General features: G+C 42.0%; 47 protein-coding genes, 2 tRNA genes and 1 rRNA gene. 23 read left to right on the top strand and 27 right to left on the bottom strand.

Features of this window, described 5'->3' with window-relative positions; all coding sequences use genetic code 11:
* The 4 genes from C9J42_RS16420 to C9J42_RS16405 all read right to left on the bottom strand — a co-directional run.
* Positions 1-457: ribosomal RNA gene (locus tag C9J42_RS16420) — 16S ribosomal RNA — on the bottom strand; the annotation flags it as partial.
* A gap of 373 nt (positions 458-830) precedes the next feature.
* Positions 831-1,934, bottom strand: a complete 1,104-nt coding sequence (locus tag C9J42_RS16415) for an acyltransferase (RefSeq protein WP_107260912.1) — start codon at positions 1,932-1,934, stop codon at positions 831-833.
* A 22-nt stretch (positions 1,935-1,956) separates the two neighbouring features.
* Positions 1,957-2,940 carry an acyltransferase gene (locus C9J42_RS16410; protein WP_233217747.1) on the bottom strand — a complete coding sequence of 328 codons (984 nt, stop codon included), beginning with the start codon at positions 2,938-2,940 and terminating at the stop codon, positions 1,957-1,959.
* 356 nt (positions 2,941-3,296) lie between these two features.
* Positions 3,297-3,381: transfer RNA gene (locus tag C9J42_RS16405), tRNA-Leu, on the bottom strand.
* A gap of 224 nt (positions 3,382-3,605) precedes the next feature.
* Between C9J42_RS16405 and C9J42_RS16400 the strand changes: the two genes are divergently transcribed.
* A complete protein-coding gene (locus C9J42_RS16400) occupies positions 3,606-4,097 on the top strand; it encodes an RDD family protein (RefSeq protein ID WP_107207685.1) in 492 nt (163 codons plus the stop codon).
* A 33-nt stretch (positions 4,098-4,130) separates the two neighbouring features.
* On the opposite strand, the gene lptG is transcribed toward C9J42_RS16400, so the two are convergent.
* Positions 4,131-5,204, bottom strand: coding sequence for an LPS export ABC transporter permease LptG (lptG, locus tag C9J42_RS16395; RefSeq protein WP_107207684.1), 1,074 nt, complete (start codon positions 5,202-5,204; stop codon positions 4,131-4,133).
* Positions 5,204-6,304, bottom strand: coding sequence for an LPS export ABC transporter permease LptF (lptF, locus tag C9J42_RS16390; protein WP_107207683.1), 1,101 nt, complete (start codon positions 6,302-6,304; stop codon positions 5,204-5,206). The genes lptG and lptF overlap by 1 nt, the downstream gene beginning before the upstream one ends.
* A gap of 195 nt (positions 6,305-6,499) precedes the next feature.
* On the opposite strand from lptF, the gene pepA reads away from it, so the two are divergent.
* The 5 genes from pepA to C9J42_RS16365 all read left to right on the top strand — a co-directional run bounded on the left by pepA (position 6,500) and on the right by C9J42_RS16365 (position 12,991).
* On the top strand, positions 6,500-8,008 hold the full coding sequence (pepA, locus tag C9J42_RS16385; RefSeq protein WP_107247465.1) for a leucyl aminopeptidase: 1,509 nt from the start codon (positions 6,500-6,502) through the stop codon (positions 8,006-8,008).
* A gap of 49 nt (positions 8,009-8,057) precedes the next feature.
* Positions 8,058-8,510, top strand: a complete 453-nt coding sequence (locus C9J42_RS16380; RefSeq protein ID WP_107207681.1) for a DNA polymerase III subunit chi — start codon at positions 8,058-8,060, stop codon at positions 8,508-8,510.
* 28 nt (positions 8,511-8,538) lie between these two features.
* Positions 8,539-11,400 (top strand): valine--tRNA ligase, encoded by a 2,862-nt coding sequence (locus C9J42_RS16375; protein WP_107247466.1) that lies wholly within the window; start codon positions 8,539-8,541, stop codon positions 11,398-11,400.
* Positions 11,401-11,580: 180 nt separating this feature from the next.
* The gene (locus C9J42_RS16370) at positions 11,581-11,997 is read left to right on the top strand and encodes a DUF2061 domain-containing protein (protein WP_107247467.1); all 417 of its coding nucleotides are present in this window, start codon (positions 11,581-11,583) and stop codon (positions 11,995-11,997) included.
* 88 nt (positions 11,998-12,085) lie between these two features.
* Complete coding sequence (locus C9J42_RS16365; RefSeq protein WP_107302165.1) at positions 12,086-12,991, top strand: helix-turn-helix domain-containing GNAT family N-acetyltransferase; 906 nt, start codon at positions 12,086-12,088, stop codon at positions 12,989-12,991.
* Positions 12,992-13,060: 69 nt separating this feature from the next.
* Here C9J42_RS16365 and C9J42_RS16360 read toward each other — a convergent pair whose 3' ends face one another.
* Together C9J42_RS16360 and rraB are read right to left on the bottom strand one after the other, a co-directional pair.
* Positions 13,061-15,493 carry a glycoside hydrolase family 2 protein gene (locus tag C9J42_RS16360; RefSeq protein WP_107247469.1) on the bottom strand — a complete coding sequence of 811 codons (2,433 nt, stop codon included), beginning with the start codon at positions 15,491-15,493 and terminating at the stop codon, positions 13,061-13,063.
* Positions 15,494-15,687: 194 nt separating this feature from the next.
* The gene (gene rraB, locus C9J42_RS16355) at positions 15,688-16,086 is read right to left on the bottom strand and encodes a ribonuclease E inhibitor RraB (protein ID WP_107247470.1); all 399 of its coding nucleotides are present in this window, start codon (positions 16,084-16,086) and stop codon (positions 15,688-15,690) included.
* Positions 16,087-16,389: 303 nt separating this feature from the next.
* On the opposite strand from rraB, the gene C9J42_RS16350 reads away from it, so the two are divergent.
* The 5 genes from C9J42_RS16350 to C9J42_RS16330 all read left to right on the top strand — a co-directional run bounded on the left by C9J42_RS16350 (position 16,390) and on the right by C9J42_RS16330 (position 20,297).
* On the top strand, positions 16,390-17,400 hold the full coding sequence (locus C9J42_RS16350; protein ID WP_107247471.1) for an ornithine carbamoyltransferase: 1,011 nt from the start codon (positions 16,390-16,392) through the stop codon (positions 17,398-17,400).
* Between the two features lie 272 nt (positions 17,401-17,672).
* Positions 17,673-18,602, top strand: a complete 930-nt coding sequence (pyrB, locus tag C9J42_RS16345; protein ID WP_107260904.1) for an aspartate carbamoyltransferase — start codon at positions 17,673-17,675, stop codon at positions 18,600-18,602.
* Between the two features lie 15 nt (positions 18,603-18,617).
* On the top strand, positions 18,618-19,085 hold the full coding sequence (gene pyrI / locus C9J42_RS16340) for an aspartate carbamoyltransferase regulatory subunit (RefSeq protein ID WP_107207673.1): 468 nt from the start codon (positions 18,618-18,620) through the stop codon (positions 19,083-19,085).
* Positions 19,086-19,303: 218 nt separating this feature from the next.
* Complete coding sequence (locus C9J42_RS16335; protein WP_107207672.1) at positions 19,304-19,795, top strand: arginine repressor; 492 nt, start codon at positions 19,304-19,306, stop codon at positions 19,793-19,795.
* Positions 19,796-19,910: 115 nt separating this feature from the next.
* Positions 19,911-20,297, top strand: coding sequence for a RidA family protein (locus C9J42_RS16330; protein ID WP_107207671.1), 387 nt, complete (start codon positions 19,911-19,913; stop codon positions 20,295-20,297).
* Between the two features lie 98 nt (positions 20,298-20,395).
* Here the strand turns inward: C9J42_RS16330 and idi are convergent, their stop codons facing one another.
* The 9 genes from idi to C9J42_RS16285 all read right to left on the bottom strand — a co-directional run bounded on the left by idi (position 20,396) and on the right by C9J42_RS16285 (position 29,229).
* Entirely contained in the window at positions 20,396-20,920 is a 525-nt protein-coding gene (idi, locus tag C9J42_RS16325) for an isopentenyl-diphosphate Delta-isomerase (protein WP_107207670.1), read from the bottom strand.
* Positions 20,921-21,028: 108 nt separating this feature from the next.
* Positions 21,029-21,754 carry a 1-acylglycerol-3-phosphate O-acyltransferase gene (locus C9J42_RS16320; RefSeq protein ID WP_107302164.1) on the bottom strand — a complete coding sequence of 242 codons (726 nt, stop codon included), beginning with the start codon at positions 21,752-21,754 and terminating at the stop codon, positions 21,029-21,031.
* Positions 21,755-21,927: 173 nt separating this feature from the next.
* Positions 21,928-24,204: a DNA topoisomerase IV subunit A gene (parC, locus tag C9J42_RS16315; protein WP_107207668.1), complete on the bottom strand. Its 2,277-nt coding sequence runs from the start codon at positions 24,202-24,204 to the stop codon at positions 21,928-21,930.
* 73 nt (positions 24,205-24,277) lie between these two features.
* Positions 24,278-26,161 carry a DNA topoisomerase IV subunit B gene (gene parE / locus C9J42_RS16310; RefSeq protein WP_105059453.1) on the bottom strand — a complete coding sequence of 628 codons (1,884 nt, stop codon included), beginning with the start codon at positions 26,159-26,161 and terminating at the stop codon, positions 24,278-24,280.
* A 214-nt stretch (positions 26,162-26,375) separates the two neighbouring features.
* Positions 26,376-26,954: an esterase YqiA gene (gene yqiA, locus C9J42_RS16305; protein ID WP_107247475.1), complete on the bottom strand. Its 579-nt coding sequence runs from the start codon at positions 26,952-26,954 to the stop codon at positions 26,376-26,378.
* On the bottom strand, positions 26,954-27,778 hold the full coding sequence (cpdA, locus tag C9J42_RS16300; protein ID WP_107207666.1) for a 3',5'-cyclic-AMP phosphodiesterase: 825 nt from the start codon (positions 27,776-27,778) through the stop codon (positions 26,954-26,956). The genes yqiA and cpdA overlap by 1 nt, the downstream gene beginning before the upstream one ends.
* A gap of 38 nt (positions 27,779-27,816) precedes the next feature.
* On the bottom strand, positions 27,817-28,245 hold the full coding sequence (locus C9J42_RS16295; protein ID WP_107207665.1) for a DUF1249 family protein: 429 nt from the start codon (positions 28,243-28,245) through the stop codon (positions 27,817-27,819).
* A 38-nt stretch (positions 28,246-28,283) separates the two neighbouring features.
* Complete coding sequence (nudF, locus tag C9J42_RS16290) at positions 28,284-28,907, bottom strand: ADP-ribose diphosphatase (RefSeq protein ID WP_107207664.1); 624 nt, start codon at positions 28,905-28,907, stop codon at positions 28,284-28,286.
* A gap of 100 nt (positions 28,908-29,007) precedes the next feature.
* The gene (locus C9J42_RS16285; protein ID WP_107207663.1) at positions 29,008-29,229 is read right to left on the bottom strand and encodes a hypothetical protein; all 222 of its coding nucleotides are present in this window, start codon (positions 29,227-29,229) and stop codon (positions 29,008-29,010) included.
* Here C9J42_RS16285 and tolC point away from each other — a divergent pair.
* Positions 29,228-30,526 (top strand): outer membrane channel protein TolC, encoded by a 1,299-nt coding sequence (tolC, locus tag C9J42_RS16280; protein ID WP_107207662.1) that lies wholly within the window; start codon positions 29,228-29,230, stop codon positions 30,524-30,526. The two genes, C9J42_RS16285 and tolC, sit on opposite strands and share 2 nt — an antisense overlap.
* A gap of 74 nt (positions 30,527-30,600) precedes the next feature.
* Here tolC and hldE read toward each other — a convergent pair whose 3' ends face one another.
* The 3 genes from hldE to C9J42_RS16265 all read right to left on the bottom strand — a co-directional run bounded on the left by hldE (position 30,601) and on the right by C9J42_RS16265 (position 36,711).
* The gene (hldE, locus tag C9J42_RS16275; protein ID WP_107302163.1) at positions 30,601-32,031 is read right to left on the bottom strand and encodes a bifunctional D-glycero-beta-D-manno-heptose-7-phosphate kinase/D-glycero-beta-D-manno-heptose 1-phosphate adenylyltransferase HldE; all 1,431 of its coding nucleotides are present in this window, start codon (positions 32,029-32,031) and stop codon (positions 30,601-30,603) included.
* A 78-nt stretch (positions 32,032-32,109) separates the two neighbouring features.
* Positions 32,110-35,007, bottom strand: a complete 2,898-nt coding sequence (glnE, locus tag C9J42_RS16270) for a bifunctional [glutamate--ammonia ligase]-adenylyl-L-tyrosine phosphorylase/[glutamate--ammonia-ligase] adenylyltransferase (protein ID WP_107207661.1) — start codon at positions 35,005-35,007, stop codon at positions 32,110-32,112.
* 123 nt (positions 35,008-35,130) lie between these two features.
* Entirely contained in the window at positions 35,131-36,711 is a 1,581-nt protein-coding gene (locus C9J42_RS16265) for a methyl-accepting chemotaxis protein (protein WP_107207660.1), read from the bottom strand.
* A gap of 130 nt (positions 36,712-36,841) precedes the next feature.
* On the opposite strand from C9J42_RS16265, the gene C9J42_RS16260 reads away from it, so the two are divergent.
* Positions 36,842-37,636, top strand: coding sequence for a potassium channel family protein (locus tag C9J42_RS16260; RefSeq protein ID WP_107247479.1), 795 nt, complete (start codon positions 36,842-36,844; stop codon positions 37,634-37,636).
* Between the two features lie 66 nt (positions 37,637-37,702).
* On the opposite strand, the gene C9J42_RS16255 is transcribed toward C9J42_RS16260, so the two are convergent.
* Positions 37,703-39,217, bottom strand: coding sequence for an inorganic triphosphatase (locus C9J42_RS16255; RefSeq protein WP_107207658.1), 1,515 nt, complete (start codon positions 39,215-39,217; stop codon positions 37,703-37,705).
* Between the two features lie 185 nt (positions 39,218-39,402).
* On the opposite strand from C9J42_RS16255, the gene C9J42_RS16250 reads away from it, so the two are divergent.
* From C9J42_RS16250 to C9J42_RS16240, 3 genes are all read left to right on the top strand, one after another.
* Entirely contained in the window at positions 39,403-40,083 is a 681-nt protein-coding gene (locus C9J42_RS16250) for a TIGR00153 family protein (RefSeq protein WP_107207657.1), read from the top strand.
* Between the two features lie 30 nt (positions 40,084-40,113).
* Positions 40,114-41,382, top strand: coding sequence for an inorganic phosphate transporter (locus tag C9J42_RS16245; protein WP_107207656.1), 1,269 nt, complete (start codon positions 40,114-40,116; stop codon positions 41,380-41,382).
* Between the two features lie 116 nt (positions 41,383-41,498).
* Positions 41,499-42,116, top strand: coding sequence for a TIGR04211 family SH3 domain-containing protein (locus C9J42_RS16240; protein ID WP_107207655.1), 618 nt, complete (start codon positions 41,499-41,501; stop codon positions 42,114-42,116).
* 83 nt (positions 42,117-42,199) lie between these two features.
* On the opposite strand, the gene C9J42_RS16235 is transcribed toward C9J42_RS16240, so the two are convergent.
* Positions 42,200-43,156 carry a general secretion pathway protein GspB gene (locus C9J42_RS16235; RefSeq protein ID WP_107207654.1) on the bottom strand — a complete coding sequence of 319 codons (957 nt, stop codon included), beginning with the start codon at positions 43,154-43,156 and terminating at the stop codon, positions 42,200-42,202.
* On the bottom strand, positions 43,156-44,829 hold the full coding sequence (locus C9J42_RS16230) for an AAA family ATPase (protein ID WP_199189331.1): 1,674 nt from the start codon (positions 44,827-44,829) through the stop codon (positions 43,156-43,158). The genes C9J42_RS16235 and C9J42_RS16230 overlap by 1 nt, the downstream gene beginning before the upstream one ends.
* A 236-nt stretch (positions 44,830-45,065) precedes the next feature.
* Here C9J42_RS16230 and C9J42_RS16225 point away from each other — a divergent pair, with 236 nt between their 5' ends.
* Complete coding sequence (locus C9J42_RS16225) at positions 45,066-46,301, top strand: multifunctional CCA addition/repair protein (protein ID WP_107207653.1); 1,236 nt, start codon at positions 45,066-45,068, stop codon at positions 46,299-46,301.
* A 76-nt stretch (positions 46,302-46,377) separates the two neighbouring features.
* Here C9J42_RS16225 and C9J42_RS16220 read toward each other — a convergent pair whose 3' ends face one another.
* The 3 genes from C9J42_RS16220 to folB form a co-directional block, all read right to left on the bottom strand.
* Positions 46,378-47,181, bottom strand: coding sequence for an undecaprenyl-diphosphate phosphatase (locus C9J42_RS16220; RefSeq protein WP_107247480.1), 804 nt, complete (start codon positions 47,179-47,181; stop codon positions 46,378-46,380).
* 62 nt (positions 47,182-47,243) lie between these two features.
* The gene (gene folK / locus C9J42_RS16215) at positions 47,244-47,717 is read right to left on the bottom strand and encodes a 2-amino-4-hydroxy-6-hydroxymethyldihydropteridine diphosphokinase (RefSeq protein WP_107247481.1); all 474 of its coding nucleotides are present in this window, start codon (positions 47,715-47,717) and stop codon (positions 47,244-47,246) included.
* Positions 47,714-48,067, bottom strand: a complete 354-nt coding sequence (gene folB / locus C9J42_RS16210; protein WP_045130746.1) for a dihydroneopterin aldolase — start codon at positions 48,065-48,067, stop codon at positions 47,714-47,716. The genes folK and folB overlap by 4 nt, the downstream gene beginning before the upstream one ends.
* Before the next feature lie 247 nt (positions 48,068-48,314).
* Here folB and plsY point away from each other — a divergent pair, with 247 nt between their 5' ends.
* Positions 48,315-48,926, top strand: a complete 612-nt coding sequence (plsY, locus tag C9J42_RS16205; protein ID WP_107260895.1) for a glycerol-3-phosphate 1-O-acyltransferase PlsY — start codon at positions 48,315-48,317, stop codon at positions 48,924-48,926.
* 54 nt (positions 48,927-48,980) lie between these two features.
* Here plsY and tsaD read toward each other — a convergent pair whose 3' ends face one another.
* On the bottom strand, positions 48,981-50,000 hold the full coding sequence (gene tsaD / locus C9J42_RS16200) for a tRNA (adenosine(37)-N6)-threonylcarbamoyltransferase complex transferase subunit TsaD (RefSeq protein WP_107302162.1): 1,020 nt from the start codon (positions 49,998-50,000) through the stop codon (positions 48,981-48,983).
* Positions 50,001-50,249: 249 nt separating this feature from the next.
* Here tsaD and rpsU point away from each other — a divergent pair, with 249 nt between their 5' ends.
* From rpsU to C9J42_RS16175, 5 genes are all read left to right on the top strand, one after another.
* A complete protein-coding gene (gene rpsU, locus C9J42_RS16195) occupies positions 50,250-50,465 on the top strand; it encodes a 30S ribosomal protein S21 (protein WP_005301411.1) in 216 nt (71 codons plus the stop codon).
* Between the two features lie 31 nt (positions 50,466-50,496).
* A complete protein-coding gene (locus tag C9J42_RS16190; protein ID WP_005369839.1) occupies positions 50,497-50,940 on the top strand; it encodes a GatB/YqeY domain-containing protein in 444 nt (147 codons plus the stop codon).
* Positions 50,941-51,073: 133 nt separating this feature from the next.
* Entirely contained in the window at positions 51,074-52,831 is a 1,758-nt protein-coding gene (gene dnaG / locus C9J42_RS16185) for a DNA primase (RefSeq protein WP_107207650.1), read from the top strand.
* Positions 52,832-52,923: 92 nt separating this feature from the next.
* A complete protein-coding gene (gene rpoD / locus C9J42_RS16180) occupies positions 52,924-54,774 on the top strand; it encodes an RNA polymerase sigma factor RpoD (protein WP_005369841.1) in 1,851 nt (616 codons plus the stop codon).
* A gap of 198 nt (positions 54,775-54,972) precedes the next feature.
* Positions 54,973-55,048, top strand: a tRNA-Ile gene (locus C9J42_RS16175).
* Positions 55,049-55,537: the final 489 nt, after the last annotated feature.

Below are 55,537 nucleotides of genomic sequence, written 5' to 3'. Positions count from 1 at the left end.
GCCTTCCTCACAACTGAAAGTACTTTACAACCCGAAGGCCTTCTTCATACACGCGGCATGGCTGCATCAGGGTTTCCCCCATTGTGCAATATTCCCCACTGCTGCCTCCCGTAGGAGTCTGGACCGTGTCTCAGTTCCAGTGTGGCTGATCATCCTCTCAGACCAGCTAGGGATCGTTGCCTTGGTGAGCCATTACCCCACCAACAAGCTAATCCCACCTGGGCTAATCCTGACGCGAGAGGCCCGAAGGTCCCCCTCTTTGCTCCGAAGAGATTATGCGGTATTAGCTATCGTTTCCAATAGTTATCCCCCACATCAGGGCATATTCCCAGGCATTACTCACCCGTCCGCCGCTCGTCAGCATTGATAGCAAGCTATCAATCTGTTACCGCTCGACTTGCATGTGTTAGGCCTGCCGCCAGCGTTCAATCTGAGCCATGATCAAACTCTTCAATTAAAGTTTTTGTGGTCGCTCTTGTAAAAAGGCGACCGGCTCAATGAATACTGTTAATTCATCATAAAATGATGAATGAATTGACTGTGCTGATACTTACGTATCAATTGGTCACTAGTATCATTGATAAATCTTTCGACTTAACTTTTCAACGAGTGCCCACACAGATTGCATGGTCAAATTGTTAAAGAACAATACTGATTTTGTCGCTTGCCAGTGGCTTGCTCCGTGTCAGTGAGGCCGCATTATAGAGATTCAGATCACATTGGCAAGCTTTTTTTTCAATAAAAAACACCACAAAAATGCGATAGCTCAACATCTAATCACGAACATAATAATCGTATATTTTACACACTGAACGTCTGACATTTCATATCTATTTAAAGCCCATAACCCGTTTTCCTAATGCTTGTCCTTTAAGCTCTATATATTTATATGTCGTCTTCGACACAAGGATAACGATCAAAAGAACAGAAACAACAAGTACATTATTATAAAACGTCGAACCTAAATCGATAAACCGTGCACCCTCTATCATTGGAGCGATTGCTTTACCTAACACTTTTTGTCCTACTAATGCGACCGATGTAACCATAAAGAGAATAGCGGCATGTGTTAAATAGATAGAATAGGACCATTTACCTAAGACTTGAAATATACTTCTATTTAACAGTTTTGAAATCGCACCAGACTCAAAAGCAAAAAACAATACAACAAGATAGAACAATAGCGTTGCGTATATATATCTGTAGCTTATTTCATTTGAAACCAAATAAACTACAGCACTTAAAAGCGCGACTTCAATAATAGAGCCTGCAATAAATGGAATCGATATGTGCTTTACTTTGGTAAATAAAACATACGTGAATGCGCCACCAAAAAAACATGATAATCCATTAAATACATATGGTTGAAGTAGTGTTGAATTGTTCCCCATTAAGCCTAAAACCATAACGGCTATCGTCAACCAGCTCCATACTTTGTAACGACCAAATAGATATAGCGTCAGGAAGAGTAAAACATAGAGATAAAACTCAATGCTTATACTCCACGATGGATAGTTGAACGATAAAGGATCGGTTAATGATGTCCATGATTGCACCATTAATAGGTTAGGGAGTATTTCAGACAGAGATCCATGGCCTGTAAAGGGCAATGTATTAAAACTAAAACCAACGGTTTTATACGCAATATATTTTACCACCTCTAACCCAATGAATACCATCAGCATGCAAACATACAATGGATATAGTCGAAAAAAACGCGATGCTATATAAGATTTAAAGTGTAGGTTGTCCCTAAAACCATAACTATGGGCGAGCACAAAGCCACTTAGGGCAAAGAAAAACTCTACAAATAATTCGCTGCCTCTAAAAAAAGGTAACTCAGTCACACTCCCAACTGCACGAAAGTGAAATAACACAACAGATAATGCACATAACCCGCGAAAGGCATCAAGGGCTTCAAAACGTCTTGCCATATAACAACTCAACTTCAATCAATTAATGTCTAACGACTAATTTGGACTCGATGAAGTGCCAGCTAATCATTGCAAATGAGAAAACAAGTACAGTTGCAATTGCTGTACCTTGATAAATATTCTTGAAAAAACCATACATGATTAATGTTTGTAAGATTGGAAAATGCCAAATGTAGATACCGTATGATATATCACCAATACGCTTGCTAACCGCTATTGGCTTTAACTTAAAGACAATAACGTACACTATAAAACTCACCGCGAACGCATAAATCACAAACCAGCTTTGTAAAAAGAATACTATCGGGATCAAGATCAGTAGATGCCAAAGCCTTAAAAACTTAGGCTCCGCAAAATTCCAATATGCCCCTAGCATGAAGAACACTAACATAGATGGTAATTGTCGATTAATGCTTGCTGGTAAACCATGATACTCAATGAAATACTGCACTGTATAAAAACAGCAAATCGATACTAAACCTAGTAGTATTGTCAGCTTTTTATTATCTAACTTTTTATTCAGTACACCATAGATAATAGGTACACAAATATAGAACATGACTTCAATTTTAATGGTCCATAATGCTGCATTAACAAAAGGTTGAAAATTATTTTCAAATAAACCGGGTAACGTCGGATGCAAGAAGTTAGCGAACACATAATTAGACGCTAAGTATTTACCGGCACCATTATTTATGTCGTCAATAAAACTACCGGAGTAATGAAAATATCCAAAAATAAACGCCGTTGTAATAACAATAAAATACAGTGGGTAAATACGTAAGAAACGTGACTTTACATAAGTCGATAAAGACTTTCTTTTTAAGTAGCTTTTTACTATCAAATAGCCACTAATAACGAAGAAGCAATGCACTGCTAAGCCGCCTGGTACATACATGAGGTATTCATTTTGAGTTTCTATCCCTATATGGAAATAGAAAACAAGTACAGCGAGGAAAATTCGTAATACATCAAAATTATTTTTAACCACGAGATCAAAACTCAAAAATGAACCAGAAATAATTATTACACAGTTTTTTTATAATCAAAGTATCCTTCTCATTTCAGATAAGACCTTCACATAAATTATTATAAATAAAAATGAGAGACTATATATTCATTTAGAACAATCATATCTATCTTTTTGTTATATATGAGTAAATGAGATGACATATTTGATTATAAACTAAATACTTGAATAGCTACGTTATTCGATTGATTCGACGCAATGCTGCAATCAAGTCAGATAACGTCTGTTTAGTGTAACAATAAATATGATATGAATGTCAAGGAGGTGTTGGTGAGCTTACTATCTAAAAACAACAAAGCCCCAATCTTTCGATTGAGGCTTTGTTTGAAATTTGGTGCCCGAGGACGGACTTGAACCGTCACTCCCGAAGGAAACGGATTTTGAATCCGTCGTGTATACCAATTTCACCACTCGGGCTTATTGCGGCTATTATACGTATCCAATGCAGCGAGGCAAGCCTTTATCGTTAAGATATTCAACCAATCTCTTTGACCGCTATTTTTTCATCCTATTTACCTCTTTGTTGGTGATAATAACACCAGATCCCTTACACATTCTGTAGCAATATCAAGCGTTCTCTGACTTATTGTTTACTGTTACACTCAGCACATATGGACACAGTCAGATAAATCGGATGTTTTATGTCAAAATCAGCAATAATAAAAAAAACCACTTCCCCACAATATCCAACCTTATTTCGGCGTTTAGCCGCTTGGTTTTATGATGCTATAATTGTCGCTGCGATTCTTATGCTAGCAGGCGGTATAGCAATGGCAGGAATAGCGCTTTTACTTCATTTTAATATTCTCGATTTAGCTCACTATGAAGATGTAAGTGCTTATTTAACACATCATCCACAAGCTAATTTACTTTACTCTAGTTACTTAGGCGCCGTAATTATTGGATTCTACACTTACTTTTGGACTCATGGTGGCCAAACGTTAGGTATGCGAGCATGGAAATTAAAAGTACAAAATAAAGATGGTCGCCCAATTACTATCACTCAAGCATTGATCCGCGCTGCAACGGCAGCCTTAGGGTTAGGGAATTTGCTCGCATACAACACTAAACGTCGAGCATTACAAGACGTAATGGCTGAATGTGAAATGATAGTGACAAAAGATATTCGCTAATAAAAAAGGAGCCTTTAGGCTCCTTTTTCCATTTTATAGTTTGCGTCTTAGCAAATATATCGTGATAAACAAGAACGCTAAACTTGGACCTAATGCCCCTAAAATAGGCGGTAATCGGTACACTAAAATCATCGGTCCAAACACTTGGTCTGAAATATAAAATGCAAAACCAAAAATGACACCTGAAAGGACACGAGCCCCCATAGTAACAGAGCGAAGAGGGCCAAATACAAAAGATAATGCTAATAGCATCATAACAGCAATGGATATAGGCTGAAGCGCTTTACGCCAGAATGCTAACTCATAACGAGAAGCATCTTGCTTAGTCTCTTTGAGATAATTCACATAATGATATAAGCCAGACAACGATAATTCTTCAGGTTTCACCGTCACAACCGCTAATTTATCTGGTGTTAATGTTGTTTCCCAATGCTTACTTGCTATATGGCTATTGGTTAACTGACTACTACCTGTCATGTCTGTTATGGTTACATCATGCATTGTCCAACCCGTCGCTTTATCGTAAGACGCGCGTTTTGCAGATGTTACATCTTCCAACTGGCCTTTGTTGTCAAACTGCCAAATATTAACAACATCCACTTTATTGAGATCATGAACACGTCCCATATAAATGAAGCTATTATCATTTTTAGCCCATACGCCACTTTGTGCAGAAATCATACTACCGCCATAAACCCATATCGAACGATACTCACGTGCCATTTTCTGCGCTTGCGGTGCTCCCCACTGTCCCAGTAATACAACCACTATCATCATAGGGACTGCCGTTTTTAAGGTCGATAAACCAATATCAAGTTTAGAAAAGCCTGCCGCTTGCATTACCACCAGCTCAGAGCTTGATGCCAGCATTCCTAAACCAATCAATGCGCCTAATAATACCGCCATAGGAAAGAACATAATGATGTCTTGCGGCATTGATAATAAAACAAAATACAGCGCCTTGAGGAGATCGTAGCTTCCTTGTCCCACTTTTCTTAGTTGATCAACGTATTTAATAATCGCAGATAAGCCCACTAAGGTTGATAGTGTCAGTGAGAAAGTTGCAATGATCGTTCGACCTATATACCAGTCGAGAATTTTAAACATTAACTGCGTCTCCGTAATTTATCTTTAAGGCGTCGCACAGGCATAGAATCCCAGCTATTTAAAGCAAGAGCAACTAACAAGGTTGTAATATTAATTGGCCACATGCCAATAGCTGATGGGATAATACCATCCTCAATCGCTGATTTTGCGGATGAGATCGCTAAGAAATAAGCCAGATAAATCAACACAGCAGGTGCTAATTTTGCAAATCGTCCTTGACGTGGATTAACAGCCGATAGCGGAACAACAATCATTACTAACAATGGAATACAAAGTACTAAAGAGAAACGCCACTGTAATTCAGCTTTTGCAGCTAAGCTTTGATCTTTTATTAAGGTCATTGTGGGCTGGGCTTCCCAATCACGATTACCAGCTTTAACTTCACGTTGCCCTATTAGCGCTTGGTAGTCATGAAAATGAGTAATGGAGTAATTTAGCTGAGTAGGAATGCCTTCATATCGAGCACCGTTATTTAATTCTAACATTTGACGACCATCAGATAACTCTTTGACGGTACCATTGTCTGCAACAATCACACTAGGCTGCAAGGTGCCAGAGGCTTTTAATTGCGCGACAAAAACCTTATGAAGTTTTGAGCCTTTATCGGTGATATTGTCAATAAATATAACCCCACTTCCATTCGGTGCCGGCTGAAACGTCCCCTTTACCAACATATTTAACGTTGGCCCAGCCTTTGTCTCTTCTTTAAGCTGCTCTATATGCTCTTGCGACCAAGGTGCAACCCAAAATGAATTCACAGCGGCAATTGCCCCCGTAATAATGGCCAAAGCTAATGCTGATTGGAGTAATAATTTGTTCCCCATCCCCGTCGCATTCATCACCGTGATTTCACTTTCAGCATATAATCTACCGAACGTGAGTAAGATCCCGATGTATAAACTTAGAGGGAGCATTAATAGTGCCATCGAAGGGATAGATAATCCCATGAAGGTTAGAATGAGATCACTCGGGATCGAGCCATCGGTTGCATCGGCTAAAATGCTAATAAACTTTTGGCTAATAAAGACAAGGAAAAGTACAAAAAGTACCGCTAATTGGCTCTTTAATGTCTCTCTTGTCAAATACCTAACAATAATCACGCGTTATATTCCCATAGAAAACTTGTTTTTTTGATGGAATCACTATAGTTTTTCGATAAATCAGTTATTTTGTTATCTTTCAGCTAAATGAAAGACTGCACTCTAAGCGTATACCGAAATCACGGCAGAGCAAACAGTGTGGTATTATCCAACATTTAGCGTTAATTGTCTTTAATTAGGATGTTAGGAGTACGCATGGAGTTCAGTGTAAAAAGCGGCAGCCCCGAAAAACAGCGTAGTGCTTGTATTGTTGTTGGCGTCTTTGAACCACGTCGCCTCTCTCCAATCGCGGAACAGCTAGATAAAATCAGTGATGGTTATATCAGCTCCTTACTGCGTCGTGGCGACCTCGAAGGTAAACCTGGGCAAATGCTTTTACTACACCACGTACCAAACGTGTTATCAGAACGTGTTTTACTGGTCGGTTGTGGTAAAGAACGGGAATTAGATGAGCGCCAATACAAGCAAATCATCAAAAAAACGATCAGTACTTTAAATGAAACTGGCTCTATGGAAGCTGTGTGCTTCTTAACAGAGCTTCATGTAAAAGGTCGTGATACATACTGGAAAGTACGTCAAGCTGTCGAAACAACTAAAGATAGCTTGTATACCTTCAACCAGTTTAAGAGTAATAAACCAGAGACTCGTCGTCCACTACGTAAACTAGTCTTTAATGTACCGACTCGTCGCGAGCTCTCTTTAGGTGAACGCGCTATCAGCCATGGTCTAGCGATAGCATCTGGTGTTCGCGCAAGTAAAGATTTGGGCAATATGCCACCAAACGTGGCAAACCCAGCTTATCTTGCTTCACAAGCACGCCGTCTAGCCGATGATTTTGAGACCGTAAGCACTAAAATCATTGGTGAGCAAGAGATGCAATCTTTAGGGATGACATCATACCTTGCAGTGGGTCGTGGCTCTAAAAATGAAGCGATGATGTCTGTTATTGAGTACAAAGGTAACCCCGATTTAGACGCTAAGCCTATCGTTCTTGTCGGTAAAGGGTTAACTTTTGATTCAGGTGGTATTTCGATTAAACCTGGTGCTCAAATGGACGAAATGAAGTACGACATGTGTGGTGCAGCCTCTGTGTTCGGTACCATGAAAGCATTAGCTAAGCTTAATTTACCCATCAATGTGGTTGGTGTGTTAGCGGGCTGTGAAAATATGCCTGGCGGCAATGCTTATCGTCCTGGTGATATTTTAACCACCATGTCAGGTCAAACAGTTGAAGTATTAAATACCGATGCTGAAGGTCGTTTAGTGCTTTGTGATGCATTAACTTACGTTGAGCGTTTTGAACCTGAATGTGTGATTGACGTTGCGACACTAACAGGTGCTTGTGTTGTTGCTTTAGGTAATCACATTAGTGGTTTAATGAGTAACCATAATCCACTGTCGCATGAAATTATAAATGCGTCAGAGCAATCCGGTGATCGCGCTTGGCGTCTACCGATGAGTGATGAATACCAAGAGCAAATTGCGAGCCCATTTGCTGATATGGCAAACTTAGGCACGCCTGGCGCTGGTACTATAACGGCTGGTTGTTTCTTATCTCGCTTTACTAAAAAGTACAACTGGGCGCACCTTGATATTGCAGGTACCGCTTGGAAAGGTGGTGCTGCAAAAGGCTCTACCGGTCGACCAGTCCCTCTCCTTGTCCAGTTCTTATTAAACAGAGCAGGCCAAGAGATCGTCGAGTAAAAGACATCGAAAAGGGCCGCAAGGCCCTTTTCTTTAGGAACAAAAAACCATGACTCATGCTACGTTTTATATAATCGATGACAAGCAAGAGAGCGCTGATAGTCACTTTCAGTGCCATTTTGCCTGTCATTTAGCAGCAATGAGTTACCGGCAAGGTAACAGCGTTTACCTACTCGCAGCAAATAAACAGCAAGCAGAACAAATAGATGAATATCTATGGCAGCAAGATCCTGACAGTTTTGTGCCCCACAACCTTGTCGGAGAAGGGCCTAATGGCGGCTCTCCCGTTGAGATAGGATGGTCAACATTACGTCATACTGGACGCCGTGCTACGCTAATTAATTTAGCGGAAAACGCACCAAATTTTGCGGTTAGCTTTGCACAAGTGGTAGACTTCGTTCCTTGCGATGAAAAGCTCAAGCAGTTAGCGCGCGAGCGTTACAAGGCATATCGTCTTGCTGGCATTCAAATTACGACTGCCACTGCTACTGAGACGCCCTAATTCCACATAGAATCCTTCTAAGAGCGCTATGGAAAAGACATACAACCCACAATCAATTGAACAAGCGCTATATCAGCGCTGGGAAGAGGCTGGTTACTTCAAGCCTCATGGTGATACATCTAAAGATGCTTACAGCATTATGATCCCACCACCAAACGTCACAGGTAGCCTACACATGGGCCACGCGTTCCAGGATACCATTATGGATACCCTGATCCGTTGTGAGCGTATGAAAGGCAAAAACACCTTATGGCAGGTTGGTACTGACCACGCAGGTATTGCTACCCAAATGGTTGTGGAACGTAAGATTGCTGCTGAAGAAGGCAAAACAAAGCACGATTACGGTCGTGATGCTTTCATCGATAAGATCTGGGAATGGAAAGGCGAATCTGGTGGCACAATCACTAAGCAGCTTCGTCGCCTTGGCGCATCAGTAGACTGGGATCGTGAGCGCTTCACGATGGATGATGGTCTATCAAATGCCGTTCAAGAAGTTTTCGTTCGTCTATACCAAGAAGATCTTCTTTACCGCGGTAAGCGTCTAGTTAACTGGGATCCTAAACTACACACTGCGATCTCAGATCTAGAAGTTGAAAACAAAGATAAAAAAGGCCACATGTGGCACTTCCGTTACCCATTAGCTGATGGCGTACAAACAGCGGAAGGAAAAGACTACATCGTTGTTGCAACTACACGTCCTGAAACTATGCTGGGCGATACTGGTGTTGCCGTTAACCCTGAAGATCCACGTTACAAAGATCTGATCGGTAAAGAAATCATCCTTCCAATCGTTGGCCGTCGCATCCCTATCGTAGGTGATGAGCACGCAGACATGGAAAAAGGCACCGGCTGTGTGAAAATCACACCTGCACATGATTTCAATGACTACGAAGTAGGTAAACGTCATAGCCTACCTATGATCAACATCCTAACGTTCAATGCTGATATTCGTGATGCTGCTGAAGTATTCACAACCAATGGCGAGCCAAGTGATGCATACAGCACAGCGCTGCCAGAGAAATACCATGGCATGGAACGTTTTGCTGCACGTAAAGCGATTGTTGCTGAATTTGATGAACTAGGTCTACTAGAAGAAATCAAAGATCACGACCTAACGATCCCTTACGGTGACCGTGGTGGCGTGGTTATTGAACCAATGCTAACTGACCAATGGTACGTTCGTGCAGCTCCGCTAGCAAAACCTGCTGTTGAAGCGGTTGAAAACGGTGATATTCAATTCGTACCTAAGCAGTACGAAAACATGTACTTCGCTTGGATGCGTGACATTCAAGACTGGTGTATTTCACGTCAGCTATGGTGGGGTCACCGTATTCCTGCTTGGTACGACAACGACGGTAATGTTTACGTTGGTCGTAACGAAGCTGAAGTACGTGAAAAACATAACCTAGCACCGGTTGTCGTATTACGCCAAGACGATGATGTACTTGATACATGGTTCTCTTCAGCACTATGGACATTCGGCACGCAAGGCTGGCCAGAAAACACCGCTGATCTTCAAACCTTCCACCCCTCTGATGTGTTGGTAACAGGTTTTGATATTATCTTCTTCTGGGTTGCGCGTATGATCATGATGACCATGCACTTCTGTAAAGATGAAGACGGCAAGCCACAAGTACCATTTAAAACCGTTTACGTAACGGGTCTTATCCGTGACGAAAACGGCGATAAAATGTCGAAATCTAAGGGTAACGTTATCGACCCTATCGACATGATCGACGGTATTGATCTTGAGTCGCTAGTAGAGAAGCGTTGTGGCAATATGATGCAGCCACAACTTGCAGCGAAGATCGAAAAAGCGACACGTAAAACATTTGAGAACGGCATCGAACCTTACGGTACTGATGCCCTACGTTTCACTCTTGCTGCTATGGCTTCAACGGGCCGTGACATCAACTGGGACATGAAACGTCTTGAAGGTTACCGTAACTTCTGTAATAAGCTATGGAACGCAAGTCGTTACGTACTAATGAACACAGAAGATCAAGATTGCGGTTTCGCAGCAGGTAGCGAGCTTGACTACTCACTAGCAGACAAGTGGATTGAATCACAATTCCAGCTAGCGGCAAAAGAGTTCAATGCACACATTGATAACTTCCGTTTAGATATGGCTGCTGGTGTACTTTACGAGTTCATCTGGAACCAATTCTGTGACTGGTACCTAGAGCTAACTAAACCTGTTCTATGGAAAGGTACAGAAGCACAGCAACGTGCAACGCGTCATACTCTAATCACAGTGCTAGAGAAGACACTGCGTCTTGCGCATCCTGTTCTTCCTTACATCACTGAATCAATCTGGCAGAGCGTTAAGCCACTTGTTGACGGTGTTGAAGGTGAAACCATCATGACTCAGGCATTGCCTCAGTTTGATGAAGCGCAATTTGACCAAGCAGCAATCACTGACATTGAGTTTGTTAAAGCATTTATCACGAGTATTCGTAACCTCCGTGCAGAATACGATATCGCGCCAAGTAAGCCATTATCAGTAATGCTAAAAGTGGCTGATGCCGCTGATACTGCACGTGTTGAAGCAAACCTGACGGTACTGAAATCTCTAGCAAAACTAGAAGAAGTAAAAGTATTGGCTGACGGTGAAGCAACACCAGCTTGTGCGACTGCACTTGTAGGCAAATCTGAATTGATGATCCCTATGGCGGGCTTGATTGATAAAGATGCAGAGCTTGCACGTTTAGACAAAGAAATCGCGAAAATGGAAGGCGAAATCAAACGTACTTCTGGCAAGCTAAGTAACGAAGGCTTCGTTGCTAAAGCGCCTGAAATCGTGATCACTAAAGAGCGTGAAAAGCTAGCCGGTTATGAAGAAACATTAGTGAAGCTTATTGAGCAAAAAGCAACGATTGCTGCGCTATAATCTCACCAATCATTCTTGATTAATAAAAACCGACAGTCACATACTGTCGGTTTTTTTATATCTCAAATCTGGCATCTCTTTTCAAACAATAGCTTTTACCTATTAGTAATATAAAAAATAACAAATTTAGTTCTTAATAATGTTCAATGATAATGACCTCATCGAATTGAGGATCACCTTATGAAAAAGACAATCAGTTTTGCCGCCATCCATTTTACTGTCGCTTTTAGCGTGGCTTACCTTCTTACCGGCGATATCATTATTGGTAGTTTAATTGCAATGATTGAGCCGATGGTTAATACCGTTGCTTTTTATTTCCATGAAAAAGTGTGGCAAAGCAAAACACTCAAACAATCACACTTTAATACGCCAAGTCGAAAAACAGTAAGCTTTGCTATTGTGCACTTCAGTGTCGCATTTAGTGTTGTGTACCTTCTTACAGGTGACATACTGATTGGTAGCCTAATGGCAATGATCGAACCTGCAATTAATACCATGGCTTACTATTTCCATGAGCGTGTATGGCAGCGTAAAGATCACAACCAAGCAGAAACACATCAACACACTTGGTTAGATACAATGGCTTGTCAGCACTGATAAACACCAAGATAGATTAAACAGATTGACATTGTTGCAGGCTGCAACTATTTTAATTGCGTAATGCAATTAAATTCAAGGACGGATCATGCTGCCCCAACAACTTCGCCAACTTTCTCGTCAATTAGTCCGTCAACTCGGCATGCTAAATAGTCAGTGCGGCCAACTCGCCCTTACCCCTGTACAAGCCCATACTTTGATTGAGCTCGAGCAAGGACCTTGTACGGTTAATCAAATGGCAGAGCGTTTACGGGTCGATAAATCCAATGCCAGCCGTAATTTAGCCATGTTACTCAATCAAGGATTGATCCATTCAATTGCCAACCCTAGCGATAAACGTAGCCAACTCTCCCAGTTAACACCTAAGGGTATTCAAACACTCACCGCTCTTCACCATCAGCTTGATCAAGATACCCAAACGATTTTAGATCAGCTGGATCAAGATGAAATAGAGCAGTTAGAAACAAGTTTACGCCGTTATCATAAAGCTTTGACAATCACAGAGCATCAACAGGGGTACGTGCTAAGAGAAATCACACCTTTGGATAATGCCGCCGTTGCTGCACTCATTCGTCGTGTTTCAGCAGAATATGGATTAACCCCAGATAGAGGCTTTAGCGTTGCGGATCCTCATCTTGATGATCTCTGCCAGCATTACCAATTACCGAAAAGCCGTTATTGGGTAATAGAAAAAAACAATCGTATTTTAGGCTGTGGCGGTATAGCGCCATTAACAGGAGATGCGCAGTGGAGTGAACTGCAAAAAGTCTTCTTCTTACCAGAGCTCAGAAGTAAGGGACTCGCACGGGTATTAACCGTTAAAGCATTAAAGTTTGCCCGAGAAAATGGCTTTAAAGGATGCTATTTAGAAACCACAGAGGTATTAAAAGAAGCGGTGAAACTCTATCAATCTTTAGGTTTTGTCGATATTCCAACTGCGCTTGGTAATACAGGGCACAACGCTTGTGAAATTCACATGCTTAAAACCTTCTAACATATTAATTGATAATAAAAAGCCTGCTCAGAGACTCTCTCAGCAGGCTTTTTTAAACGATATACTGTATTAATAGCTTTGCTTTAAATGGTAAACACGTAAGCCTTGCACAACTTCATCGTAACTGGCTGAGCCAATGTATTTCACTTGGCGTTGGTGCTCAGGGACGAGCGTGAAGCTTGAATCTTCAAACCGACCTTCCCCTTCAAATTCCAAATGAACATAGAAAGCAGGTTTGCTGCTACTCAGCATCACTGATATTTCACCGTTCATTTCAGCAACTTCAAAACGTAAATCAGGATCTTCTAATTCACATTCTTTAGGTTTAGCTGGGAACCATGTGTTTTCAATTAGTTTATCGCCGTTACGTAAATGCACATGGAAGAAGCCTTCAGTCTCGTGACCATCAAGATCCTCGTTTAACCATTCCCACACCACTTTAGTGCAATCAGGATCAAGGAACTCTGAAATAGGTTCACGATATAAAATCTCACCTTCCCAACTCTGCCATACCACTTCACCTTTTAACTCAGCACTATTGCGACCATCATTAATTAAGTGAAGTTTTACCCCTTGCTCATCGCGAATAAAGGTCGCCATCTGTGGCGCAAAGAAACGTCGAGTATGATAGTGCAACTGTTTCCAACGACCACTATATTCTAGCGAAGACCATGAGCTTACTGGCCAGCAATCATTCAATTGCCAGAATAAAATGCCACGGTTTGTCGGCTTATGTGCACGCCAATATTCTGCTGCCGTTTTAATCGCCATCGCTTGTTGTACTTGCGATAGGTACAACATATTGACGAAACCATTAGGGAAACGGAAATAACGGGTAAACATTTCAGTGATAATCGAGTTACCACGGCTATTTTTCTGATGACATTCAAAACTTGGTGACGTGATATTCCAATCTTGCTCAGGAGCAAACGTCTTCACTGTCGGCAGTGACGGCCATGATTGGAAACCAAACTCTGAGCAAAAACGTGGCGTAACGGTTTGGTAGGCTTCAAAATCTTTACCTGAATGCCATACATCCCAAAAATGCATGTCGCCACGTTTATCATCGTGCCACGCATCGCCAAAATCTAACTCACCATTACACGGCGAACTCGCCCAAAAACGACGAGAAGGATCTTCTTTTTCAACTACTTCTGCTAATGCTCGGTTTAAACGATCATAGTTAACAAGATATTTTTCTCGGTTTTGACGGGATTCAGGATACCAACTAATCGCACCTATCACTTCATTGTCACCACACCATAAGGCTAGGCTTGCATGATCTTTTAGACGGCGGACTTGGTATTCAACTTCCTGTTTTACTTCTGCTACAAAATCAGGTGTTGAAGGGTACAGCGCACAAGCAAACATCAAATCTTGCCATACCATGATCCCTAATTCATCACATAACTCATAGAAGATATCTTTTTCATACATGCCTCCGCCCCAAACACGTAGCATGTTCATATTGGCAGCTAACGCATCTTCAAGCAAAGAACGATAGCGTTGATCCGTCATGCGTGAAGGCATCGCATCCATCGGAATCCAATTGGCACCTAATGCCGAGATCTCAACATCATTAACTTTAAAGACCATACTTTGGCCAAGTTCATCATCTTCAGTGATCAACTCAAGCTTGCGCAGACCAATCTTCTTATTGATATAACTGCCGTCAGCTTCAATTTTAAGATCATATAAACGTGGTTTACCATACCCAGCGGGCCACCAACGACGAGGCTCTGCAATACGGAACAAGACAGATGTTTTCGTTGCGTCACGATCAAGCGTCAAGTGGAAGGTTTGATCGTTAAACGTGACAGCTGCGTTTGCTAATCCTTTCTCTGATACCACTTCATAATTGAGCGTGACAGATAATTCGCACTCTTGATCTAGCCACTTTTGTTTCGTACTCACATGACTGATTCGAATATGCTCAATTGGCTGTAATTCAATATCGCCATATACCCCTAATACAGATAAACAAATACCCCAGTCCCAACCCGCATGACATTGGGTTTTACGCAAGGTATTCATATGAGGGATCTGGTTATTACCTTCTGCCCATGGCACTGGAAATGGCAATTTATCAGCACGCTTTTTAGCTGCAAGATCAGCACGGTGTAATACGATTTCAATTCTGTTGCAGCCTACTTGCAGACAACTTAATACATCTACTTTGTGACGCATAAACATATTATTGAAATCAGCCACGGTGTGGCCGTTTAAACGAATTTCAGCCACGGTATCAAGGTGATCCATCACTAAATCCATCGCATTACAGGCTAACTGCGCTTCGGTTAAGTCGAACTGTCGACTTACGATCCAATCACACTCCCCAACCCATTGGACTTTCTTTTCATTGGTAGCCCAGTAAGGATCAGGGATCTCACCTGCAGCAAAAAGCGCAGAATGAACATCACCTGGTAAATCAATATGCAGATCTTGTAAAGCCGCTCGCTGAACACAGGTTAATTGCCATTGACCATTAAGCGAAATTGTCATCATAACTCCAGCACTGAGTACACTCAGTAAGCTTGATAATAAAAAAGGTATATCTACGCAGTTTTTCAATAACGCACTGTGATCATTATTAAACTTTGATCATTAAGCAGAATAAAAAGTGCGAGTCCCCACAGCTAAAAGGCGAAAAAGCCAGCAAATATGCCGGCTTTTTTATTATTCGTCTATTTTAACGATTATTCTTCGTCGTCGTACTCTTCATCGTCGTCTTCACCAGACTCGAAGTAAGTGCCCCAACCGTCGTAATCGATATTGTGTTTTTCAGCAAGTTTGATCAACTTCTCAGCTTGTTCGTCAATCAACTCAGCGTTCAGTGCTGATTCCATTACAGCATCGAAACAAACAACTTTACCGCCGCCATCTTCTGGCGCTAGTTCAAGTTCTTCTGCTTCTAAAACTTCAAAACCAAGTTTAAAGGCTTCTACAGCAGCACCTTCTAACTCTTCAAACGTATCCGCTGAAAAGTGGTGCTCAATCGTATAAAGAGCATCTGGCTCACTGCCATCTTCAAGTAACGCGGCAATAATTTCGCGTGTTTCTTCTTTTTGCTCTTCGATCAGTTCTGCATAAGACATGGGTTCACTCCGACTGTGGAATCAATTTGCTGGCAAATATCGCATGGTTTGCCATCAATTACCACCTGTTAGTGAGAAGCACCGATAATTAGTATTGCCTTGAGTTTTAGCGTTCATATTCAACATTCTTATTACTGTCGGAAAAACCAAGGAAACCAAATAATCTTGCATAATAAGCGCACAGCTATTCACAATGCAGTAATAATAAGATAAACATAAAGTAACAATAACGAATATCTAGCAACCTCGTCACAACAAGGGGTATTCGGTTAGAAACATTATAAAATGAAAGAGGGAACTATCATGGCTTTTAATCTTCGTAACCGTAACTTCCTTAAATTATTAGATTTTACTCCACGAGAAATTCAACATCTTCTCGATTTATCTGCTGAGTTAAAAAAAGCCAAATACAATGGTTACGAGCAGCCACGCTTAAGCGGAAAAAATATTGCTCTCATCTTTGAAAAAGCATCGACCCGTACTCGTTGTGCATTTGAAGTGGCAGCTTTTGATCAAGGTGCAAAAGTGACATATCTTGGCCCATCAGGCTCACAAATCGGCCACAAAGAATCAATGAAAGACACCGCGCGCGTATTGGGTCGTATGTATGATGGCATTGAATACCGCGGCTTTGGTCAAGCCATTGTTGAAGAGTTGGGGCAATACGCTGGAGTACCTGTTTGGAATGGGTTAACCGATGAATTCCATCCAACTCAAATCTTAGCTGATTTTCTAACGATGCAAGAACATGGCCGTGGCAAGCAACTCAATGAAATCACCTTTGCTTATTTAGGTGATGCACGTAATAACATGGGAAATTCATTGCTCGTTGGGGCGGCGAAAATGGGGATGGATATTCGTCTCGTTGCGCCCAAAGCGTTCTGGCCTGAAGACGAGTTAGTGGCACAGTGTCGTGAAATTGCATTAGAAACAGGCGCGAAAATCACTCTCACAGAAAATGTGCAAGAAGGCGTTCAAGGATGTGACTTTTTGTATACCGATGTATGGGTTTCAATGGGCGAAGCAAAACAAGCATGGGCTGAGCGTATTCAGTTAATGCTCCCTTATCAAGTCAATATGGACTTACTAAAAGCAACAGGGAATCCACATGTGAAATTTATGCATTGCTTACCCGCTTTTCATGGTGAAGACACCACAATTGGTAAGGAGCTTGCGCAAGAATATCCTGAACTGGCCCAAGGCGTTGAAGTCACCGATGAGGTCATTGAATCCAAACATTCAATTGTTTTTGATGAAGCAGAGAATCGTATGCACACTATTAAAGCGGTCATGGTGGCCACACTGGGGCATTAATAAATGCCTATTGATAGTTTTCGCAAACGCTTGCGTCACTTAAAAATGACGGTATAATTCTTGCCAATTTGTCGAACACGAGCTAAGAGATGAACCTGACAATAACTCCACTACAGAATTATCGTCACCGCTTTTTAACGCAGGTTCGTGTTTCTATTTTTATAAAAAAAGCCTCCTTTTATTAAGGAGGCTTTTTTTTGTCTGTAAATCGGCAAGGATCACGGTGAATGCCGTATTGAGCGTTATTTATTTTATTTTGAGGGAAAGAAACCATGGCTAATTCGCTGTTTAAAAAGCATATTATTTCCATCCCAGAGCTTAGTCGCGCAGAGCTTGAATTAATTATCCAAACCGCAGGACAATTGAAAGCTGATCCTAATCCTGAACTGCTAAAAAACAAAGTGATTGCAAGTTGCTTCTTTGAACCATCAACCCGTACCCGACTCTCATTTGAAACGGCTATTCAACGTTTAGGCGGGACTGTGGTGGGGTTTGATAGCGCTGGCAATACGTCTCTAGCAAATAAAGGCGAAACTCTGTCTGATTCCGTTCAAGTGATTACTTCATACGTTGACGCTTTCGTTATGCGTCACCCTCAAGAAGGCGCTGCTCGTCTGGCATCTGAATTTTCTAACGGTATTCCTGTGATCAATGGTGGGGATGGGGCAAACCAACACCCAACGCAGACCCTGTTAGATCTGTTCACCATTTACGAAACCCAAGGCACGTTAGATAACATTAATATCGCCTTTGTTGGTGACTTGAAATACGGTCGTACGGTGCACTCGTTAACCCAAGCATTATCTAAATTTGATAACGTGAAGTTCTTCTTTATCGCCCCGGAAGTACTCGCAATGCCTGACTATATTTGTGAAGAATTAGATGATGCAGGTATCGCTTACAGCTTGCACAGCGATATGGAAGATGTGATCCCTGAGCTTGATATCCTTTACATGACGCGAGTACAAAAAGAGCGTTTTGATGAATCAGAATACGCCCACATGAAAGCGGCTTATATCTTAACGGCGAAGATGCTAGAAGGGGCAAGAGACAACTTAAAAGTGCTGCATCCACTGCCACGTGTCGATGAAATTACCGTTGATGTTGATAAAACTAAACATGCTTACTTCTTCCAGCAAGCAGAAAATGGTGTTTACGCACGTCAGGCGCTATTAGCCCTAGTTCTTAACGAAACCTTATAAGCAGGAGCGATGATCATGTCTAAAGAAACCCAACTAAAAGTTGAAGCAATCAAAAACGGCACTGTTATCGACCATATTCCTGCGCATGTGGGTATCAAGGTACTTAAGCTCTTTAGTATGGATAACTCGAACCAACGAGTGACAATTGGTTTGAATCTGCCTTCGTCAGCACTTGGTGCCAAAGATCTGATCAAGATCGAAAACGTCTTTATCAATGAAGATCAAGCTAACCAACTCGCACTCTATGCCCCGAAAGCAACCGTTAACCAAATTGAAAATTATGAAGTAGTAAAGAAACTTAACTTATCATTACCTGACTTTATTAGTGCGGTATTTAAGTGCCCAAATACTAACTGTATTTCACACGGTGAGCCGGTAAATAGTGGCTTTAAGGTACTGACTAAAAAAGCAGACATTCAACTTAAATGTAAATACTGCGAAAAAGTTTTCTCTCGCGAAATCGTGACAGAGTGCAATGCATAACTTTGTTATAAACAGCCCGTTAGCTTCATAGCGGGCTTTATTCATTAAATCTCAGCCACAAAATAACACAAAATACCAGCTAGGTATTATTTAGTGATAACCATCAAGTTTCTTCTGATTATTCCCTGTTATCATATTTGCATTAAATATCACAAAAAGTGATTATTATTGCGATATCGAACAAATAAAATGCATAAAAAAGCGACAAGGAGCTGTCCATGAATGGACATGAATCACCACACGGGATCATCAGTCATTATTGCGAAAAAAACATGACAGCCGTTTGTAAACAATTATTACAAATGCACCATTTTTCTACTCAAGATCATATTCGCGACGCGCTAATTAAAGAGGGATTTGATGATATCAGCCAATCTACCGTTTCACGTCTTCTCACTAAACTCAAAATAGTAAAAGCACCAAATGTCTATGGTAAACGGGTGTATTGTGTTACTGAAACCACCAATCCCACATATACTGATTCTGAGATCGCTTCACAAATTGAATTTGTTACTCATAATAAATTAGTGATTGTAGTAAAAACCCATCCGGGTTCTGCACAACTCATCGCTAGAATTATTGACCTTAATCCCCATCAAGAAATTTTAGGCACCATAGCTGGCAATGACACTATTATGGTTGCACCTCGCAATATTGATCGGATCCGTGATTGTGAACAAGCCGTTTGTCTAAGTCTTGGGATGATATAAAAACGTTCTAATCAGCTTGAATCTTCCTGACTTAGCCCCCATAACACCATCAATCAGATAGCGTGACGTGTCACTTACGCTATAACAATCAAAAAAATATAAGTAAGGGTAAACAATGACTAAGGTTCTTCATACAGAGCAAGCTCCTGCAGCAATCGGTCCATACGTACAAGGTGTTGATCTTGGTAATATGGTGCTAACTTCCGGTCAAATCCCTGTAAACCCTGCAACAGGTGAAGTACCGGAAGCAATTGCAGCGCAAGCTCGCCAATCTTTAGACAATGTAAAGGCGGTAGTGGAATCTTCAGGTCTTCAGGTTTCTGACATTGTTAAGATGACTGTTTTTGTTAAAGATCTAAATGACTTCGCTGCCGTTAACGAAGTGTATGGTAACTTCTTTGATGAGCATAACGCACCTTACCCAGCACGCTCTTGTGTTGAAGTTGCACGTTTACCAAAAGATGTAAAAATTGAAATCGAAGCGATTGCTGTTCGTAAATAATCGTTGCTAATAAACGTTTCATTGCATCTTAATTTGCCATAAAAAAAGCTGCTAACGGGATCTCGTTGGCAGCTTTTTTATTCATAAAACAACACTAATTACTTAGTGGCAAAAGCAAACACTTGACTAAACCATGCCGTAAATAACTCAGGCTGAGTCTTTAGCGTTTGTTTAATCGTCTCTTCAGACCACCAGCGATAATCCATCACTTCATCAGCGTTAGGAACAACCTCTATCTCGCCAGCATCAGCCACCAGCACATGATCGAGCTCATGCTCAAATAATTGGTTATCAAGCTCTGCGTAATAACAGAAGTGACCAATATCAGATAATGAAGTCACTTGCGTGATCCCCATTTCTTCAGCTAATCGTCGTATCCCTGCTTGCTCTATCGACTCATATTGGCGAGGGTGTGAACAACACGTGTTAGTCCACAACCCACCACTATGATATTTGTGCAACGCGCGTTGATGAAGTAAGTATTCACGACCAGACGTGGTATTTCGATACAACAAAACCGAAAAAGCCAAATGCAAAGCACCTTGTTTATGCGCTGCCATTTTCTCTTGTAAGCCTTGAAATTCACCTTGGCTATCAACCAAGACTACATATTCTTCAGTCATCACTCTTTACTACTGTTATAAATTACCCCCTGATATTCAGGGGTTAAAATAAAACAAGGACATGTGATAAACATGTCCTTGTATATTAATACTTACGAGACAAATAAATTAGCGTTTACCTCGCTCACTCGCTTCTGCATTAAGTTCTGCTAATTTTTCAGCCATAACATCATGACAACGGCTAGAGAGGCTGCGAACATCTTCTTTTGTTAAGCCATCAGTTGAAATCGGCTTCATTACTTCTACGATCACGACACCGTTATCCCAACGATTTAACCTAACATGATCAGTTGAACTACACACAATCGGTACAACAGGAACGTTCGCGCCAATTGCAGCATGGAAAGCACCAGTTTTAAACGGCAATAAACCACGACCACGAGAGCGAGTCCCCTCAGGGAACATCCACACTGACACTTTGTTTTGTTTAATTTTATCGACGACTTGACCTATGGTGCCCACCGCTTTACTGCGGTTTGCACGATCAATTAAGATGTTACCCGTGATCCAGTATAGCTGACCAAATAACGGTAACCATACTAAGCTTTTTTTACCCACGGTAACGGTACGAGGCATGATTGCACCAGAAACCGTAAAAAGATCATAATTATTCTGGTGGTTCGCAATATAGATAGCAGAGCCTACTTTTTCAGCTCCTTCTGCGTATCGGAACTCTAATTTGATCCCGAGTACACGTGACATTTTGCTAAACAAACGTCCAAAGGTATAAACGTGTTTAGGGTTACGTGGACTTAATAAACAGTATCCGCAACCAAAAATAAACGTCACGATAGCAAAAATTGCGATAGCAAATATCCGCAAAACAAAAATCATTCTAGCTCTCCTCAGCGTACAAGCGTTCGCTAGTATACTCACAGCAAGAGAAAATACACGTTTTATGTGTATTCTTTACTCACTTGTTATTCGCTTATCAATAGAAACGATATGCACAACTTAGATCAAAAAAGCCCTCAACTTGAGGGCTTTGAATAGCGCATCAGAAATAACTATTCCGATGGAACATCAGAAGATTGCTCGTTTGGTGAATCAATCTCCATCCGTGTTACTCGCTGTAAGCCTCGAGGTAACATCGCTCCTCGACGTCCACGCTCACCACGGAAATTATCGAGATCCGACGGTTTCAATCCTAGCTTACGTTTACCCGCATAAAGAGTGACATGGGTATCTGCACTAATTACCGTTAAGTAGGATAAGAATTCTTCACGCGCTTTTGAACGTGCAGATGGAATGTTGATGATCTTGTTACCCTTACCTTTCCCCAGTTGCGGTAAATCTTTAATTGGGAACAGTAACATTCGACCTTCATTGGTAATGGCTAATATCTGATCATTCTCAATATCAGCAACAGGCTGTGGCGGCAGCACAGCAGCATTTTCAGGTACCGTTAATAAGGCTTTACCGCTCTTATTTTTCGATACCATATCTGTGCTTTTACAGATAAATCCGTAACCTGCATCCGATGCCATTAACCAAATTTGATCGTCTTCTGCCATTAACACTTGGCGCATATTTGTGCCTGGGGTTAAATTTAAACGCCCCGTGATAGGTTCACCTTGGCTACGCGCAGATGGCAAGCTATGTGATTCTAACGCATAGCTACGTCCATCAGAGCCTAAGAAAATCGCAGGCTGATTACTCTTACCGCGAGCATGTGCAAGGTAACTGTCACCCGACTTATAGTTTAGCGTGCTCGGATCTACCTCATGCCCTTTAGCATGACGGATCCAGCCTTTCTCTGATAGTACGACTGTGATCGCCTCACTTGGGATCAAGTCACGTTCAGTTAATGCTTTCGCTTCTTCACGTTCAACTAATGGTGAGCGGCGATCATCACCGTACTTCTCAGCATCAGCGAGAATTTCTTTCTTAATTAAAGTGTTTAAACGACGCTCAGAGCCAAGTAACTTTTCTAGTTGCTCACGCTCTTTGGCTAATTCGTCTTGCTCTGCACGGATCTTAATTTCTTCAAGCTTGGCTAACTGACGCAGTTTAATTTCTAAAATTGCGTCTGCTTGAATCGCTGATAAACCAAAACGTGACATGAATTCTGCTTTTGGATCTTCCTCATTACGGATGATCTCAATCACTTCATCAATGTTAAGGTAAGCGGCCAGTAAACCTTCTAAAATATGTAAGCGCGCATTCACTTTATCTAAACGGTACTGTAAACGACGACGTACTGTTGTACGGCGATATTCCAGCCATTCAGCAATAATCTCCACTAAACCTTTAACTTGTGGACGACCATCTAGACCCAACATGTTCAAGTTCGCACGGAAGCTCTTTTCAAGATCCGTTGAAGCAAACAAGTGATTCATCAACTGCTCGCAATCAATACGGTTAGAGCGTGGCACAATCACAATGCGAGTTGGGTTTTCGTGATCGGATTCGTCACGTAAATCCTCAACCATTGGCAATTTCTTCGCACGCATTTGGCTAGCGATTTGCTCAAGCAGTTTTGCACCTGACGTTTGGTGTGGCAATGCGGTAATAACAATATCACCGTTTTCTTTGTGCCAAACCGCGCGCATTCTAATACTGCCTCGGCCACTCTTATAGACTTTCTTTAAGTCAGCTTTAGAGGTAATGATTTCCGCTTCAGTTGGGTAATCAGGGCCTTGAACAAACTCCATTAGCGCATCAAGATCTGCCTTTGGATTTTCAATCATGTGTACTGCTGCATTGGCAACTTCACGCGCATTGTGCGGTGGAATATCAGTTGCCATACCAACAGCAATACCCGTTACACCATTAAGCAAAATATGCGGCAGACGTGCTGGTAACATCTTAGGTTCTTGCATTGTACCGTCAAAGTTCGGTACCCAATCTGCGGTACCTTGGCCTAACTCAGACAGCAATACTTCAGAAAAACGTGATAAACGTGATTCGGTATAACGCATCGCAGCAAACGACTTTGGATCATCTGGCGCACCCCAGTTACCTTGACCGTCTACTAACGGATAACGGTAAGAGAAAGGCTGTGCCATTAATACCATGGCTTCATAACAGGCAGAATCACCATGAGGGTGATATTTACCTAATACATCACCCACAGTACGGGCTGATTTTTTATATTTTGCCGTTGCACTTAAACCCAGCTCAGACATCGCATAAATAATACGTCGCTGTACAGGTTTAAGACCATCACCGATAAACGGTAAAGCACGATCCATGATTACATACATGGAGTAATTTAAATAAGCGTCTTCAGTAAACTTCCTAAGAGGAAGCTGTTCAACGCCATCCATTGAGACATCAGTCATCGTTAGATAATCCGTCTTTAATTTTGCTTATCTGCCAGTTATTACTAGCAGATGAAATAGAGTAAAAAGCTGATCACACTTCAGCCATATCGCCTTTGCTTTGCAACCAGTGACGACGATCTTCAGCACGCTTCTTACCAAGTAGCATGTCCATCATTTCGTTGGTTTCACTGTCGTCATCAATCGTTAACTGCACTAAACGGCGAGTATTCGGATCCATGGTCGTTTCACGCAATTGCAATGGGTTCATCTCACCCAGACCTTTGAATCGCTGAACATTAACCTTGCCACGCTTACCTTTTAGGCGATCAAGAATACTGTTTTTCTCAGCTTCATCGAGGGCGTAGTACACTTCTTTACCCAAATCGATACGGTACAAAGGAGGCATTGCAATAAATACATGTCCGGCACGTACTAAGGTTTCAAAGTGCTTCATAAATAACGCACACAACAAGGTAGCAATGTGAAGACCATCGGAGTCCGCATCCGCAAGGACGCAGATCTTACCGTAACGAAGCCCACTTAAATCATCACTATCTGGATCAATACCAAGTGCGACCGAAATATCATGGACTTCTTGAGAGGCAAGGACTTGATCGGCAGACACTTCCCACGTATTTAAAATTTTACCGCGAAGTGGCATGATCGCTTGGAACATACGATCACGAGCTTGTTTCGCCGAGCCGCCCGCCGAGTCACCCTCGACAAGGAATAATTCAGTGCGATTAAGATCTTGTTGTGAACAGTCCGCTAACTTACCAGGCAGTGCTGGGCCTGATGCAATTTTCTTACGTACCACTTTTTTGCTTGCACGCATACGACGGTGCGCATTTGCAATACAGACTTCTGCTAATTGCTCTGCCAGTTGTGGACGCTCATTAAGCCATAAGCTAAAGGCATCTTTTACCACACCAGAAACAAACGCCGCACATTGACGTGACGATAAACGTTCTTTGGTTTGACCGGCAAATTGTGGATCTTGGATTTTTACCGACAAGACATACGCACAACGATCCCAAATATCATCAGCCGTTAATTTCACGCCTCGTGGCAGAAGATTACGGAATTCACAGAATTCACGCATCGCATCTAACAAGCCCTGACGCAGACCATTAACGTGAGTCCCCCCTTGCGCTGTTGGGATCAAGTTAACATAACTTTCAGTGATCAATTCACCACCTTCAGGTAGCCATAACAGCGCCCAATCAGCGGCTTCTGTTTGCGAACTGAACACACCAGTAAATGGTTCTTCTGGCAGTAATGTATACCCTTTTACACCTTCAGCAAGGTAGTCTTTTAAGCCATCTTCATAGCACCAACGAATCGTTTCATCAGTGATTTTATTGGTGAATACAATTTCTAAACCAGGGCATAACACTGCTTTAGCTTTTAGATTGCTCTTCAGGCGGGAAACTGAGAACTTGGCACTGTCGAAATATTTTGGATCTGGCCAAAAGTGAACTCGTGTGCCTTTTGCGCGACGGCCACAAGTGCCTATCACCTCAAGCTCTGAGACCTTATCGCCATTTTCAAAGGCAATTTGATACACTTGACCATCACGTTTTACCGTAACTTCAACACGCTTAGAAAGGGCGTTTACAACCGAGATACCTACCCCGTGTAAACCACCTGAAAATTGGTAGTTTTTACCAGAAAACTTACCACCGGCGTGAAGCTTACATAAAATAAGTTCAACCCCTGATACACCTTCTTCGGGGTGAATATCAACAGGCATACCACGACCATCATCAACCACCTCTAATGATTGATCGGCATGAAGGATCACTTCAACTTTACGGGCATGTCCAGCCAATGCTTCATCGACACTGTTATCGATAACTTCTTGACCTAAGTGGTTAGGTCGAGCCGTATCGGTATACATACCGGGACGGCGGCGTACTGGCTCAAGGCCATTAAGAACCTCAATGGCTCCAGCGTTATAGCTTTGATCTGTCATATCACGGAAATTTACGGGAAAGTTTTGAAAATAATAGTCAGTAACCCAGCGCTATATGTCAAGTTCTGGGACACATGAAGGCTCATGACTGTGAGTAATGATGTTATTTACAAGAACATCAGATAGAACATGTCATAGAAATATAAGTAATATCAGAAAACATATCGCGACACAGAGTCACTCGCGAATGCTAAACATGGCAGCATTCTACCAGTTATAATTCTAAGAATTGGATAATTGATGCAGGAAATCGTTCAAAATTGACAAAACTATGATCCCCATTAGGTTCAACGGTCAATTTTGATTCAGCATATTTCATTATGGATTGGCGATAATCTAATACTTCATCACCTTCTTGCAATAGCACCCAAAAACGTTGTGGAGCATGTAATGTCGCCACATCTAGTTGCTGCAATTGCGCCATATGCTGGGGAACAAGTACATAATTTTCGCCACTATATGGATTCTGCTGGGGTCCTAAATAATCAACTAACAACTCATAAGGTTTTACTGCTGGGTTAATTAATACCGCAGCTAAAGCAAACCGTTCACTTAACCAAGTACATAAATACCCACCTAATGAACTCCCTACTAAACCTATCTTGTACTCGTCTTTGCAGCGAAGGATCAACTGTTCAAGATAAACCTGCGCTTCTTCAGGGTAGCTCGGTAGTTGCGGCATCACAACCTTAATATCAGGTCGATGGTTTGCACAATACTGCGCCATTTGCTGCGCTTTTAATGATTGTGGCGAGCTATTAAAGCCGTGCAAATAAATCAATAGTGATGCCATTAATACCCTGCTGAATCAAAAGTTGGTTGGAATACATCACCTTCAAGACGTTCAACGTGAGTAATAATATCCCCTGTCGCGGTTAATTCTAAATAACGCCAACCTGGGGTTACTTGATCTAATGCAAAATCATCAGAATCGGGTAGAAATTGAATACACGTCGAAGGTGTCGCTAGCACTCTGACATCACGATGAATACGATCCAACTCTTGATGAATATGACCGCATAAAATAGCTTTTACTTGAGGATGTTTATCAATGACCTGCCACAGCGCATCACTATTGTGTAACTGATGCTGATCAAGCCATGCGCTCCCCGCGGGTAACGGATGGTGATGAAGTAATACCAACGCATGTCGCTCAGGGTGTAGCGATAAAGCATGATCAAGTAGTGCTAATTGATGATGAGATAATTCGCCATGTGGAACACCAGCCACTTGGCTATCAAGTAGGACAACTTGCCAATGATCACCGACCAATATTTGTTCACTATCTTTAATTTGTTCAGAAGGTAATATTGATGCCATGGTTGGTTGGTAATCGTGATTGCCCGGTAACCAAAAACACGGTTGTTCCCAACGAGCAATGCCTTCAGCAAAACGTTGGTAGGAATCAGGAGTGTGATCTTGGGAAATATCTCCCGTTGCAACAATTGCATCAAATTTACGCGTAGAAGCATCTACCGCATTAAGGACGGCATGAAAGCTCTGTTGAGTTGCCACACCAAGCAGAGCGCCTGATTCATTGGCAAACAAATGAGTGTCTGTAATTTGAAGAAGAACCACACTATCAGGGTTCGTCTGTGGCAGCGAATAGGTCTGCAAAACGTCAAAAACCTTGTCTTTTAATCAATCAAAAACAGTTAACAAACAGATTGGTTACTGATCCCACGGCGTAAACAATGGTTTAACCAATCGCCTAAAAAACGATTTACTTGATGTTTCTCATCTTTCTGATGCATACGCAAGTTAGGATAATCATATATTGGCTTTAAACGAGAAATCTGTTGAGCGGAACACACTTCTGCGACTCTAGCATCATGATAAAGCCTTACTGTTAACGCTGGCGATAAATAATCGACAACATCTTGATCACTCTTTAACCCTAGAGAAATCATCGTAGTATAGCGTGTGGATTCTATTATTTTTAAGCGATATATATCATCACACACTCGATAAAACCTTTCATCACCCACTTCGTCACTACGAGGTAATAACGGGAGCAACTTAGCATAATTGGTTTCATACAAGCGCATTAGGCTTGATAAATCGACAGAGTATCGAGAGTTCAATGACAAAATCCTTTAAATAGTTACAACCTTTTATTGGCCTATTGCTGTAACTGTAAATAATGAAGCTGTAACCATTGTAAGGCAATAATCGAGGCTGCATTTTCAATTTTACCAGATTCTACCCACTGATAGGCCTGTGTTCTTGACACAACATGCACCCGAATATCTTCACTTTCTTCAGCTAAACCATGAATACCACTCGCTGTTGTGCTATCAACAGTGCCAACGAATATATCCAGCATTTCAGAACAACCACCTGAGCTTGATAAATAACGCGTCACTTTTTGAAGTTCAGTGACGGTTAGCCCCGCCTCTTCAACAGCTTCTCGTTTAACGACCTCTTCTGCAGATTCACCTTGGTGATCAATCATGCCCGCGACAATTTCTAACTGCCAAGGCTCACAGCCAGCCGCCATCGCACCGACACGAAATTGTTCAATTAAAACAACCTCATCAGTGACTGGATCATAAGGTAATAAGGCGGCGGCATGCCCACGTTCAAACATTTCTCGATTGACCGTATCGCTCCATCCGCCTGCAAAAAGTTTATGACGAAAACGGTATTTCACCATTTTAAAAAAGCCATTGTAGACAATATCTTTCGCCTCAACTTTTACATCATCCACACCAAACTGCAGTGGACTTTTCTCATTTTGGCTCATCATTATTCCCTTGTATAAATAAAGTGCGCTAGCTCGCAATAATTAACAGATAATCATAACAAACAGAGAAGGTTAGCTATCTTTTCATTCAATCAGATTATCAGCAACGTTTAACTTCAACAAAATTAATAAATATTACATTTTTTTTTAAACCAAATTGATAAGAGTTTAAATTTCCACCACCATAAATAAAAAATAAACCATCATATTTAGGTAAATTTTTGCAATGATCAGTTTCAAGCAAGGCATGTTGAGGTAAACTACAATTTGTAATTATATTTTTAGCTCCCATTTTGTCAGCAAGACCAGGAAAGGCATCCATGAAAAAATTGCTTCCAATCGTTATCAGCCTTGCATTTGGCTCACTAAGTCAATCAGCTCTTGCTGATGATCTCGCTCAAATTTATCAGCAAGCAAAACAAAATGATCCACAACTTCTAAAAGCTGCAGCAGATAAAGATGCAGCATTTGAAGCAATTAACTCATCTCGAAGTACGTTACTACCGCAGATTAACTTAAGCGCGGGCTACAATACTTACCATTTAGATGCCAAAGACAAAAATACAGATGGATTTGTTGGCGGTCTTCAGCTTGACCAAGAGATTTATAATCGCTCAAGCTGGATTGGTTTAGATGTATCAGAAAAAAAAGCCCGTCAAAGTGATGCTGCATACTCAGCTGAGCAACAAGGCTTAATTCTTCGTGTCGCACAGGCTTACTTTAATGTTTTAGAAGCCAAAGACGATCTGAGTTTTGGTGAGGCCGAAAAGAAAGCTGTAGGCCGACAACTAGAACAGATGAAACAGCGCTTTGAAGTGGGTCTATCTGCCATTACGGATGTCCATGACGCCCAAGCACAATACGATAAAGTTGCAGCTGATGTGATTCTAAAAGAAAATGCAGTCGCAAATAGCTACGAAGAACTGCGTGAAATTACAGGCCGTGAGTACACCTCTCTGGATGCCTTGAACACCAAGACTTTCTCCGTAACGCCATTACAACAATCACCTGATACGTTTGTAAAAACAGCTGAGACTGACAACCTATCATTATTGGCGTCAAGAATTGGTCAAGATATCGCAAGAGACAATATTTCACTTGCAGAATCAGGCCATCTACCAACCTTATCGTTCACTTCAGGTTATCAATATAATAAGTCAGGACCGGGCACTCCAGATCCAGATCAAGGTTCTTTGACTGCAGGAATTCAGTTAAACCTTCCAGTCTACTCTGGTGGTAATATCAGCTCTCAAGTAAAACAAGCGCAATACGCATATGTTGCCTCTAGTGAAGAGCTTGAAGGCCAATACCGCACAGTTGTGAAAGATGTACGTAACTATTACAACAACATTCATGCCGCTGCTGGTTCAATAAAAGCATACAAACAGCTCGTTATTTCAGCTAAATCAGCTTTAGAAGCAACAGAAGCGGGCTTTGATGTGGGTACGCGTACTATTGTTGATGTTCTTGACTCAACAAAGAGCCTCTATTCAGCAAATAGCCTATTAGCTAATGCTCGTTATAATTATATTCTTGCACAACTACAGCTAAAACAAGCGGTAGGTACCCTGAGTGAGCAAGATATTGTTGATATAAATAAAGGCTTAATTAAACAATAAGTTTTAATCATCAAAAATAAAAAAGCGCCCAAAGGCGCTTTTTTATTATCTGCGATTTTTGTCGCTATAATTTATTAGCCACGACCACCACGGATCGCTTCAATAATTTTGGATGTAGAGCAGCCGTCTTCAAAGTTAAGTACCAGTACTTGACCACCAGCTGCCACCACTTCTTTACCACCCGCAATTTCTTCAGGTTTATAATCGCCACCTTTCACCAAAAGGCTCGGAAGCACTTCACTGATCAAACGTTGTGGTGTTTCCTCGGTAAACGGTACCACCCAATCAACTGCACCAAGACCTGCCAATACCGCCATACGACGATCTTCTGGGTTGACTGGACGACCAGGGCCTTTTAAACCTTTAACTGAGCTATCAGAGTTCACCGCAACAATTAAACGATCGCCTAATTTTGCCGCTTCAGTTAAATAAGCAACATGACCAGCATGTAAAATATCAAAACAACCATTTGTCATAACTACCGTCTCACCACGCGCACGTGCTGACTTTACGGCTTGAATTAATTGAGGCTCAGAAATAACACCAAAACCACTGTCTTGACTACCATGAATGGCATCTGTTAATTCAATAGTAGATAAGGTTGATGTACCCAACTTCGCGACAACGACACCAGCCGCAGCATTGGCTAATTTACACGCATCTGATAACGATTTACCTGCAGATAATGAAGCGGCAAGCACTGAGATCACCGTGTCACCAGCACCTGTTACGTCATACACTTCTTGCGCTTGCGTTGGCATATGTAAAGGCTCACTGCCTTTTTCAAGTAACGTCATGCCATGCTCAGAGCGAGTGACTAACAAGGCTTCAAAATCAAACTTTTCAATAAGGGCTAACCCTTTCTCAACTAAGTCTTCGTCTGACGTGACTTTACCAACAACCGCTTCAAACTCAGATAAGTTTGGTGTAAGCAGTGTGGCGCCACGGTAACGTTCAAAATCCGAACCTTTTGGATCAATTAACACAGGCACATTTGCTTCGCGCGCTAATTGGATCATACCTTGAACGTGCTCTAATACACCTTTCGCATAATCAGATAAAATGACGACTTTCACATCCGTTAAGGATTGCTTCATGCGCGCAATGATCGGTGCGGGATCAACGTTATGAAAACCTTCTTCAAAGTCTAAACGGATCAACTGTTGCCCACGACTCATTACACGAAGTTTGGTAATTGTCGGATAGTTAGGCAGTGAAACAAAATCACAATAAACGTTCAGTGAAGATAACTTTTCAGTCAGCGCTTTCGCTTGCTCGTCAATGCCCGTTAAACCAATCAATTTTGCATGCCCGCCTAATGCTGCAATATTCATTGCAACGTTAGCGGCACCGCCCGGGCGCTCTTCAATCTGATCAACCTTAACAACAGGTACTGGCGCTTCTGGTGAAATTCGCCCTGTAGGACCTGTCCAATAACGGTCTAGCATGACATCACCAACAATCAAGACACCTGCTTGGTTATAATCAGGAAGGGTCAGTTTCATTTTTTTCTCCGGGAATATGAAAACGCTCAAATACTAGCATAAACTAAAATCAAGATGCATCAGGACAATGTTATTCCGTTAATTATCATCACTATTGATTGGCTCTAAAATTTGCAGCCAGATCGCTTCAACATTTTCTCGTAGCTCAACAAATTGTTTATCAGATACATACGCATCTGATCCTAATAAATTAAGCTTATGGGTTTCATTACGCATTTCACAGTAAGCATGCTGGAGTAATTTTGCATCCTCAGCAGAAATGATGCCTTCTTGCGTCATTGATGAAAATATACGGATATTATCAGACCAACGAGTTACGTCAGGTTGCTCAGCAGCATTCGCTAACACAAGAAATTGGGCGAGAAATTCAATATCGGTGATCCCACCTTTATCTTGTTTTAAACCAAACATTCCCGCTTTTTTCTTACCTAAATGATCACGCATTTTATGGCGCATCTCGACAACGGCTTTGGCTAATTCATTTCGTTTGCGAGGAATTGATAATATCTGCTGGCGAACATCGGCAAAGGCATGCTGCAATTGTTGGTCACCATAAATCATGCGAGCACGAACAAGCGCCTGATGCTCCCATGTCCACGCCTCTTGCTGCTGATAATCAGCAAACGCGGTGACGGTACTGACCAATAACCCTGATGCACCAGATGGACGTAACCGCATATCAACCTCATATAACACGCCTGATGCGGTTCGAGTTGAAAATAGGTGAATGATCCGTTGCGCTAGACGTAAATAAAATTGACGGCCATCTATTTCTTTAAGGCCGTTGGTGTAAACATTATCAGGGCAATCATGCATAAAAACCAAATCAAGATCAGAGCCATAACCAAGCTCCCAACCACCAACTTTACCATAGCCCACAACACCAAACCCTTTCCCCTGTCGTTCAACTAAGTGGCTCGGCTCACCATATTTCTGAGCGATTTGTAACCATGCTTGGTTCACTACAGCTGCAACAATCGCTTCAGCTAAATAAGTTAAGTGATCACTAACCTTCATCACAGGTAAAATACCAGCAATGTCAGCCGCTGCAATTTTCAACAACTGAACTTGTTTAAACTGTCGAATCGCCTCCATTTGCTGCTCCATATCTTCTTCTGGAATACGAGCAAGATATTCACGCAATTCGTCTTTATAACTGGTGAGCTCTGTCGGCTTATAAAGGTGCTGTGGATCGAGTAATTCATCTAATAAAAGTGGATATAACGCCAGCTGATCGGCAACCATTGGGCTTGCTGCACAAAGTCGAATCAATTGCTGTAAAGCGGCTGGGTGTTCAACCAATAGCTCAAGATAAGTGGTACGTGTTGCGATCCGAATGATCAGTTTGGTTAAACGCGGTAACAGTTGAGTCGCATCATCTCGCATCACAACCTGTGATAATACTTCGGGCATTAGGCGAGCTAACACTTCGCGCCCACGGGGGCCCAATGTACGTTTAGATAGCTCAGCTTTAAAACCAATTAAGTGCTCTGCTAACTCAATGGATGCTGGCTCATTTAATTCAGCAAGGATCGCGAGTAAGACTTCATAATTGAGCACCATTGCCCACATTTCATGATATTGAGCATCAACACTTGCTTGATCATCTTGCTCCTCCACACCGATGATATCTTCAAAAATCAAGTGAATTGCAGACATATGAGATTCGACATCTTGCAGTAAAGCAGCCCAATCAGCATATCCCATTGCACACGCTAAACGTGCTTGATCAAGTGCTTTATCTGGTAACGTTTGGGTTTGTTTATCATCGATTGCTTGGAGTAAATTCTCTAAACGGCGCAAGAAACAATAGCCATCTTGTAACACAGCCACATCTTGTGATGGCAATAAACCTAATTCATTCATCGCTGATAAGGTGGGCAGTAATCCTCGTCCTCGCAGACTCGGTTCACGTCCACCACGGATCAACTGAAATGACTGCGCGATAAATTCAACCTCTCGGATCCCACCAGCGCCTAATTTAATATTATTGCTAAGTCCTCGACGTCTTACTTCACTGCTGATCATCGCTTTCATGCGACGCAAAGCTTGTACAGCACTGAAGTCGATATAACGACGAAAAACAAAGGGCCGTAGCATTTGACGTAATTCTTGATACTGGCTAAAGCTTTCTTTGCCCATCACGCGCGCTTTGATCATCGCATAACGTTCCCAATCACGTCCTTGCTCTTGGTAATAATCTTCAAGGGCAGCATAGCTCATCACTAATGGGCCACTGTCGCCAAAAGGACGTAAACGCATATCAACGCGATAACAAAAGCCATCATAAGTTTGTTGATCTAACGCTTTAATCAACTTCTGTCCTAGACGGGTAAAGAACTGCGCATTGGCAAGACTTCGACGCCCACCTTGCGTTTCACCATTTTCTGGATAGGTAAAAATAAGATCGATATCAGAAGAAAAGTTTAGCTCTCCACCACCCAGTTTACCCATTCCTAATACCAACATAGGTTGAGCTTCACCGCTTGCGTTCATTGGTGTGCCCCAATCAGCACAACATTGACGATATAACCAATGGTAGGCTTCCATGATCAACGCTTCAGCAAGCTGCGATAAAGACTCTAAACTCTGCTTTAACGGGACAACATTAGTAAAGTCATGCCAAGCAATAAGGCACATTTGTCGACGACGAAATTGCCTTAACACATGCATTAATTGGTTTTCATCTTTCACATCATTTAACTGCTCAGATAAGCACTGGCGGTAATCAATCGATTCAAGATGCTGACGATGATGCAGTAGCCAAGTTAGCCATTCAGGATCTTGCACTAATGACGAAAAAATAAAATCACTTAAGCCTAAAACTGAACGCAGCTCTTCTCTATCTTGCCCTTGCCATTGCGCTAACGCTTCAGGGTGATGTTCGGCAAGTTTATGAATAGCAAGATCAGCGGCATCAGCCAGAGAAGTAAAACGAGAAATATTAGGAAAAAAAGCGCTCTTTTCTACAGTCATGTGCTTTCCTTGAACAAGTAATCTGACAGAATTGTTTCTACATTAGCATAGAAAAACGCCCATCAAATGATGGGCGTTATAATTTTATACATTACTGATTATCTCATTACACGAGGCGATGAGTTACACCTGAAATGCCTTAATTTTTGTTTCTAAATCATTAGCATGTTGGTGCATGGTATCTGACGTTTCAGCAAGCTCAGTCACCACTGTCACCGACGCTTCTACCAGCTCTCGTACATTGGTTAAATTCTGGTTCATCTCATCAGCAACCGTTGTTTGCTGCTCTGCTGCGGTGGCAATATGGAAATTCATATCATTAATTAGCTTTACTTGTGCAACAATTTTTTCTAATTCATCCCCAGCATTGGTCACCAAGTCAACCCCTTCAGCCGCCTCTTCAACACTTTGCTCCATCAAACCCACGGCTTGCTGGGCACTTTGTTGTAATTGACTGATCATCTCTTGAATTTCAACCGTTGCAGTTTGTGTCCGTTGCGCCAAATTACGTACTTCATCGGCAACAACAGCAAAACCGCGTCCAGCATCGCCTGCGCGTGCAGCTTCAATCGCAGCATTCAATGCCAGTAGATTGGTTTGCTCTGAAATACTTTGGATTGTCACAATAACTGTGCTGATCTTCTCAACGCGTGCTTCGACCTGATTAACCGCATCAGCAGATTGACGAATATCGCCAGAAAGCTGATTAATTGTGCTCATTGTTTTGCCTACAAACTCTTGTCCTTGCGCTGCTTGCTCTGATGTTCCCACTGTGGCATCAGAAGCTTGCCTTGCATGTTCAGCGACGGTTTGTACCGTAGAGGTCATTTCTGACATCGCAGAAGCTAATTGATCAATCTCTGCAAACTCTTCTTGTGCCGACGCTTTCGTCTCTACCATACTAATTGACATAATATCGGACAGGCTCGAAAGCTCACTCGCCACTGTACGTTGAGCTTGCAATACTTCCTGTAACTGAAAACGTGCGGTTTCTAGCTCACGTGCTAAATCACCAAATTCATCACGGCAATCCATCTCAATCGGCTCAATTAAATTACGTTGTGCCAAATTTTTAATACTTAGTTTTAAGTAATTAATTTGACGTAGCATTATCCTTGAACCACCCAGTAGTAGCACCATAAAGGCAAGGATCATAACCCCTGTTTGCCATGCAATTTGCCATAAGTATTGATGGTAATAGTTATTAGCAACTTGGCTTGACTGAGAGCCCACGACCACTAAATCACGCTGGGGGAGTAATTCTGCATATTCATAACGCCCTTGATCTAACGTTAGTGGAGAAGAGATCGTTAATTGAGAGAGTAAAGCTGACAAGGGTTGATTTTCTGACGTTGTTGCACTGAGTTGATCCAGTTGCGTTACAGATGGATGCCCAACAACCTTGCCACTTTTACGATCAATGATATAAACATACGCGTCTTGAGCAGAAACTTGGTTAAAAAAGGATTTTGCTATATCGACACCTGATTTATCATTACCTTTCAATAAATTAGAATATGAAACCGCTTGTTCTTTAGCACGATCTTTTTGGATTTGTGAGACTGCAGAATAAAATGTTTGGGCATCCCATAACTGCTTTCCAAGTAGCAGTACCGTACTAAATACCATTAATAGGATCAATTTGGGCACAAGACGGATATTTGTTAGTCCTTTTTCCCATGATGAAAAGTGCATCGTTGCCATTTGGATCCTCCTTATTGCCCTTCAATTTTCAAGTCAAATAAATGAAGATGAAGCACAATAACTATCAATGAATTTTGCTATCGTCTTTCTTAATAGCAATATATCGACAATAACCACAAAGACCTTAGTGATGAAAGTAATTGATGACGTAAAGTATGAGCTACATCCCATGAGTTTGATGGCATTGGTTCTCTCTATCACCTCGCTTATCATTGTGACCAGCACACTTTTTCTCAATAAACACAGTCCAACGTTTCGTATTTTTATTGCCATAGACACTTTTATCTGCCTGATTTTCTGGTGCCAACTGCTGATAGATTTATTTAGAAGTGAAAGTAAAGCTGCCTACCTAAAGCACCACTGGCCTGATTTTATCGCCAGTATTCCCGCTATCGAACCGTTACGTTTTATGCGTATTTTACAAGTTCTGCGCGTTATTCGCTTATTACGTTCGAGTAAACACATTTACTTTCAGCTACAAAACAATCGCCGAGAAACCACTTTGGCTTCGATCTTCTTATTATTGACGGTCCTTATCACTATTGGCGCAAGTTCTATCTTATTTGTAGAAGGCAATGTCCCTGAAGCGAACATTCATACTGCAGGGGATGCACTATGGTGGGTATTTGTCACTATCTCAACCGTGGGTTATGGCGATTATTATCCGGTTACAACATTAGGTCGAATCATTGCTGTCGGGATCATCATCTGTGGTGTGGGTTTATTTGGTATGGTGGCTGGTTTGATAAGCTCAATCATTTCAGATCCACAACATGAAAAAGACTTACTCGAAAAAGCACATCGAAAAGAATGGCGAGAAATGCTAGCCAATCAACAAGTCTTACTGGCTAAATTAGATCGCTTGGAAACAAAACTTGATCAACTATCACAAGAGAAAAGCACCAATACACCAAGCCAGCATTAAGAAAACAAAAATATATCGCTATAAAAAAGCCTTGCTTGAGCAAGGCTTTTATTTTCTCTCTAGCACTTAAGGCCAATATGGCGCGAGTTCAATACTCATCTTACGTGTTTGATCCATTGCATGGATCAATGATTCATTTTGACGCTGCAACCATTTCTCAATTTGTACAAAGTCATCACCTTCAAATAACGGCAATAACTGACGTATTGGCTCTAAGGCATAAAGGTCGTCAATGCCTTGCAATAAATCAAACCATGGCATACGGAAAGATTGACGTAATTCAGGATCGTAAAGCGCAGCAAAAGATAAACCACACATTAAATTTCGTTGCAAACGTGGTTTCTGATCAATGTAATCAGAACGGGTTAATTGGCGCTCAGCAGGAAAAGCATCCATTAGCTCACGCCATGAACGAGATAAGATATTATCGGCAAAAGGTTTAATCGCACCAGCAAGTTTTGCGCGTGATTTATCATCTAAAAACGGCTGCCAACCACGGCTTAATATCCAACGACTTAAATCAAGCAATAAACCGCAATAACGTGCAGAGTTCATCAAACGCAGCATATCTTCGCTATCGGGTAGCTGTTCATAGCGCGTATCTAACTGCTGTTGTAGTGATTTTCGGACATTTAACTTACGCAACACATAAGATTTATCGTCCGTTAGCGCTTGAATACTATTGGCATCCTCTAACCACGCTAACTCACCTTCTAACCATTGTAATTCTTGGCGTAACAAAGCACTGGCACGACGCGGGATAATACCGCCGAACGTTGCAAAGGTTTGGCGCAATAAGCTTAATGATTGGGAGATTTGAACTAACGCTTGCTGATCTTGCGATTCAGTATAAATTTGTTCGTGGTATAACCAATGCTCTAATGCGTGCTCTAACGTTTTAATAAACGTCGATTCAACCGTATCTTGCTCAGTCGTTGCCACCAGCGTTAAAGGCTTTGGTGTATCACCTTGATAATCTGCTGCTAAGCGGTAGCCACGAGCCGCTTTACTCAAATTACCTAATCGCATACCACCATCCGCACAAAGTGCACGGGCAAGCGTAAATAAAGCATCGGTTTGACCCGATTTAAGCTCTAACTCAACTTCACAAATTGGCGATGATTTACCATTAGTATGGACATCACCATGATCATAGGCCAATTCAATCTGGCTTCCATCCGGCATGGCGACTAACCATTGCTGACGGGTGAAATCGGTTGAGAATAAAGGTTTAATTTGCTGTTGAGCGAGATCAACATCAAAACCTTCTGGCCACGCATCCGCTGGATGTAAAGCCAAAATGGGCGCATCACCATCAATTTCTACATTATATTCAGGACGCTGGTGTAAACCCGCAACGACCCGACCTGCAGTTTTTAATGTTTGTACATAAACATCGTCAAAACGACGTATCCGAAGGCCAATATCATGCTGACGCAATAATTGGTCTGGCGTATCAAAGTAAATATTGCCTAATTCTCGACTGCTCTGCTGCAGAATTTTCGCTTCAGTTATTTTGTTCAATAATTGACTAGAAAATTCTGGTGAGACGATAAACTTCAGTTCTATCTCGGTTTCCATAGTTATACCTATAAACAGTGGCAATCCAAGGATATTTGCTTCTGCGCTTAAGGGCAAGTCAGAAATATCGATAAAACCTTGATCAAAATTAGTTCCACTATACTCATATATACGTTAACATGCGCGCTTCAATGACCATCGCTCAAGATTTAGCCTTTTTCGGGCGCTCTCTAGGTTGATCGGCTATGCCAGTAAATACAATTATGGGGCTCTTTGCAAAATCCCCAATCAAACCACTGCAACGTCACGTTATTCGCGTAACTGAATGTTGTAACTTGCTTATCCCATTCTTTGAAGCATGTAATGCTGGAGACTGGGAAAAGGCGGCTGCTTTACGCGAACAGATCTCGCAACTTGAAAAAGATGCGGATGTGCTTAAGCGTGAGATCCGTCTGAAGCTTCCTCGTGGTCTTTTCATGCCAGTAGATCGTACTGATATGTTAGGACTGTTAACCCAGCAGGATAAACTCGCTAACCTCTCTAAAGATATCGCAGGTCGTGTCTTAGGTCGTAAGCTACAAATCCCTGCGATCATGTACCCAGACTTTGTCGCTTACGTTCAACGATGTTTAGACGCTGCTGATCAAGCACGCCGTGTAATTAACGAATTGGATGAGCTTCTTGAGACTGGTTTCAAAGGCAGAGAAGTGACGCTTGTTGCCGAAATGATTAATCAGCTAGATGTTATCGAAGATGATACTGATTCTATGCAGATTGTTCTACGTCAACAATTAATGTCCATCGAAGACCAACACAGCCCGGTGGATGTCATGTTCCTGTATAAGATTCTCGAGTGGGTAGGCGCGATTGCTGATCAAGCACAGCGTGTAGGCTCGCGTTTAGAGATTATGCTTTCGCGTTCTTAATAACGAGAATTAACAAAACAAGGTTTTACAATGGAAATCCTGGCTAACTACGGCACTCTAATTATTGGAGTGGCAGCTATTTTTGGTCTTTTAATGGCGATTGGTATTGGTGCAAATGATGTTGCCAATGCCATGGGTACTTCAGTAGGTTCAAAAGCACTGACTGTGAAGCAAGCAATCATCATTGCGATGATTTTTGAGTTCGCAGGTGCTTATCTTGCTGGTGGTGAAGTAACAGATACAATCCGTAAAGGTGTTATCGATACCTCACTCTATGCAGCCCAACCTGAAGTACTGGTATACGGCATGATGTCAGCGTTACTTGCTGCTGGTACATGGCTACTGCTCGCTTCTTATATGGGCTGGCCAGTATCAACAACTCACTCAATTATCGGTGCAATTATCGGTTTTGCGTGTGTGTCTGTTGGTACTAATGCAGTGGATTGGCATTCAATCCAAGGTATTGTTGGTAGCTGGTTAATTACCCCTCTTATTGCAGGTATTTTTGCTTACCTAATATTTATCAGCGCCCAAAAATTAATTTTTGACACTGATACTCCACTGAAAAATGCAAAGCGCTTTGTTCCTGTCTACATGTTTATTACTGCGATGGTCATTGCACTAGTAACAATTAAGAAAGGTCTAAAGCACGTTGGTTTGCATTTAACAACCAGTGAAGCTTGGGTTGCATCACTTGTTGTATCACTACTTGTGATGGTAGCAGGTTACTTATACATTCAGCGTAAATACACCGACGACGGCTCTTCTGTTGATAGTAATGGCTATGCCGGTGTTGAAAGTGTATTTAGCGTACTAATGGTAGTAACCGCTTGTGCAATGGCATTTGCTCACGGCTCTAATGACGTAGCTAATGCGATTGGTCCTTTGTCTGCTGTAGTTTCTACGGTTGAGCATGCTGGCCAAATTGCAAATAAAAGTGAAATTGCATGGTGGATCCTTCCACTAGGTGGTATCGGTATTGTTATCGGCCTCGCAACTCTAGGTCATAAAGTAATGGCTACCGTAGGCACAGGTATCACAGAACTAACCCCAAGCCGTGGTTTTGCTGCGCAGCTTGCAACAGCATCGACTGTTGTACTGGCATCAGGTACAGGTTTACCTATCTCAACGACACAAACACTTGTTGGTGCCGTTTTAGGTGTGGGTTTTGCTCGTGGTATTGCAGCATTGAATCTTGGTGTTGTTCGTAACATCGTTGCATCATGGGTAGTTACTCTGCCAGCGGGTGCACTACTTGCTGTCATTTTCTTCTACATTATGCAAGCCATATTTAGTTAAATAGTGGCACAGGTTCAAAAGAGGGAGGCTTAGCCTCCCTCTTTTCTTGCACCTTCCTGCCAAAATTCTTACTATCAACGACCTTAACAAAATCAAGACTCCCCAAGGATCAGATTGTGAAGCACCTCATTAGTCTTTGTTTACTTATTTGTGCGGCAATTGCGCCTATTGCAAATGCGGCACAAGTTCGTTATATCTCCGACAACCTATTTACCTATATGCATTCAGGCCCCGGCACACAATACCGTATAATTGGTAGCGTTGATGCAGGTACTAAAGTTACCCTACTAAGCTCTAATAAAGCGGCAGGCTTTACCCAAATAACCGATGACCGTGGTCGTAGTGGTTGGGTCGATTCAAAATTTGTTTCAACCGAAATTGGCCTAAAAGAGCGTGTTCCTGCGCTACAAACTGAATTAACAGAAGTTAAGGCTAAACTTGCTGAAGCACTTACTTCAAGCGATAGTCAAAACGCTGGGCTTAAAAACACACTAGCTCAACGTAATACACAGATTAATGATTTAGAAACACGCAATAATAAACTGCAAAGCGAGTTGTCTTCATCTCAAGATCAAATCCGTGAACTTCGCGCAAAAATTGATACTCAAAAAGACGACCTATTAATGAAGTGGTTCACTTATGGTGGTCTTGTTGCAGGTGCAGGCTTATTATTTGGTCTTGTGCTACCTCACCTTATCCCACGCCGTCGTAAACGTAATAACGGTTGGGCATAATGACCAAAGAGGCAGAGGTCTCGACATCTGGATCAAAAAAGGCAGCTAAGCTGCCTTTTTTATTATCTCTTGTTAGCGTGCATTTACCACTCTGATAATGCTGGCATACTGATTTCGTAACCATCAAATTTTAATACCACATCACGTGACTCGATACGGGCTAATTTGACGCCTGGCGCAATACTGTCCCCTTCATGAAATTCCTTACCATTGACCTTAACCCAACGTTTAGCAGGGGCTGACGAATAGATATGCTGCTCAAAGTTCATTTTAGGTAATTGGTTTTGAATCGATGCTGGTAGCAAGCCAATAGGGATCACTTTACTTTGTGATTGTTTAGGCGCTTTAACTGAAGGTTGAGCATCAACTTTATCCCCACTGCGATCCAGTTCATTGTCTTGATAACTTTCGCCATCTGTTGCCACAATCGCGGATTTAAGCTGAGCGGCTAACTTAGGTGATAATCCAGAAAGATCTAAATTATCTAGTTGATAGGGATCTTGATCTTCAGATTGTTTTGCAACAGGTTTAGATACCGCAGCATAACTGTCTGCAGAAGCATTCGCTAAATAAGATTGAGTCGGCGTTGCGACTTCATAATCTTGATAAGCAGGCGCGGCTGAATACAGGCTATCACCAACAGGAAGAGGCTCTGTCACCAATTGAGGATAATCCAGAAAAACAACGTCTTTGGTTGGTGATAATACAGTAGCCTGACGGCTCTCTGCTGGCGCTTGCAATACTCGCTGATCATATGTTGATGTCGAGGGTTGCGATTGAGGTACTTGCTTTAACGGTGCACTCAGCGCTGTTGTTTGAACCTGCTCATATTTGGCTTGCTGATAAAACTTATATCCAACAATTGAAGCGGCAGGAAGTAATGCAATAACAAGTGGCCATGCCCATGATGTTGGCATTTTCTGAGCTTTAACACTTCGCATTGGATGCACAACTTTAACGGTTCCTTGACCCGCTTCTCGTTCAGACTGATCCGTATTTTTATTATCTGATTGTTTTAAACTATCTAGCAATTGAGACATTAGCTGTGCTCCGGCTGTAACGTTGGTCCAGGTAGGTTCATCGCAGAATCCAGCACCATAAGTGTCATTGGCCCTGCTATCCCATCAGCCGCTAAATCTTGTGAACGTTGGAAACGACGCAATTTATCTAATATTGATTGATCAAAATAGCCTTTTCTTGGCGACTCTTCACCAAGAAAATCATTCAATTGTTGGTCAAGCCACGCAACGCGTGGACCATTCTGTCCAAAACGAATACTGGTTTTATCACCTAATGGTGGACGCCACAATAAACTAAATTGTCCATCCCAACGTGACTCAAACCATTTTGGTGTCACCGAAATTCGCTCTTTCCCTAAGAGTAATTCAATACGATCATCGGTGATCGCGTATAACACCGCGTAAAAAGGCTTCTGCGCGCCATCTTTTAAAGTTACGATCACGGGACGGTTAATTAAGCCTAATTTTGCTAATGTCGCTTTACCACTAAAACACGCCAAGCTGATCCGCGAACTGGTAGCACATGTTGCTTGATTTAATGCGGTATCAAAGCCCCATAAACGATATAACGTTTGCATCGAAGTTCGCTCTTTACGACTCGCATCAATCAGTTTCGCTAACCTTTCTTGGGTATTTTCTGGGTGATTTAAGGCTGTTGTTATTTTCTGATTATTTAACTCACTCGATGTCTCAACGGCAGACAAATTTACCGCAGCGTATGACGAATGGTTCGGTGCTATCGGTGATGCAACTGGCGCGACAGGTAATGGCCAATAATGCCATACCCCCATCACTAATGTTGAACATAATGCCATAGCAACTCCCCATGGGAGCCATGATGCCGCCGTTTTAGCCCCTTTTAAGCGCGCTTTTGACTGAACAGGGACTTGCCAACTTAAAATATCTTCACACGCTTGAACCGCCATTGTTTTAGTCACTTGATGCGTGCCGGCTTGACAAGCCAATTGCATCGACTTATCACACACAAGATTAATTAAGCGCGGAATACCTTGAGTTGCTTTCGCAATATATTTGATGCTACTTGCGTCAAATACAGGGTATAAACAATCGACAGCAGTTAAACGGTAGTGAATATACTCACTCACTTCGGTTTCGGTTAAGGGCAACAGGTGATAACGAGAAGTTATACGTTGAGCAAGCTGACGTAAACGCTCTTGTTGCAATAATTGCTGTAATTCAGGCTGACCAATTAACACGACCTTAAGCAATTTTCTGCTGTCCGTTTCTAAATTGGTCAATAAGCGTAATTGTTCTAATACATCAGGCATAAGGTGCTGTGCTTCATCCACCAGCAGCAATGTTTGTCGACCTTCAGCATGATTCGCAATTAAGTGGCGATAAATGATATCTGTTAACTGTTTAAAGCTCGCGTCAGATTGATAATGTAAGCCTAACTCATCACAAATCGCAGCTAATAAATCATGAGCAGATAACGCTGGATTTAAAATAACAGCAACTTGTGTTTGGTGTGACAACCGGGAAATCATCGCACGTAGTACGGTGGTTTTACCGGTACCCACCTCTCCCGTTAATAAACCAAAACCACCACCATCGGTTAATCCTGACAACATATGTGTCAATGCTTCTCGATGTCGTTCACTGAGATATAAAAAACGTGCGCTAGGGACGATAGAAAAAGGCGCTTCAGTGATCCCGAAAAAGTCTTGATACATAGAAATACTCTAGTGCTTAAAATAAGTGATAACCGTTTAACGAGGTTAAATGCTCTTTTGTTCTAAAATACCCGTCAACATTGCGGTATTTATTATCATGGGTATTGATTGGGTTATTGTATACTGCCAAGCAGTAGCGCATAGACCAAGTTCACACTGAATACAGTATTATGGTCAGTTTTTAACTAAAATCGGTAGAGATTCATCTCATTAGTTTCAGATATAAGGAGCTTTCATTGCAAACCTATCTTGTTGGTGGTGCCGTTCGTGACACCTTATTAAACCTTACGGTAACAGATAAAGACTGGGTGGTGGTTGGCACAACACCTGAAGCAATGCTAGCTGCAGGATTTGAACAAATAGGCAGTGACTTTCCTGTTTTTCTTCACCCAAAAACGAAACAGGAACATGCTCTAGCTCGAACTGAGCGAAAATCCGGGCATGGTTATACTGGCTTTACTTGTTATTCTGCACCTGATGTAACGCTTGAACAAGATTTACAGCGCCGTGATCTTACCATCAATGCGATGGCCCAATCACCAACGGGTGAGTTAATTGATCCTTACCATGGACAACAAGATCTTCACGATAAAATTTTACGTCACGTCTCCCCTGCATTTAGTGAAGATCCTTTGCGTGTCTTACGTGTCGCGCGTTTTGCCGCACGTTTTGCCCATTTAGGTTTTACTGTCGCGCCTGAAACTATCGCGTTAATGCAAGAGATGGTGATCAGTGGTGAATTAGAAAGCCTCACACCTGAGCGGGTATGGAAAGAGTGGGAAAAATCACTCTCTAGTGATGACCCACAAGTATTTCTTACGGTACTGCGCCAATGTGGTGCGTTATCAGTTGTCATGCCTGAAATTGATGCACTGTTTGGGGTACCACAACCTGAAAAGTGGCATCCTGAAATTGATTGCGGTATCCATACTTTATTAGTGGCTAAAAAAGCCGCTGAGTTAACGACCGATAAAACCATTCGTTTTGCCGCACAGGTACATGATTTGGGGAAAGCCTTATCCCCAAAGGAGGATCTACCTCATCACAAGACACACTGTCGAGATGGTATTAAACCTATCAAAGCACTGTGCCAACGTTTACGTATACCGAATGACTATCGCGATCTGGCATTATTGGTCTGTGAACAGCACACCAAAATCCATTATGCCGAAGAAATGCGTGCTGATACCTTTATTAAAATCTTTGATCAAATTGACGCATGGCGAAAACCCGACCGTGTTGCTCAACTAGCAACGTGCTGCCGTGCTGATGCTCGTGGACGCACCCACTTTGAGCAAACACCGTACCAACAAGCTGATATTTTCCAAACTGTATTTGCTATAGCACAACAAGTGGATGTAAAAGCAATTGTTGCAGCAGGGTTTAAAGGCGCAGAGATCAGAGAGCAATTAGCGGCAAAACGTATAGAGGCAGTTGCTCTACATTTAACAGCGACACGCCAAAGTAGCTAAGTATTAGCTTTAAAATAAAAGACACAAAAAAGCCGACTTAATGTCGGCTTTTTTGATCGTAAATAGCGCGTTAAAATTACTTGGACATCAAGAATAAGAACAAACCAATACCCAAAATTAAGCGGTAGATAACAAACGGTGTCATTCCCAAACGCGTTACTAATTTCAAGAACACATGAATACACGCATAAGCACTGATAAACGAAACAGCAATACCAATGCTTAGATTACCGAAATCAATTGGATCTGTGCCCGTCACCAATTTTAAACCAAGGTAACTACCAGCAAGCAGAATAATCGGGATCGACATTAAAAATGAAAAACGCGCTGCAGCCTCACGCGTAAAGCCAAGATACAGTGCAGCTGTCATCGTCGCGCCAGAGCGAGAAGTTCCAGGGATAATAGCCGCCGCCTGCGCTAGACCAATAAACAACGCACTCTTCCAATTCGCTTGATACTCGTTATCGGTTTGCTTGGCGCGTTTATCAACCCACCATAGCAACAAACCAAAGATAATCGTGGTGCACGCAATCACCCATGCTGAACGCAAGTACATTTCGATAAAGTCTTTCATCACCAAACCGAAGATACAGGCGGGGATTGTCGCTATCACAATCATCCATGCTAATTTCGATTCAGCGCTATGTTCACGTTTAAAAATGGAGTTAATCCAAGCGGTTAATAACGAAACCACCTCTTTTCGAAAATACAGAATAACCGCCATCAACGTACCAACATGTACAGCGACATCAAACGCTAAGCCTTGATCAGGCCAACCTAAGATCTCAGACGGTAAGATTAAATGGGCGGAGCTAGAGACGGGTAAAAACTCTGTCAGTCCTTGAATAAGGGCTAACATAAATGCTTCTAAATGACTCATTAATTGTCCTTAATTAAACACAGCATAAAAAGTAAGTAGTGACTAACTTTTTACTAAATGACTCATTCAACAGGCCATAATATTTGCTGTTGAGAAAAATTTTGCCAAAGTTGCGCCAATGTTTGAGTCTCTTGTGGTATCACTAAGTCTGGATTTAACTCACTGAGAGGCCACAAAACAAAAGCAAAACGGTAAATATCAGAACGTGGTAACGACGGTAAAGCATCACTTACAGCATCGCCATACAACAACAAATCAAGGTCGATAGTACGACTTTGATTTTTAACCGCATGTGCCGGACGCCCTAATTGGCATTCAATTTCTTTAAGTTGAGATTGTAATGCAGATAACGATAACGATGTCTGTATTTCAATCACTGCATTAAAAAAATTATCACCATCAAACCCCACAGGCTCAGCTTCAAAAATGCGAGACATTCGCCAGTTACTTGCCAGTGTCTTTACCGCATCTAAGCCAGCTTTTAAATGATATTCACGTTCAATATTACTACCAATACTGATATACGCGGTGATCACTTACTACCTCGCTCTATTTGCACTCCAACGCCACGCGCATTCACCACAGCACCAGGTTTAGTCACTCGCACTTTGATCCAAGGCACATTAAAATCTGTCATGATTAAATTTGCCACATCTTCAGCTACACGCTCAACTAACAGAAATCGTCCCTGTTCAATCAAATTCGTAACAGCGGTACTTACCGTAGAATAATCCAATGCATAAGTAACATCATCACTGTTAGCAGCAGGTCGATTATCATGCGCCATTTCCAAATCAAGCACTAATTTTTGCTTAATTTCCTGCTCCCAGTCATATACCCCAATAGTGGCAATAACTTCTAATTTTTCGATAAATACCGTATCCATGCTCAATCGCTAATTTTGTTAGAGGTCGGATACCCAATGTCAGCAAAAGCGCGTATTATCAGGTAATATTCGTTAACATGAGTGTTGTTAGTAATGATGCAACATTATCACTGTTAACTTGGCTGGAACTATACCACAGCCATGAACGAGTCAAAATTACTGTTCCGTAATATTGACGCAGATAAGATCCAGTTAACATTTCAATTCCTGTTGAACTGGCACTTACCTTAGCTATTCGGAAAAATGCATGACACCACTAGCGCTACTGATGATCATTGCCGCCTACTTACTTGGGTCTATTTCTAGCGCCGTATTAATTTCGCGGTTGTATCGACTTCCCGATCCTCGAAAAAGTGGTTCCGGTAATCCTGGTGCTACTAATGTGCTTCGTTTAGGTGGAAAGAGTGCAGCAGCACTAGTCTTGGTATCTGATATTTTGAAAGGTATGTTGCCGGTATGGCTAAGCTACTTTTTAGGTATTAATCCATTTTTACTCGGTATCATTGGAATTGCTGCCTGTTTAGGCCACATTTATCCACTATTTTTTCATTTCCAGGGCGGAAAAGGAGTTGCAACAGCCCTTGGAGCATTAGCGCCTATTGGATGGGATTTAAGCGGCATGCTGATTACAACATGGGTACTCACACTGGTTTTAACTGGCTACTCTTCACTCGCATCACTTATCACAGCCCTTGCTGCACCAATGCTCACTTGGTTGGTAAAACCTGAATACACCATGCCTGTTTCCATGCTGTCTTGCTTAATTATTTTGCGGCACCACGAAAATATTCGTCGCCTACTTGATGGACAAGAAACCAAGATTTGGGATAAGTTTTCCAAGAAAAACAAAGACGCTTAAACAAAAAAAGCGAAGCTCTTTGCTTCGCTTTTCTATTGCTATACCCTTTTTTTATTAGTCAGCAATCGGTTTAAGTTGATCAATCGGCCAGCGTGGAAAGGCTTTAACACCTAAATCCATCGTTTCTTTGTTTTTCAGACGTTGCATGCCTGCATAAGCGATCATTGCACCATTATCTGTACAAAATTCTGTACGAGGATAGAACACTTCCCCTTTTAGGTTCTTCATCATGCTTTCAAGCTCTTGACGTAAGTACTTATTTGCACTGACGCCGCCAGCAATCACTAAGCGCTTTAAACCTGTTTGTTTTAGTGCACGTTTACATTTAATGGCTAAGGTATCGACTACCGCCTCTTGGAATGCAAACGCGATATCAGCTCGGGTTTGTTCATCATCGTTGTTAGCACGAATGGTATTCGCCGCAAATGTTTTTAAACCAGAAAAGCTAAAATCAAGACCGGGACGATCTGTCATTGGCCGAGGGAATTTAAAACGCCCTTTAGTACCTTTTTCTGCCATTTTAGACAGTAATGGGCCACCTGGGTAATCAAGCCCCATCATCTTCGCTGTTTTATCAAAAGCCTCACCAGCCGCGTCATCAATCGACTCGCCTAGGATTTGGTATTCACCAATGCCTTTAACTTCAACCATCATGGTATGACCACCAGACACCAGCAAGGCAACGAATGGGAATTCAGGTGCATTATCTTCTAACATTGGCGCGAGAAGATGCCCTTCCATATGGTGCACCGCAACAGCAGGTAAATCCCACGCATACGCTAGGCTGCGTCCAATGGTTGCACCCACTAATAATGCACCAACAAGACCCGGGCCTGCGGTATAAGCAACACCATCAAGATCGTCATGAGTCAGTCCGGCAGAAGCAAGCGCAGCCTTAATCAATGGAATCGTTTTCTTAACGTGATCACGCGATGCCAACTCAGGCACAACACCACCGTAATCCGCATGTAGCTTTACTTGACTGTAAAGTTCATGTGCCAAGAGACCTTTTTCATCATCGAAAATCGCAATACCTGTTTCATCACAGGAAGTCTCGATGCCCAGTATACGCATAACAACCTCTATACTATTAGGGGGTTTAAATGAAAAATCGGTATAGTTTCAATAACAACCGATAACTCAAATAGGGTTAGGAAGTACTAATTAAGGGGCATGTTACCGTTGTTGACATAAATTAACCAGTTCATAGACGTAGAATGCTTTACAAATGCCCCCAGATCAGATTAGAATTTCGCACCATTTTTAATCAGCTGACACTTTGAACGTCAGCTTTAAATAGAATCACTCTGAGGTGAGTATTACATGCCAGTAATCAAAGTACGTGAAAACGAACCGTTTGACGTAGCACTACGTCGTTTTAAGCGCTCTTGCGAAAAAGCAGGTATCCTTTCTGAAGTTCGTCGTCGTGAGCACTTCGAAAAGCCAACAACTGTACGTAAGCGCGCTAAAGCAGCGGCAGTTAAGCGTCACCTGAAGAAATTGGCTCGCGAAAACGCGCGTCGCGTTCGTCTGTACTAATCTTTAGATTTTAATACAGAAGGATCGCGTAATGACTCTAATTGAACGTCTTAAAGACGAACAAAAAGCGGCGATGAAGGCGAAGGATAAACCTCGTCTTGGCGCTATCCGTTTAGTTCTTGCAGCAATTAAACAACGTGAAGTTGACGAAAAGATCACTCTTAACGACGACGACGTGTTGGTTGTATTAACAAAAATGGTTAAGCAACGTCGTGACTCTGTAGCTCAATATGAAGCTGCAGGCCGTCAAGACTTAGCTGATGTCGAGCATGCTGAAATCAGTGTTCTAGCCGAGTTTATGCCTCAACCACTAACTGAAGAGGAAATCTCAGCGTTAATGGATGAAGCTATTGCTGCGACTGGCGCTGCCACTATGCAAGACATGGGCAAAGTGATGGGCGTACTGAAACCGCAAATTCAGGGTCGTGCCGATATGGGGATTGTTAGCAAGTTAGTGAAAACTAAACTAGGTTAATCACTCTCCTATTCAGCGACAAGCCGTGCTATCCTTTTGGGATGCACGGCTTGTTCGTATCTGATTGAGCGAGAACTCCACACACTCCAACAACAATCTTCTTTCATTTCACTATCAGGTTATTTGCTTTCTTATGGCAGGAAAAATACCACGTTCATTCATTGATGATCTTATTTCTCGACATGACATTGTCGATGTCATTGATGCGCGGGTAAAACTCAAAAAACAAGGCAAAAACTTTGGTGCTTGTTGTCCTTTCCATAATGAAAAAACACCCTCTTTTTCTGTCAGCCAAGAAAAGCAGTTTTACCACTGTTTCGGTTGTGGTGTGCACGGTAACGTCCTTGATTTTGTCATGGAATTTGATCGCCTTGATTTTGTTGATGCGATTGAAGAATTAGCTTCACAGCTAGGTTTGGAAGTGCCACGTGAAAACGATGGCAATAACACCCAACGTGGTCCAAAAGCCGCTGACAAACGTAATTATTATGAATTGATGGGCCAAGTTTCACAGTTTTACCAATCTCAACTTCGTACCAAAGAAGGTGAAATTGCTATCGATTACCTCAAAGGTCGTGGCTTATCCGGTGAAATCGTAAAGAAATTCTCGATTGGGTTTATTCCTGATCAATGGGACATGGTACGTAGTCGTTTTGGCAGAGATAATGAATCGCAAAAAGCACTTGTCAACACAGGTATGCTGATCGAAAACGATAATGGTCGTCGTTATGATCGCTTCCGTGGCCGAGTGATGTTTCCGATCCATGATCGACGTGGACGAGTCATTGGTTTTGGCGGTCGTGTGTTAGGCGATGGCACCCCAAAATACCTCAATTCACCAGAAACCGATATTTTCCATAAAGGTCGTGAGTTATACGGCTTATATGAAGTGTTACAAACTCACCGTGAACCAAATAAAATCATGGTGGTTGAAGGCTATATGGATGTCGTCGCGTTAGCGCAATTTGGTGTTGATTACGCCGTAGCGTCACTCGGTACATCAACCACAGGCGATCATATTCAAAGTCTGTTTCGTCAAACTAGCACGGTTGTGTGTTGTTATGATGGCGACAGAGCAGGACGAGACGCTGCATGGCGAGCAATGGAGCAAGCGCTGCCGTATTTAACAGATGGTCGCCAACTTAAATTTATGTTCTTGCCTGACGGCGAAGATCCTGATTCATGTATTCGTGCTGAAGGCAAAGACGCCTTTGAACAACGTGTTGATGAAGCGATGCCATTATCAGAGTTTCTCTTCAACAGTTTAATGCGACAAGTCGATACCACCAGCCGCGAAGGGAAAGCGAAACTTAGCACCCTCGCCGTTCCCCTGATCGATAAGGTCCCTGGTGGCACGCTCAGGCTATACTTACGTGAACTGCTTGGCAAAAATTTAGGGTTGCCTGACGAAGCCCAGCTTCAGCAACTAATATCAATGCATGGCAAAACATCAAAACCTGTGGGCCAAGTACAAATCAAGCGAACACCAATGCGAGAAGTGATCGCATTATTGATTCAGCACCCTCATTTTGTCACTCACCTTGAGTTTGACATGGGTGCATTTGAAAATATTGAATTATCAGGCTTAAATTTATTGCTATCGATAGTTGATAAATGCCGAAGTAATCCCAATATTAGCACTGGACAGCTTTTAGAACACTGGCGCGGTACCAAGAATGAAGCCACAATGGCTCGTCTTGCTGCGTGGGTATTACCGTTGTCGAAAGATGAAGACAACAGCTTAGATGTATTTTTAGACGCAATGGACAAAATTATTGATCAGTGCGTCAAACAACAAATTGAACAGTTGCAGACTAAATCGAGAACTGTCGGCTTATCAGTCGAAGAAAAGCAGGAATTACAGTTACTATTACTGAATCGTCCTGTTTAATAAGTAGTCAACAATTAAGAAATTTGTTATAATTAACGGTTTGCAACTCTGCATACTAAATTATCACTCAGACCCGAAGTTGGATACCGTCTATGGAGCAAAATCCGCAGTCACAGCTAAAGTTACTTGTTGCGAAAGGCAAGGAACAAGGCTATCTGACCTACGCCGAAGTAAATGACCACCTACCAGAAGATATTGTTGATTCTGATCAGGTAGAAGACATTATTCAAATGATTAATGACATGGGTATTAAGGTAGTTGAAACTGCCCCTGATGCCGATGAACTCATGATGACTGAAGATAATGCCGACGAAGACGCCATTGAAGCAGCGGCGCAAGCATTATCAAGCGTAGAAAGCGAGATCGGCCGCACGACAGACCCTGTACGTATGTACATGCGTGAGATGGGTACGGTTGAACTACTTACTCGTGAAGGCGAAATTGATATCGCAAAACGCATTGAAGATGGTATTAACCAAGTTCAATGCTCTGTCGCTGAATACCCGTCTGCAATTGCTCACTTACTTGAGCAATTCGATAAAGTTGAAGCTGATGAGCTTCGCCTAACTGATATTATTTCAGGCTTTGTTGATCCTAACGAAGAAGCAACAGCTGCACCAACTGCAACGCACATTGGTTCAGAGCTAAGCGAAAGTGATCTTGAAGACGAAGATAAAGATCTTGAAGATGACGAAGACGCTGAAGATAGCGATGAAGAAGAAGATGACGGCAGCATCGATCCAGAGCTTGCTCGTGAAAAATTCTTAGAGCTACGCCAAGCCTACGATAAAATGGCGTTAGCAATTGAAACAAACGGTCGTCAAAATGCGACGACTGAAGTTGCAGTTGAAGAGTTATCTGAAGTATTCAAGCAGTTCCGTCTGATCCCTAAGCAGTTTGACCGTTTGGTTAGCTCACTACGTGATTCTATGGATAAAGTACGCACCAACGAGCGTCTTATCATGCGTATGTGTGTTGATAACAGCAAAATGCCGAAGAAAACTTTCGTTTCCTTATTTGCAGGTAACGAGTCAAGCCAAGATTGGATTGATGAAGCGCTAAATTCTGGCAAACCTTATGCTGAGCGCTTAAAAGCATACGAAGAAGATCTTCGTCGTTCTTCTCTTAAACTACGCATGCTAGAAGAAGAAACGGGTCTTTCTATCGAGCGTATTAAAGACATCAGCCGTCGTATGTCTATCGGTGAAGCAAAAGCGCGCCGTGCGAAAAAAGAGATGGTTGAAGCAAACTTACGTCTGGTTATTTCTATCGCGAAGAAGTACACCAACCGTGGTCTGCAGTTCTTGGATCTAATCCAAGAAGGTAACATTGGTTTGATGAAAGCCGTTGATAAATTTGAATACCGTCGTGGTTACAAATTCTCAACTTATGCGACATGGTGGATCCGTCAGGCAATCACACGTTCAATCGCAGATCAGGCACGTACCATTCGTATCCCTGTTCACATGATTGAAACCATCAACAAACTGAACCGTATCTCTCGTCAGATGCTTCAGGAGATGGGGCGTGAGCCATTACCAGAAGAATTGGCTGAACGCATGCAAATGCCGGAAGACAAGATCCGTAAGGTATTGAAGATTGCTAAAGAGCCAATCTCAATGGAAACCCCAATTGGTGATGATGAAGATTCACATTTAGGTGACTTCATTGAAGATACCACGCTTCAATTACCAATGGATGCAGCAACAGCAACCAATCTACGTGCAGCGACAAACGATGTACTTGCAGGCTTAACACCACGTGAAGCTAAAGTACTACGTATGCGTTTCGGTATTGATATGAATACTGACCACACGTTAGAAGAAGTGGGTAAACAGTTTGATGTAACGCGTGAGCGTATTCGTCAGATTGAAGCAAAAGCGTTACGTAAGTTACGCCACCCAAGCCGTTCTGATGTGCTACGCAGTTTCCTCGACGAGTAAACTTTAGCATTAAAAAAAGCGAGCCTAGCGCTCGCTTTTTTGTATCTAAAACAATGCATACAATCAAATAATAAAGTCACTTATTTGATTTATTCTGCAAATATTTCGAATAGAAGACTAACTGTTGAAAAAGCAAACAAAATCCTAGCCTTAATCGCTAGACAAGGGCAAATCCATCCCCTATAATTTGCCCATATTGGCCCCTTAGCTCAGTGGTTAGAGCAGGCGACTCATAATCGCTTGGTCCCCAGTTCAAGTCTGGGAGGGGCCACCAAACATAGAAAGGCAGAAAAGGTTAATCCTTCTCTGCCTTTTTTTTTATCTACAGTCTTTCAGATTCAGATCACAAAAGCCATTATTGTGATTTCATCAATTACTTTGATAATTATTCACCACAACAGAATATGTTACAGCCTAAAGACAATATTAAATAACCCTTCAAGTCTTGATAAATAACAATACTTTATTTTTATTTTTCAGCATAATCATCATCGTTACGTCACATAACAATGAGACGATTTTGACTCTTAACTCTAAGTGCAAATCATAAGAGTTCTGCTATAATGTTGCGCTCGTTAAACTCATATCCAATAAACTGTTTGATATTATTAATTAACGCAAGTATCAAGATCTAACCAACGATAAGTAACAATAAAAATTTGTACTGTCACTTTATCAAAGCGCCAACGTTTTTATAAAGTAATGTTTATCGAGTTTTTTATTACAACCATCGTAGTAACTATTCTCTCATTTAGGATGTAGT

The sequence above is a fragment of the Photobacterium sp. GB-56 genome (assembly GCF_003026105.1).
Classification (GTDB): domain Bacteria; phylum Pseudomonadota; class Gammaproteobacteria; order Enterobacterales; family Vibrionaceae; genus Photobacterium.
The sequence above is the reverse complement of the archived record's forward strand: the minus strand, read 5'-3'. Positions and strand labels throughout refer to the sequence as shown.

Bases quoted from the DNA above. Each gene is read 5' to 3' on its own strand.
- C9J42_RS16335 (WP_107207672.1), top strand. From the start codon at position 19,304: ATGAATGGACATGAATCACCACACGGGATCATCAGTCATTATTGCGAA.
- rpsU (WP_005301411.1), top strand. From the start codon at position 50,250: ATGCCAGTAATCAAAGTACGTGAAAACGAACCGTTTGACGTAGCACTA.
- folB (WP_045130746.1), bottom strand. From the start codon at position 48,067: ATGGATACGGTATTTATCGAAAAATTAGAAGTTATTGCCACTATTGGG.
- tolC (WP_107207662.1), top strand. From the start codon at position 29,228: ATGAAAAAATTGCTTCCAATCGTTATCAGCCTTGCATTTGGCTCACTA.
- glnE (WP_107207661.1), bottom strand. From the start codon at position 35,007: ATGACTGTAGAAAAGAGCGCTTTTTTTCCTAATATTTCTCGTTTTACT.
- C9J42_RS16350 (WP_107247471.1), top strand. From the start codon at position 16,390: ATGGCTTTTAATCTTCGTAACCGTAACTTCCTTAAATTATTAGATTTT.
- C9J42_RS16260 (WP_107247479.1), top strand. From the start codon at position 36,842: ATGAAAGTAATTGATGACGTAAAGTATGAGCTACATCCCATGAGTTTG.
- yqiA (WP_107247475.1), bottom strand. From the start codon at position 26,954: ATGGCATCACTATTGATTTATTTGCACGGCTTTAATAGCTCGCCACAA.
- nudF (WP_107207664.1), bottom strand. From the start codon at position 28,907: ATGAGCCAAAATGAGAAAAGTCCACTGCAGTTTGGTGTGGATGATGTA.
- C9J42_RS16250 (WP_107207657.1), top strand. From the start codon at position 39,403: ATGCCAGTAAATACAATTATGGGGCTCTTTGCAAAATCCCCAATCAAA.
- lptG (WP_107207684.1), bottom strand. From the start codon at position 5,204: ATGTTTAAAATTCTCGACTGGTATATAGGTCGAACGATCATTGCAACT.
- C9J42_RS16255 (WP_107207658.1), bottom strand. From the start codon at position 39,217: ATGGAAACCGAGATAGAACTGAAGTTTATCGTCTCACCAGAATTTTCT.
- C9J42_RS16245 (WP_107207656.1), top strand. From the start codon at position 40,114: ATGGAAATCCTGGCTAACTACGGCACTCTAATTATTGGAGTGGCAGCT.
- hldE (WP_107302163.1), bottom strand. From the start codon at position 32,031: ATGAAACTGACCCTTCCTGATTATAACCAAGCAGGTGTCTTGATTGTT.
- C9J42_RS16285 (WP_107207663.1), bottom strand. From the start codon at position 29,229: ATGGATGCCTTTCCTGGTCTTGCTGACAAAATGGGAGCTAAAAATATA.
- C9J42_RS16365 (WP_107302165.1), top strand. From the start codon at position 12,086: ATGCTGCCCCAACAACTTCGCCAACTTTCTCGTCAATTAGTCCGTCAA.
- parC (WP_107207668.1), bottom strand. From the start codon at position 24,204: ATGACTGATGTCTCAATGGATGGCGTTGAACAGCTTCCTCTTAGGAAG.
- C9J42_RS16235 (WP_107207654.1), bottom strand. From the start codon at position 43,156: ATGTCTCAATTGCTAGATAGTTTAAAACAATCAGATAATAAAAATACG.
- parE (WP_105059453.1), bottom strand. From the start codon at position 26,161: ATGACAGATCAAAGCTATAACGCTGGAGCCATTGAGGTTCTTAATGGC.
- C9J42_RS16415 (WP_107260912.1), bottom strand. From the start codon at position 1,934: ATGGCAAGACGTTTTGAAGCCCTTGATGCCTTTCGCGGGTTATGTGCA.
- C9J42_RS16190 (WP_005369839.1), top strand. From the start codon at position 50,497: ATGACTCTAATTGAACGTCTTAAAGACGAACAAAAAGCGGCGATGAAG.
- tsaD (WP_107302162.1), bottom strand. From the start codon at position 50,000: ATGCGTATACTGGGCATCGAGACTTCCTGTGATGAAACAGGTATTGCG.
- C9J42_RS16330 (WP_107207671.1), top strand. From the start codon at position 19,911: ATGACTAAGGTTCTTCATACAGAGCAAGCTCCTGCAGCAATCGGTCCA.
- plsY (WP_107260895.1), top strand. From the start codon at position 48,315: ATGACACCACTAGCGCTACTGATGATCATTGCCGCCTACTTACTTGGG.
- pyrI (WP_107207673.1), top strand. From the start codon at position 18,618: ATGTCTAAAGAAACCCAACTAAAAGTTGAAGCAATCAAAAACGGCACT.
- C9J42_RS16220 (WP_107247480.1), bottom strand. From the start codon at position 47,181: ATGAGTCATTTAGAAGCATTTATGTTAGCCCTTATTCAAGGACTGACA.
- dnaG (WP_107207650.1), top strand. From the start codon at position 51,074: ATGGCAGGAAAAATACCACGTTCATTCATTGATGATCTTATTTCTCGA.
- rpoD (WP_005369841.1), top strand. From the start codon at position 52,924: ATGGAGCAAAATCCGCAGTCACAGCTAAAGTTACTTGTTGCGAAAGGC.
- C9J42_RS16370 (WP_107247467.1), top strand. From the start codon at position 11,581: ATGAAAAAGACAATCAGTTTTGCCGCCATCCATTTTACTGTCGCTTTT.
- C9J42_RS16380 (WP_107207681.1), top strand. From the start codon at position 8,058: ATGACTCATGCTACGTTTTATATAATCGATGACAAGCAAGAGAGCGCT.
- idi (WP_107207670.1), bottom strand. From the start codon at position 20,920: ATGACTGAAGAATATGTAGTCTTGGTTGATAGCCAAGGTGAATTTCAA.
- C9J42_RS16400 (WP_107207685.1), top strand. From the start codon at position 3,606: ATGTCAAAATCAGCAATAATAAAAAAAACCACTTCCCCACAATATCCA.
- C9J42_RS16265 (WP_107207660.1), bottom strand. From the start codon at position 36,711: ATGGCAACGATGCACTTTTCATCATGGGAAAAAGGACTAACAAATATC.
- C9J42_RS16230 (WP_199189331.1), bottom strand. From the start codon at position 44,829: ATGTATCAAGACTTTTTCGGGATCACTGAAGCGCCTTTTTCTATCGTC.
- C9J42_RS16375 (WP_107247466.1), top strand. From the start codon at position 8,539: ATGGAAAAGACATACAACCCACAATCAATTGAACAAGCGCTATATCAG.
- rraB (WP_107247470.1), bottom strand. From the start codon at position 16,086: ATGTCTTATGCAGAACTGATCGAAGAGCAAAAAGAAGAAACACGCGAA.
- C9J42_RS16360 (WP_107247469.1), bottom strand. From the start codon at position 15,493: ATGACAATTTCGCTTAATGGTCAATGGCAATTAACCTGTGTTCAGCGA.
- pyrB (WP_107260904.1), top strand. From the start codon at position 17,673: ATGGCTAATTCGCTGTTTAAAAAGCATATTATTTCCATCCCAGAGCTT.
- pepA (WP_107247465.1), top strand. From the start codon at position 6,500: ATGGAGTTCAGTGTAAAAAGCGGCAGCCCCGAAAAACAGCGTAGTGCT.
- C9J42_RS16320 (WP_107302164.1), bottom strand. From the start codon at position 21,754: ATGATTTTTGTTTTGCGGATATTTGCTATCGCAATTTTTGCTATCGTG.